General features: G+C 76.8%; 56 protein-coding genes (1 of these 56 running past the window's edge). 41 read left to right on the forward strand and 15 right to left on the reverse strand.

The window, feature by feature from the left end:
* Nucleotides 1-139: 139 nt before the first annotated feature.
* Entirely contained in the window at nt 140-727 is a 588-nt protein-coding gene (locus ACF1AK_RS20660; RefSeq protein ID WP_391500251.1) for a lytic polysaccharide monooxygenase, read from the reverse strand.
* A gap of 472 nt (nt 728-1199) precedes the next feature.
* On the opposite strand from ACF1AK_RS20660, the gene ACF1AK_RS20665 reads away from it, so the two are divergent.
* A complete protein-coding gene (locus ACF1AK_RS20665; RefSeq protein WP_391500252.1) occupies nt 1200-2432 on the forward strand; it encodes a Cmx/CmrA family chloramphenicol efflux MFS transporter in 1233 nt (410 codons plus the stop codon).
* Between the two features lie 10 nt (nt 2433-2442).
* Here the strand turns inward: ACF1AK_RS20665 and ACF1AK_RS20670 are convergent, their stop codons facing one another.
* Nucleotides 2443-3273 carry a hypothetical protein gene (locus ACF1AK_RS20670; RefSeq protein ID WP_391500253.1) on the reverse strand — a complete coding sequence of 277 codons (831 nt, stop codon included), beginning with the start codon at nt 3271-3273 and terminating at the stop codon, nt 2443-2445.
* 128 nt (nt 3274-3401) lie between these two features.
* Nucleotides 3402-3584, reverse strand: a complete 183-nt coding sequence (locus tag ACF1AK_RS20675; protein ID WP_391500254.1) for a hypothetical protein — start codon at nt 3582-3584, stop codon at nt 3402-3404.
* A gap of 408 nt (nt 3585-3992) precedes the next feature.
* Between ACF1AK_RS20675 and ACF1AK_RS20680 the strand changes: the two genes are divergently transcribed.
* From ACF1AK_RS20680 to ACF1AK_RS20695, 4 genes are all read left to right on the forward strand, one after another.
* On the forward strand, nt 3993-5378 hold the full coding sequence (locus ACF1AK_RS20680) for a cellulose binding domain-containing protein (RefSeq protein WP_391500255.1): 1386 nt from the start codon (nt 3993-3995) through the stop codon (nt 5376-5378).
* Between the two features lie 487 nt (nt 5379-5865).
* Complete coding sequence (locus tag ACF1AK_RS20685; protein ID WP_391500256.1) at nt 5866-6321, forward strand: hypothetical protein; 456 nt, start codon at nt 5866-5868, stop codon at nt 6319-6321.
* Between the two features lie 95 nt (nt 6322-6416).
* The gene (locus ACF1AK_RS20690) at nt 6417-9368 is read left to right on the forward strand and encodes an AAA family ATPase (protein WP_391500257.1); all 2952 of its coding nucleotides are present in this window, start codon (nt 6417-6419) and stop codon (nt 9366-9368) included.
* Nucleotides 9369-9464: 96 nt separating this feature from the next.
* Complete coding sequence (locus ACF1AK_RS20695) at nt 9465-9641, forward strand: hypothetical protein (protein WP_391500258.1); 177 nt, start codon at nt 9465-9467, stop codon at nt 9639-9641.
* Nucleotides 9642-9762: 121 nt separating this feature from the next.
* Here ACF1AK_RS20695 and ACF1AK_RS20700 read toward each other — a convergent pair whose 3' ends face one another.
* Nucleotides 9763-10215 carry a hypothetical protein gene (locus ACF1AK_RS20700; RefSeq protein WP_391500259.1) on the reverse strand — a complete coding sequence of 151 codons (453 nt, stop codon included), beginning with the start codon at nt 10213-10215 and terminating at the stop codon, nt 9763-9765.
* A gap of 310 nt (nt 10216-10525) precedes the next feature.
* Between ACF1AK_RS20700 and ACF1AK_RS20705 the strand changes: the two genes are divergently transcribed.
* Both ACF1AK_RS20705 and ACF1AK_RS20710 read left to right on the forward strand, forming a co-directional pair.
* A complete protein-coding gene (locus tag ACF1AK_RS20705; protein ID WP_391500260.1) occupies nt 10526-11569 on the forward strand; it encodes an LLM class flavin-dependent oxidoreductase in 1044 nt (347 codons plus the stop codon).
* Nucleotides 11566-12678: an LLM class flavin-dependent oxidoreductase gene (locus tag ACF1AK_RS20710; protein WP_391500261.1), complete on the forward strand. Its 1113-nt coding sequence runs from the start codon at nt 11566-11568 to the stop codon at nt 12676-12678. Before ACF1AK_RS20705 ends, ACF1AK_RS20710 begins: the two co-directional genes overlap by 4 nt.
* A gap of 108 nt (nt 12679-12786) precedes the next feature.
* Here ACF1AK_RS20710 and ACF1AK_RS20715 read toward each other — a convergent pair whose 3' ends face one another.
* On the reverse strand, nt 12787-13326 hold the full coding sequence (locus ACF1AK_RS20715; protein ID WP_391500262.1) for an ArsR/SmtB family transcription factor: 540 nt from the start codon (nt 13324-13326) through the stop codon (nt 12787-12789).
* 90 nt (nt 13327-13416) lie between these two features.
* Here ACF1AK_RS20715 and ACF1AK_RS20720 point away from each other — a divergent pair, with 90 nt between their 5' ends.
* The 4 genes from ACF1AK_RS20720 (at nt 13417) to ACF1AK_RS20735 (ending at nt 16450) form a co-directional block, all read left to right on the forward strand.
* Nucleotides 13417-14418 (forward strand): S41 family peptidase, encoded by a 1002-nt coding sequence (locus tag ACF1AK_RS20720; protein ID WP_391500263.1) that lies wholly within the window; start codon nt 13417-13419, stop codon nt 14416-14418.
* 136 nt (nt 14419-14554) lie between these two features.
* Nucleotides 14555-15217: a hypothetical protein gene (locus tag ACF1AK_RS20725; RefSeq protein ID WP_391500264.1), complete on the forward strand. Its 663-nt coding sequence runs from the start codon at nt 14555-14557 to the stop codon at nt 15215-15217.
* 166 nt (nt 15218-15383) lie between these two features.
* Nucleotides 15384-15989 (forward strand): DUF2867 domain-containing protein, encoded by a 606-nt coding sequence (locus ACF1AK_RS20730; RefSeq protein ID WP_391500265.1) that lies wholly within the window; start codon nt 15384-15386, stop codon nt 15987-15989.
* A 5-nt stretch (nt 15990-15994) separates the two neighbouring features.
* A complete protein-coding gene (locus tag ACF1AK_RS20735; protein WP_391500266.1) occupies nt 15995-16450 on the forward strand; it encodes an NTP pyrophosphohydrolase in 456 nt (151 codons plus the stop codon).
* Nucleotides 16451-16484: 34 nt separating this feature from the next.
* Here ACF1AK_RS20735 and ACF1AK_RS20740 read toward each other — a convergent pair whose 3' ends face one another.
* Nucleotides 16485-17366, reverse strand: coding sequence for a hypothetical protein (locus ACF1AK_RS20740; protein WP_391500267.1), 882 nt, complete (start codon nt 17364-17366; stop codon nt 16485-16487).
* A 331-nt stretch (nt 17367-17697) separates the two neighbouring features.
* Between ACF1AK_RS20740 and ACF1AK_RS20745 the strand changes: the two genes are divergently transcribed.
* From ACF1AK_RS20745 to ACF1AK_RS20775, 7 genes are all read left to right on the forward strand, one after another.
* Nucleotides 17698-19386, forward strand: coding sequence for an ATP-binding protein (locus ACF1AK_RS20745; protein WP_391500268.1), 1689 nt, complete (start codon nt 17698-17700; stop codon nt 19384-19386).
* Nucleotides 19383-19790, forward strand: coding sequence for a roadblock/LC7 domain-containing protein (locus ACF1AK_RS20750; protein ID WP_391500269.1), 408 nt, complete (start codon nt 19383-19385; stop codon nt 19788-19790). The genes ACF1AK_RS20745 and ACF1AK_RS20750 overlap by 4 nt, the downstream gene beginning before the upstream one ends.
* Nucleotides 19787-20146: a DUF742 domain-containing protein gene (locus ACF1AK_RS20755; protein WP_391500270.1), complete on the forward strand. Its 360-nt coding sequence runs from the start codon at nt 19787-19789 to the stop codon at nt 20144-20146. The genes ACF1AK_RS20750 and ACF1AK_RS20755 overlap by 4 nt, the downstream gene beginning before the upstream one ends.
* On the forward strand, nt 20127-20747 hold the full coding sequence (locus tag ACF1AK_RS20760; protein WP_391500271.1) for an ATP/GTP-binding protein: 621 nt from the start codon (nt 20127-20129) through the stop codon (nt 20745-20747). The genes ACF1AK_RS20755 and ACF1AK_RS20760 overlap by 20 nt, the downstream gene beginning before the upstream one ends.
* 77 nt (nt 20748-20824) lie before the next feature.
* Nucleotides 20825-22366, forward strand: coding sequence for a cytochrome P450 (locus ACF1AK_RS20765; RefSeq protein WP_391500272.1), 1542 nt, complete (start codon nt 20825-20827; stop codon nt 22364-22366).
* Nucleotides 22367-22444: 78 nt separating this feature from the next.
* Nucleotides 22445-23089 carry a dihydrofolate reductase family protein gene (locus ACF1AK_RS20770; protein WP_391500273.1) on the forward strand — a complete coding sequence of 215 codons (645 nt, stop codon included), beginning with the start codon at nt 22445-22447 and terminating at the stop codon, nt 23087-23089.
* 673 nt (nt 23090-23762) lie between these two features.
* Nucleotides 23763-24227 carry a hypothetical protein gene (locus ACF1AK_RS20775; RefSeq protein ID WP_391500274.1) on the forward strand — a complete coding sequence of 155 codons (465 nt, stop codon included), beginning with the start codon at nt 23763-23765 and terminating at the stop codon, nt 24225-24227.
* Nucleotides 24228-24277: 50 nt separating this feature from the next.
* Here the strand turns inward: ACF1AK_RS20775 and ACF1AK_RS20780 are convergent, their stop codons facing one another.
* Nucleotides 24278-24823 carry a hypothetical protein gene (locus tag ACF1AK_RS20780; protein WP_391500275.1) on the reverse strand — a complete coding sequence of 182 codons (546 nt, stop codon included), beginning with the start codon at nt 24821-24823 and terminating at the stop codon, nt 24278-24280.
* A 177-nt stretch (nt 24824-25000) separates the two neighbouring features.
* On the opposite strand from ACF1AK_RS20780, the gene ACF1AK_RS20785 reads away from it, so the two are divergent.
* Together ACF1AK_RS20785 and ACF1AK_RS20790 are read left to right on the forward strand one after the other, a co-directional pair.
* A complete protein-coding gene (locus tag ACF1AK_RS20785; protein WP_391500276.1) occupies nt 25001-27838 on the forward strand; it encodes a BTAD domain-containing putative transcriptional regulator in 2838 nt (945 codons plus the stop codon).
* Nucleotides 27839-28098: 260 nt separating this feature from the next.
* The gene (locus tag ACF1AK_RS20790; protein ID WP_391500277.1) at nt 28099-29481 is read left to right on the forward strand and encodes a carbohydrate-binding protein; all 1383 of its coding nucleotides are present in this window, start codon (nt 28099-28101) and stop codon (nt 29479-29481) included.
* Nucleotides 29482-29745: 264 nt separating this feature from the next.
* Here ACF1AK_RS20790 and ACF1AK_RS20795 read toward each other — a convergent pair whose 3' ends face one another.
* Nucleotides 29746-30408 carry a GNAT family N-acetyltransferase gene (locus ACF1AK_RS20795; RefSeq protein ID WP_391500278.1) on the reverse strand — a complete coding sequence of 221 codons (663 nt, stop codon included), beginning with the start codon at nt 30406-30408 and terminating at the stop codon, nt 29746-29748.
* A gap of 152 nt (nt 30409-30560) precedes the next feature.
* Between ACF1AK_RS20795 and ACF1AK_RS20800 the strand changes: the two genes are divergently transcribed.
* The 3 genes from ACF1AK_RS20800 to ACF1AK_RS20810 are packed head-to-tail and all read left to right on the forward strand — an operon-like array spanning nt 30561 to nt 33881.
* Nucleotides 30561-31514, forward strand: coding sequence for a TIGR03557 family F420-dependent LLM class oxidoreductase (locus tag ACF1AK_RS20800; RefSeq protein WP_391500279.1), 954 nt, complete (start codon nt 30561-30563; stop codon nt 31512-31514).
* A gap of 17 nt (nt 31515-31531) precedes the next feature.
* On the forward strand, nt 31532-33301 hold the full coding sequence (locus ACF1AK_RS20805) for a glycoside hydrolase family 15 protein (protein WP_391500280.1): 1770 nt from the start codon (nt 31532-31534) through the stop codon (nt 33299-33301).
* Between the two features lie 28 nt (nt 33302-33329).
* On the forward strand, nt 33330-33881 hold the full coding sequence (locus ACF1AK_RS20810; protein ID WP_391500281.1) for a YceI family protein: 552 nt from the start codon (nt 33330-33332) through the stop codon (nt 33879-33881).
* A gap of 78 nt (nt 33882-33959) precedes the next feature.
* On the opposite strand, the gene ACF1AK_RS20815 is transcribed toward ACF1AK_RS20810, so the two are convergent.
* From ACF1AK_RS20815 to ACF1AK_RS20830, 4 genes are all read right to left on the reverse strand, one after another.
* Nucleotides 33960-34400: an ATP-binding protein gene (locus tag ACF1AK_RS20815; protein WP_391500282.1), complete on the reverse strand. Its 441-nt coding sequence runs from the start codon at nt 34398-34400 to the stop codon at nt 33960-33962.
* Nucleotides 34401-34480: 80 nt separating this feature from the next.
* On the reverse strand, nt 34481-34957 hold the full coding sequence (locus tag ACF1AK_RS20820; RefSeq protein ID WP_391500283.1) for a hypothetical protein: 477 nt from the start codon (nt 34955-34957) through the stop codon (nt 34481-34483).
* Nucleotides 34958-35035: 78 nt separating this feature from the next.
* The gene (locus ACF1AK_RS20825; RefSeq protein ID WP_391500284.1) at nt 35036-37519 is read right to left on the reverse strand and encodes a PP2C family protein-serine/threonine phosphatase; all 2484 of its coding nucleotides are present in this window, start codon (nt 37517-37519) and stop codon (nt 35036-35038) included.
* Nucleotides 37516-41373, reverse strand: coding sequence for a HAMP domain-containing protein (locus ACF1AK_RS20830; RefSeq protein ID WP_391500285.1), 3858 nt, complete (start codon nt 41371-41373; stop codon nt 37516-37518). The genes ACF1AK_RS20825 and ACF1AK_RS20830 overlap by 4 nt, the downstream gene beginning before the upstream one ends.
* Before the next feature lie 216 nt (nt 41374-41589).
* On the opposite strand from ACF1AK_RS20830, the gene ACF1AK_RS20835 reads away from it, so the two are divergent.
* Together ACF1AK_RS20835 and ACF1AK_RS20840 are read left to right on the forward strand one after the other, a co-directional pair.
* On the forward strand, nt 41590-41913 hold the full coding sequence (locus ACF1AK_RS20835; RefSeq protein ID WP_380296291.1) for a plasmid stabilization protein: 324 nt from the start codon (nt 41590-41592) through the stop codon (nt 41911-41913).
* Nucleotides 41914-41929: 16 nt separating this feature from the next.
* On the forward strand, nt 41930-42151 hold the full coding sequence (locus ACF1AK_RS20840; RefSeq protein ID WP_391500286.1) for a hypothetical protein: 222 nt from the start codon (nt 41930-41932) through the stop codon (nt 42149-42151).
* Nucleotides 42152-42178: 27 nt separating this feature from the next.
* Here the strand turns inward: ACF1AK_RS20840 and ACF1AK_RS20845 are convergent, their stop codons facing one another.
* Both ACF1AK_RS20845 and ACF1AK_RS20850 read right to left on the reverse strand, forming a co-directional pair.
* Nucleotides 42179-42655 carry an ATP-binding protein gene (locus ACF1AK_RS20845; protein WP_391500287.1) on the reverse strand — a complete coding sequence of 159 codons (477 nt, stop codon included), beginning with the start codon at nt 42653-42655 and terminating at the stop codon, nt 42179-42181.
* Nucleotides 42652-43110 carry an STAS domain-containing protein gene (locus ACF1AK_RS20850; RefSeq protein ID WP_391500288.1) on the reverse strand — a complete coding sequence of 153 codons (459 nt, stop codon included), beginning with the start codon at nt 43108-43110 and terminating at the stop codon, nt 42652-42654. Before ACF1AK_RS20850 ends, ACF1AK_RS20845 begins: the two co-directional genes overlap by 4 nt.
* Before the next feature lie 273 nt (nt 43111-43383).
* On the opposite strand from ACF1AK_RS20850, the gene ACF1AK_RS20855 reads away from it, so the two are divergent.
* From ACF1AK_RS20855 to ACF1AK_RS20910, 12 genes are all read left to right on the forward strand, one after another.
* A complete protein-coding gene (locus ACF1AK_RS20855) occupies nt 43384-43914 on the forward strand; it encodes a DUF6328 family protein (RefSeq protein WP_391500289.1) in 531 nt (176 codons plus the stop codon).
* Between the two features lie 51 nt (nt 43915-43965).
* A complete protein-coding gene (locus ACF1AK_RS20860; RefSeq protein WP_391500290.1) occupies nt 43966-44997 on the forward strand; it encodes an SDR family oxidoreductase in 1032 nt (343 codons plus the stop codon).
* Entirely contained in the window at nt 44994-46127 is a 1134-nt protein-coding gene (locus ACF1AK_RS20865; protein WP_391500291.1) for a glutamate--cysteine ligase, read from the forward strand. Before ACF1AK_RS20860 ends, ACF1AK_RS20865 begins: the two co-directional genes overlap by 4 nt.
* A gap of 77 nt (nt 46128-46204) precedes the next feature.
* Nucleotides 46205-46378, forward strand: coding sequence for a CsbD family protein (locus ACF1AK_RS20870; protein WP_391500292.1), 174 nt, complete (start codon nt 46205-46207; stop codon nt 46376-46378).
* A 59-nt stretch (nt 46379-46437) separates the two neighbouring features.
* On the forward strand, nt 46438-46668 hold the full coding sequence (locus tag ACF1AK_RS20875; protein ID WP_391500293.1) for a hypothetical protein: 231 nt from the start codon (nt 46438-46440) through the stop codon (nt 46666-46668).
* A gap of 206 nt (nt 46669-46874) precedes the next feature.
* Nucleotides 46875-47339, forward strand: a complete 465-nt coding sequence (locus ACF1AK_RS20880; RefSeq protein ID WP_391500294.1) for a Na+/H+ antiporter subunit E — start codon at nt 46875-46877, stop codon at nt 47337-47339.
* The gene (locus ACF1AK_RS20885; RefSeq protein ID WP_391500295.1) at nt 47336-47596 is read left to right on the forward strand and encodes a monovalent cation/H+ antiporter complex subunit F; all 261 of its coding nucleotides are present in this window, start codon (nt 47336-47338) and stop codon (nt 47594-47596) included. Before ACF1AK_RS20880 ends, ACF1AK_RS20885 begins: the two co-directional genes overlap by 4 nt.
* Nucleotides 47593-47874 carry a monovalent cation/H(+) antiporter subunit G gene (locus ACF1AK_RS20890; RefSeq protein WP_391500296.1) on the forward strand — a complete coding sequence of 94 codons (282 nt, stop codon included), beginning with the start codon at nt 47593-47595 and terminating at the stop codon, nt 47872-47874. Before ACF1AK_RS20885 ends, ACF1AK_RS20890 begins: the two co-directional genes overlap by 4 nt.
* A complete protein-coding gene (locus tag ACF1AK_RS20895; RefSeq protein ID WP_391500297.1) occupies nt 47871-48140 on the forward strand; it encodes a Na(+)/H(+) antiporter subunit B in 270 nt (89 codons plus the stop codon). Before ACF1AK_RS20890 ends, ACF1AK_RS20895 begins: the two co-directional genes overlap by 4 nt.
* Complete coding sequence (locus tag ACF1AK_RS20900; RefSeq protein WP_391500298.1) at nt 48137-48883, forward strand: MnhB domain-containing protein; 747 nt, start codon at nt 48137-48139, stop codon at nt 48881-48883. The genes ACF1AK_RS20895 and ACF1AK_RS20900 overlap by 4 nt, the downstream gene beginning before the upstream one ends.
* Nucleotides 48883-49227: a sodium:proton antiporter gene (locus tag ACF1AK_RS20905; protein WP_391500299.1), complete on the forward strand. Its 345-nt coding sequence runs from the start codon at nt 48883-48885 to the stop codon at nt 49225-49227. The genes ACF1AK_RS20900 and ACF1AK_RS20905 overlap by 1 nt, the downstream gene beginning before the upstream one ends.
* Before the next feature lie 3 nt (nt 49228-49230).
* Nucleotides 49231-51084, forward strand: a complete 1854-nt coding sequence (locus tag ACF1AK_RS20910; protein ID WP_391500300.1) for a complex I subunit 5 family protein — start codon at nt 49231-49233, stop codon at nt 51082-51084.
* A 45-nt stretch (nt 51085-51129) separates the two neighbouring features.
* Here ACF1AK_RS20910 and ACF1AK_RS20915 read toward each other — a convergent pair whose 3' ends face one another.
* Nucleotides 51130-51690: a hemerythrin domain-containing protein gene (locus tag ACF1AK_RS20915; protein WP_391500301.1), complete on the reverse strand. Its 561-nt coding sequence runs from the start codon at nt 51688-51690 to the stop codon at nt 51130-51132.
* A 149-nt stretch (nt 51691-51839) separates the two neighbouring features.
* Here ACF1AK_RS20915 and ACF1AK_RS20920 point away from each other — a divergent pair, with 149 nt between their 5' ends.
* The 4 genes from ACF1AK_RS20920 to ACF1AK_RS20935 form a co-directional block, all read left to right on the forward strand.
* A complete protein-coding gene (locus tag ACF1AK_RS20920; RefSeq protein WP_391500302.1) occupies nt 51840-52007 on the forward strand; it encodes a hydrophobic protein in 168 nt (55 codons plus the stop codon).
* On the forward strand, nt 52004-52519 hold the full coding sequence (locus ACF1AK_RS20925; RefSeq protein WP_391500303.1) for a DUF1360 domain-containing protein: 516 nt from the start codon (nt 52004-52006) through the stop codon (nt 52517-52519). Before ACF1AK_RS20920 ends, ACF1AK_RS20925 begins: the two co-directional genes overlap by 4 nt.
* Nucleotides 52520-53223: 704 nt before the next feature.
* Nucleotides 53224-53442 carry a ferredoxin gene (locus tag ACF1AK_RS20930; RefSeq protein WP_391500304.1) on the forward strand — a complete coding sequence of 73 codons (219 nt, stop codon included), beginning with the start codon at nt 53224-53226 and terminating at the stop codon, nt 53440-53442.
* A gap of 97 nt (nt 53443-53539) precedes the next feature.
* Nucleotides 53540-54033: the start of a cytochrome P450 gene (locus ACF1AK_RS20935; protein WP_391500305.1), read on the forward strand. The gene runs 712 nt beyond the window's last position; the window shows 494 of its 1206 coding nt (coding positions 1-494); the start codon lies at nt 53540-53542; its stop codon lies off the right edge, out of view.

Raw genomic sequence — 54033 nt, forward strand, 5'->3', positions numbered from 1 at the left:
GGTGGGTCTGGGCGCCCCCGCCGGGCGGCGGGCCCCCCGCCCCCCGGGGGGGCCGGGGGGGGGCGCGGGGCCGGGCGGGGGGGGGGGCCCCCCGGGGGGGGGGGGGGGGGGCCCGACGGTCGTACGGGGTGCGCGCGGATCAGAAGAGCACGTCGGTGCAGGAGTAGAACGCGTTCGCGGTGTCCGCGACGTCCCAGACCGCGACGACCACGTGGTGCCCGGTGCGACCGGTGGGGAGGGTCGCGGTGTGGGTGGTCGTGGCGGCGGGCTGGCGGCCGTTGTAGGGCACCGTCAGGAACGGCGTCAGGTCCAGGCTGGCCCGGGTGATCTTCTGGGTCGGGTCGTAGCCCTGCTTGGTCAGGAAGTAGCGGAAGTTGGTGGTCGAGTGCCGGGCCTCGATCTCCCAGGTGAAGGTCTGCTGGCCGCCGGCCGTCACCTTGGTGGTCGGCCAGGCCCCGTTGCGCGGGTTGTCCAGCGGCGCCCAGCGGGCGTCGGCGCCCGCGCAGATGGTGCCGTCGGCGGGACCGCGGCTCGGGAAGCCCTTCGGGCCCTCGACGCTCTGCGGCTCCCACTGGATGTCGCCGCAGTTCTTGACGACACCCGCGCCGCACAGGGCCGAACGGCTCGGCGGGAGGTTGATGAACCCATGCGAGTTGGCCGGGACGGCCATCGCGAGGGGGACGGCGACCGCGGCCAGGGCCGCGCCGACGATGTGGCGTTTGCGCATGATGCTCCTCCGTGGGGGGATGGAGAGTGCGCCCGGCGCAGGAGCGGCGCGCGTGGGGGCGCGCCAACCGCGTGATCTTGGCATGCCTGCGCCAGGTGAATGCCCATACCGTAGGGAGCGTCACGCCCATCGTCAATGGTCTGGACCAGTTTGACGTTCGGTCGGCCGGCCGTCACCGCACCGGAGCGACGACCGGCCGTCCCTCCGCAGGAGGTCACCCGGGGGCGGGTGAAACCGGCGTGCGACCCCGGGGGCCGGTCCGGTAGCGTGCCGTCCATGTCGAGTCCCGAGTCGGACGAGGTGGGGGCTTCCGGTCACGCGCCGTCAGCCCCCTGAACCCCCGACGCAAGCCCGAGCCCGCAGCCCCGCCGCGCCGCCCTCCGTGCCGCGCGGCCGGATCCGTGCGCTCCTGGGTGCTGACCGCGGTGCCGAGTCGCCCTTCCCGCGCCTCTCCTCACCTCGGAGCCACTCGATGCCCCTTCCGCTGTACCTGCTCGCCCTGGCGGTCTTCGCCATGGGCACCTCGGAGTTCATGCTCGCCGGCCTCCTGCCCGCCCTCTCCTCGGAGCTCGGCGTCACGGTCGGCGCCGCCGGCACGCTCAGCTCGGCCTACGCGATCGGCATGGTCGTCGGCGCACCGCTGACGGCGGTGCTTTCCCGCTCCCTGCCCGGGCGCCGGGCCCTGCTCGGGTCCCTGCTCCTCTTCACGGCGGCGCACGCCGCGGGGGCCGCCGCGCCGGACCTCCCGGTCCTCCTCGCGACCCGGGTGGTCGCGGCCCTCGCCAACGCGGGGTTCCTCGCCGTCGCGCTGACGACCGCCGCCGCACTGGTGCCCGCCGACCGGAAGGGGCGCGCGCTCGCCGTCCTGCTGTCGGGCACCACCGTGGCGACGGTCGCCGGTGTCCCCGCCGGCGCGGCGCTGGGCGCGGCGCTCGGCTGGCGGGCCGTCTTCCTCGCCGTCGCCGCGCTCTGCCTGCCCGCCGCGCTCGGCATCCTGACCGGGGTCCCGGCCGGCCGCACGGCGCAGGGGGCCACCGAACGGCTGTCCGTGCGGGCCGAGTTCGCCCGGCTGTGCCGCCCCCGGCCGGTGGCGGTCATGCTGCTCGCCGCCCTGGTCAACGCGGCCACCTTCGCCGGCTTCACCTACCTCGCGCCCGTGGTGACCGGCGCCGCCGGGCTGACCGGGTCATGGGTGCCGGTCGCCCTGGTGCTGTTCGGCGCCGGTTCGTTCACCGGCGTCACCGTGGCGGGGCGGCTGTCCGACCGGCGCCCCGGCCCGGTCCTCGCGGCCGGCGGCGCACTCCTGCTGGTCGGGTGGCCCGCCCTGGCCGTGCTGGCCCACCGGCCGGCCGCGCTGCTCGCCCTGGTCTTCGCCCTGGGCGCGCTGTCGTTCGCGGTGGGCAGCACGCTGATCGCCCGCCTCCTCTACGAGGCCGCCGCGGCCCCGACGCTGGCCGGCGCCGGCGCGACCGCCGCGCTCAACGTCGGCGCCGCGGCCGGCCCGCTCGGTGGCGCGGCCGCGCTGGGCACGGCGGCCGGGGACCTCGGGCCGTTCTGGCTCAGCGGCCTGCTGATCCTCTCCGCGCTGCTGTTCGCCGCGCCCCTGCACCCGGTGCTCCGGGGCGGGACGGGCGCTCGGGCCGGCGGGGGCGCTCGGGGCGGCGGGCGGGGCCGGGGCGAGCGCCGCACCGGGGCGCCCGGGTGAGCGAGTACGGTCAGTGGCGGATGGCCGGGGTGGACTCGCCGTAGACGCGCAGCAGTTGATGGGCGTGCAGCCAGCGCAGCTCCGCACCGCAGGCGCGCAGCGCCATGCCGAGGGCGTGGCGCATCGCGCCGTCGACCGCCGTGCGGGCGGTGGCGGCCCGGGCGGCCTCGGGCGTGTCGCTGTCGGCGAGGTCGGCGAGCCGGCGGGACGGGTTCCAGCCGAGGTCCGCCGCCCGGTCGCGCTCGTCCGCGCCGCCGGTCGGGGCGCAGCGGGCGAGGGTGATGCCGGTGGCGCCGAGGTGGGGGGCGATCGGCAGGCCCGCGAGGGCGGCGCTGCGGCGCACGGTGGCCACGAGGCCCGCCGGGAGGCCGAGTTCGGCCGGGGTGGGTCCGAGCGGCCGGGGGACCAGGACGCCGGGCGGCACCCGCAGGCCGCCGCCGGCCGTGGCGGGGCCCTCCACCCTCAGCTCCCGGCCGCTGCGGTCCCGGCCGGTCTCCAGCCCGAGGGCCGGCAGGAACTCGGCGAGCGCGTTGATCATGGCCGTCTCGACCAGTTCCCTGGCCGGCCCGGCTCCCTGTCCCGGTTCCGCCATGGCGGCGGCGTCGGCCAGGCGCGGGGAGGGGAGCCAGTCGAGGGCGGCGACGCCCGCGCACCGGTCGCGGTCGTCCGCGGGCCGCGCGGGGCGGATGCGCACGCCGGGGCCCTGGTCACCGAAGGCGACCGGCAGGCCGGCGAGCAGCACCGCGTCGGTGAGGCGGTCGGCGAGGGCGGGATCGACCCGGCCGGCGGACGGGCCGGCGCCGTCCGGGGCGGGGGGCTGCCGGTGGGACGGGAAGCTCAACGGTGCGGGCCCTTCTGGAGACCGCCCGTGCAGGGCGGCGGGGGACGGTGGGGGGCGGAGGGGTCGGCCGGGGTCCGACGGGCGGGCCGGCCGGCTCGGGTGCCGTACGGCCGCGGCGGCGTCCGGTGCTACCCGGGCTCCGGTGCCCTGCGGCCCCAGTTCGCCTCGACACGGGCCCGCTCCGCCTCGACGAGCGGCCGGATCACGTCGTCGACGGTCCGGTGGGACACCTCGGCGAAGCCGGTGAGCCAGTCGGCGAGGTCGGCGGGCAGGCGGACGACCAGGCGACGGGGCGGGGGGACTTCGGGCATCGAGCCTCCGGCGGGACCCGTGGGTTGACGTGCGAAAGCCGCGCCGGGGCGGCCGCGTGGGGCCGTCCGGCGCACTGTCGAACTCTCGTTCCCGGACCGTCACGCCGTCAAACGCCGCCGCCCGCCGGCACGGTGGGCACCCGCCGGGTGCCGGCGCGGGCGGGCCCGGCACCCGGCGGGTGCCCACCGCCCCGCACAGGGCCGCGAGCAGGCACTATCAGCCACTCCCGGCGGCGGACGCCCGCGTTCCGGCCGATCACCCCGCTCCGGGGTTGACCGGCCAAATTGGTCCATGCCACTTTCTGATCGCGCGGCCCGCCACCTCCTCCCCCACTGCCGTCCCCGAGGTGGACCGGGCTCCCCTCCGCCGGTGCCGCGCCACGTCCCCCGCTCCAGGAGAGGAACCCCATGACCGTCCGAACCAGCCGCCGGCGCCCGCGCCTGCGCGCGGCGTTCGCCGCCGCCGTCGCCGCCGGGCTCGGCGCCGCGGTGCTCGGCGCCCTGCCGGCGGCCGCCGCGGGCGAGCCGCTCGCCGTGCAGTACCGCAACGGCGGCAGCGGCAGCTCGCAGGCCTCGCCGTGGCTCAAGGTCGTCAACACCGGCTCGGCGCCGGTCGCCCTGGACCAGGTCAAGCTGCGTTACTACTTCAGGTCCGACGCCCCTCTGGCCGCGTACCGCTTCGCCTGCGACTGGGCCGTGCGGGGCTGCGCCAACGTCACCGGCACCATCGGCACCATCACCGAGTCCGGCGCCGCCGCCGACCGCTACCTGGAGATCGGCTTCACCGCGGGCGCCGGCACGCTGGCCCCCGGGGCCGACAGCGGCGACCTCCAGCTGCGCGTGCACCGCACCGACTGGCAGTCGATGAACCAGGGCGACGACTACTCCTTCGGTGCCGCGCAGAGCGGCTACGCGACCTGGACCAAGGTCACCGCCAGTCTCGCCGGCGTCCAGGTCTGGGGCACCGCCCCCACCCGGCCGACCGTCCCGGGCGGCGAGGTGATGTTCGACGACCTCGACTACACCGGCCACGACGACCCCTCGCTCGCCGCCCACGGCTGGAACGCCCGCTCGGGCGGGGGCGGGCCGGGCGTCGCCGGGGCCACCTGGGAGGCCGGGAACGTCACCTTCGCCAAGGAGGGCGGCAACTCGGTGATGACCCTGCGGACCTCGACCGCCGGGACCCCGCAGTCCACCCGGCACAGCGAGTTCCACAGCCAGGCCATGAAGTTCCGCAACGGCACCTACGCCGCCCGGGTCCGCTTCTCCGACGCCCCGGTGAGCGGCCCCGACGGCGACCACCTGGTGCAGAGCTTCTTCGCCATCAACGACCTCAAGGCCCCGAACGCCGACGACTACTCCGAGTACGACTTCGAGTACCTCCCCAACGGCGGCTGGGGCGAGACCTCGAACATCTTCTTCACCACCTCGTGGGAGACGTACGGCCCGGACGGCTCCGTCAACCAGTACACGACCTCCCGCAGCTCCTTCGCCGGCTGGCACGACCTGGTCCTGACCATCGACGACAGCGCCATCGTCTACTACGTCGACGGGGTCGAGTTCTCCCGCCACGACGCCCGCTACCTCCCGGAGCGGCCGATGGTGATCGCCTTCAACCAGTGGCTCACCGACCTCGCGGGGCAGACCGGCACCGAGGAGCGCAGCTACGAGGAGCAGGTGGACTACGTGCTGCACGTCAAGGACCGGGTGCTGACGCCCGCCCAGGTCGGTGCCGCCGTGACCGCCTACCGGGCCGCCGGGACGTCCTTCACCGACACCGTCCCCGCGTCCTGACCCGGGCCGTCCCCGCCCGGCCTGCCGTGCCCGGCCGCCCGTCCCGCGGCCGGACACGGCAGGCGTGCGTCCGGCGCACCGGGGCGCGCGGTGCTTCGTGCACCACGGCCGGACGGGGGGCGGTGCGGCGGACGGGCGGCTGCACGGGCCGCCCGGCCCCCGGCCCGGAGCGCGAGGTCCGGGCGAACCCGCAGGTGAGCGGGGGCGGTCCGGGCGATCGCCGCGGCAAACCGGCGCACCGGAGCCCGACGGTCCCCACCCGCACCACAGGGCGCCGCCGTCCCACCCTTGGCCCCGGCCCCGGGGACCCGCACGATCTCAGGTGTCCGGCGGCCCACCGCCCGGTGCGGTGCGCAGCAATGGGTAGTGGCCCCCATTGATCCCCGTACCGTTCCGGAGGTCCGCTGGACACCGCCCGCGGCCGCGCTCCCCCGCCCCGCCCCCCACCCACCCCCACCCGTCGAGTGAGCAAGGCCAGGTGAACGGCATGCACGACCCCCACGAACCGGTGCACCGGGTGTCCCGGCGGTCCGCGATGTACCTGCGGTGCCGCCCGTACGACCCGCAGGAGGCCGACGACGTACGCTCCGCCATGGAGCACCTGGCCCACCGCCTCGCGCTGCCCCGCCCCGACGTCTACGCCGACCACGGCCTGAGCACCCGCGGCCCGCTGCCGGCACTGGCCAGTCTGCTCACGGCCGCCGAGCGCGGATGGGTGGACGTGGTGCTGGTGCCCGGCCCGTTCGTGTTCTCGCTCGACGACCGCGCGGCGGCGAACACCGTGCGCCGCCTCGCCCGGGCCGGTTGCCAGGTCGTCGAGGCCCCGGGCCGGGTGGTCCGCCCGGCCGCGCCGCGGGAGACGCCCGGGCGCCCCTTCCGCACCGCTCCCGCCGCCCCGGCGCCGCGCGCCGACGGCGGCCCGGTGGCGTCCGGGGCACTCTGAGCGGGTGCGCCCTGCCCCGGTCGACGGGGGCGGGGCCGGCACGGGCATCATGGGGGCATGTCCGCTCACACGCCCTGCGCCCCCGGCCCGGCCCGATGCCGATGAAGCGGCCGCCGGCGCCGGACGCGCCCGAGGGGCGCGGCTTCGTGGGGCGGGTGCGGGAACTCGCCCGGCTGACCGAGGGGCTGACCCGGCCGCCGGCCGTGCTGCTCGTCGAGGGCGGGGCCGGTGCCGGGAAGTCGCGGCTGGTCGCCGAGGCGGTGCGGGCCCTGGAGGGGACCGGACGCGCGGTGCTCCTCGGCCGCTGCCACCCGCTGCGCGAACCGGAGCCGTTCGGCGCCGTGGTGGACGCCCTGCGGGACGCCGCCGCGCTGCTGCCCCCGCCCGGTGAACTGCCGCCCGGCACCGGGGCGCTGCGCGGGCTGCTGCCGGACCTCGCCGAGCGGCTGCCCGCCGCGCCGCCGGACGGCGGGGAGCTGGTGTCCGCCCGGCGGTCGGCCGCCCGGGGGCTGCGGGCGCTGCTGGCCGCGCTCGACGATCCGGTGCTGGTGGTCGAGGACGTGCAGTGGGCGGACGACGCCACGCTCGACCTGCTGCTGCGGCTGACCCGTGATCTGCCGCCGCGGCTCTCCCTGGTGGTCACCTACCGCCCCGAGGACCTCTCGCCCGGCGCCCCGTCGCCCGCGGCCGCCTACCGCGGCGCGCCCGGCGCGCCGGGGACCGGCGCGGAGGTGGTGCGCCTGGAGCCGCTGGACGCGGCGGAGGTCGCGGAGCTGGCCCGGGCCGCGCTCGGCCCGGCGGGCGGCGCCGAGCTCGCCCGGATGCTGCACGCGCGCACGGCGGGCCTGCCGTCGGCCGTCGAGGAGGAGCTGCGGGCCCTGGCGGAGCGTCCGTCGCCCCGGCGGGCGGCGGACCTGGCGGCCCGGCTGGCGCAGGCCGAGGTCCCGCGCGCCCTGGCGGACGCCGTGACCGGGCGGCTCGCCGGGCTCGGCCCGCAGGGCGCGGCCGTGGTCGCCGCGGCGGCCGTGCTCGGGGTGCCCGCCGATCAGGACCTGCTCACCGCGGTCGCCGGGCTGGACGCCGGGGACGGTGCGCAGGGCCTGGCCGAGGCGCTGCACCGGGCCGTCCTGCACGAGACCTCGCCCGACCGCTACGCCTTCCGTCATCCGGCGGTCCGGCAGGTCGCCCACCGGCGGATCGCCGGGCCCGCGCGGCGGGTCCTGCACCGGCGGGCGGTCGCCGCGCTGGAGAAGCGCGAGCCGCGCCCGCTCGCCCGGATCGCCGAGCACACCCTCGCCATGGGCGACCGCGCGGCCTGGCAGGACCTCGCCCAGGCCGCCGCCGACCAGGCCGTCGCGCTCGGCGACCCGGGCGGCGCACGCCGGATGCTGCGCAGCCTGCTGGACGAGCCCGACCTCGACCCGCGCCGGCGCGGCCGGGCCGCCCTGGCGCTGGCCCGGCTCGCGGCCGACGACGTCGACCCGGCGGCCAGCGTGCAGGTGCTGAGCGGCATGGTCGCCGATCCCCGGCTGCCGGTCGCCGACCGCGGCGAGATCCGGCTCGCGCTCGGCTTCCTGACCGCGGTGCACAGCGGCAACCGGGCCGGCTTCGACCGGATCCGGGAGTCCCTGGAGGAGCTGGAGGAGCGCCCGGTGCGGGCGGCCCGGGCCATGGTGGCGATCGCCATGGACGAGCGCGACGGCGCGGGCCGGCACGCCTGGGGGTGGCTCGACCGGGCGGAGCGGCTGCTGGCGGAGCATCCGGACGAGGACGTGGCCGCCGCGGTGCGGGCCACCTCGCTGACCTTCCAGGCCCGGGCCGGCGATCCGGCGGTCTGGGGCCGGCTGGACGAGCTGCCGCGCGCCTCCGAGCGTCCCGAGGTGATGCGCCAGACGACCCGGGCGCTGTACAACACCGGCGAGATCGCCATCGAGCTGGGCTACGACACCCGGGCCGCGCACCTGCTGACGGAGAGCCGGCGGCTGGCCCGGCTGACGGCCATCCCCTACCTGGAGTGCTACAGCCGGCTGGCGCTGATCCGGCTGGACATGCTGGCCGGGCGCTGGGACGGCGTGGAGCAGCGGTTCGCCGCGCTGGGTGCGGAGTTCGACGACCTGGCGATGGCCGGGGCCGAGCGCGCGCTGCTGTTCGGGCGGCTGGCGGCGGGGCGGGGCCGGCTGGCGGTGGCCCGGGAGGAGTTCACGGTCGCCGCGCGCTACGGGCAGCGGGAGTCGCAGGTGACGGTCGCGCTGCGGGCGGCTGCCGGGCTCGGGGGCCTGCAGCTGCTGGAGGGCGACACCGCCGGGGCCGCCGCGACGGCCGGCCCGGCGCTGGCGACCGCGCGGCAGGCCGACGCCTGGGCGCGCACCGCCGAGCTGGTGCCGGTCGCGGTGGAGGCGCTGCTGGCGACGGGCGCGCGGGCAGAGGCCGGCGCCGTCGTCGAGGAGGCCGCCGGGGCGCTCGCCGAGCGGGGCGCGCCCGCCGTGTCGGCAGCGCTGGACCTGAGCCGGGGGCTGCTGTCGGCGGCCGACGGCGGGCCGGGGGCGGTGGAGGCGTTCACCCTGGCCCGGGACCGCTGGCAGGACATCGGGCGCCCCTACGAGGCGGCGCGGGCCGACGAGCGGATCGCCGCCGCGCTGGCCTGCGTCGACCGGGCCCGGGCGGCGGAGCGGATGGCGGCCGCCGAGCGGGTCTACCTCGGCCTGGGGGCGACCACCGACACCGCCCGGTGCCGCAAGCTGCGCCGGGACCTCGATCTCGGCGGGATCGGCTCGCCGGGGCGGCGGGGCTACGGCAAGCAGCTGTCGCCGCGCGAGCGCCAGGTGGCGGAACTGCTCGCCCAGGGCGCCGCCAACCAGGACATCGCCCAGGCGCTGTTCCTCTCGCCGCGCACGGTGGAGCACCATGTGGCGAACGTGCTGCACAAGCTGGGCACCGGCCGGGCCGGGACGGCGCAGGCGCTCGCCCGGGCCGAGGCCGCCGCCGCGGACGCCTCGGAGGGCGGGCCGGCGCCGGGCCCCTCATCGTTCCCGGGGAGCGATAGGTAGTCACCCGCATTGATCCGGCCGGGCCGGACGGGTTCCCTGGTGGTCACCGGCGAGCGAGCGGGGCAGCCGCTCCCCGACCAGGAGGGATCCCAGGAGATGAGTGCACGTCACCACGCGCCGAGCGCGACCGCCGTCGAGGCGTCGGACGGAACGGCCCCGGCGGGGGCCACGGTCCGGATCTCCCCGTCCCCCCGCCGGGCGGGCAACCATCCGCTCGCCCTGGTCCGGCTGGCGCGGCTGAGCCGTTCCGGCGCCGCGCACTGGGCGCACTGAGCCCGCCGGTCCCCGGCCCGCCGCGTGCGGGCGGCAGGCCGGGGACCGGCTGATCAGGAAGGACCAGGCCCTGTCCGGGCGACCGGGCAGGGCCTTCGCCGTGTGTCCGGACCGGTCGCTGTCAGCAGCCGGCCGGCACGGTGAGGGTGGCGGTGGCGGGCGGCCAGCCCCACTCGGTGGTCTCCAGCGACCCCGTGACGTTCGCGCCGCACGGCGCGGTGACGGTGAGCGTGCCCACCGCGGTACCGCTGTGGTCGACGAGGACGGCGGGCGTGATGGTGCCGAGCGCGAGGCCGCCGGCCACCGAGGCGGTCAGCCGGTAGGGGACCGTCCGGGCCGTCCAGCCGAGGCTGCCGGGCGTGGTCCGGCCGTAGAAGGTGACCTGGTCGCCGCTGACGGTGGCGCAGATCTCGTTGACCACCACGCCTCGGTACCCGGTGACGCACAGGCCGCCGGGGCCGGCCGGGCCCTGGGAGGCTTCGGCGGCGGGGGCGGTGCCCTGGGCAGCTGCACCGGTGGCACCGGCGACGGTCAGGACGGCGCTGGTGGCGAGGATGGCGAGGAGCCGGTTCATCGGGTGATTCCCGTTCATGGGTAGGGACGGCGAGGTGAAGCCATGTGACATTTCACGCTTCACACCCCACATGTTGGCATTGATTCGGGCGGAACTCCTAATTCCACCCTGCCTTTTGAAGCTTCCAGTCGATTTCGGCCTTTCAATGACCGATTCCCATCGGCGGCACCACCTTCATGTCCGTCCGGTTTCCGCCCGTGAAGACTTCGTTGCGGCCGTTGCCCCCGCGCCGGGGCGCCCCGCAGGATGAACCGGCCCGGCCGCGCGGGCGAACGCGCGGCGGACGGGCGGCCGACAGGAGGCGATCGTCGTGTCCGCACAGCAGCTCCACCTCGCCGTACTCCCGCCCGGGGCGAACGGCCCGGCCGGCCCCGTCGGGCCCGTCGGGCTCGACGGGCTCACCCGGCTCGCCCGGACCGCCGAGCAGGGCGGGTTCGACTTCCTCCTCCTGCCCGAGACCGCGCCGCCCGGACCCGAGGCGCTCACCGCCCTCGGCGCCCTGGCCGCCGTCACCACCCGGCTCGGCCTGGCCGCCGCCGTCGACCCGGCCCTCCACCAGCCCTACGACCTGGCCCGGCGGCTGGCCTCGCTCGACCACCTCAGCTGCGGGCGCGCGGCCTGGAGCGTGACGGCCGGCTCCGACGGCGCCACCGCCGCCGGGCTGCGGCACGGCCGGCTCCCGGCGGACGCCGACCGGCACGCCCACGCCACCGAGTTCCTGCACGCCGCCCGGGTGCTGTGGGACAGCTGGGCCGAGGACGACCTGCCCGCCGACCCGGCCGACGGCCGCTTCGTACGGCCCGGCGCGGGCACCTTCGCCCACCGGGGAGCGCACTTCGACCTCGCCGGCCGGTTCACCACCCCGCGCCCGCCGCAGGGCCACCCCGTCGTCGTCCGGACCGTCGCCTCCCCGCGGGACCTCGCCGCCGCGGCCGCCGACGCCGAGGTGGTGGTCGTCCCGTACAGCGGGCTCGCCGGGGCCCGCGCGCTGCGCGAGGACCTCGCCGAGCGGCTCGCCGCCCACGGCCGCTCCCCCGGTGAGCTCCGGGTCCTCACCGCCGTCAACTGGCTGCTCGGTGACACCCCCTCGGCGGCGCGGGAGACCACCGCCGACGTCGCCGGAACCCCGCGCCAGGTCGCCGACGCACTCACCGCGCACGTCCGGGGCGGGGGTTCGGACGGATTCCTGCTCACCCCGCACCCGGCCGCCGGCCCGCTGGACGAGTTCGTCGACCGGGTGGTGCCGCTGCTCCGGGCCGGGGGCGCGCACCGCACCGAGTACACCGGCGCCACCCTCCGCGACCACCTCGGGCTCGCCAAGGCCCACCGACCGAGCCGGGAGAACGCCGCATGACCAGCCCCGCCGACGCCGCTCGCGCCCTGCCCCCGCTGCACCTCGCCGTCGCCCTGGACGGGGCCGGCTGGCACCCGGCCGCCTGGCGCGCCGAGGGCGCCCGCCCCGGCGAGCTGTTCACCGCCGGCTACTGGGCCGGCCTGGTGGCCGAGGCCGAGCACGGGCTGCTCGACCTGGTCACCTTCGAGGACGCCCTCGCCGTCCAGTCCGACAGCCTGCGCGGGCCCGACGACCGCACCGACCGGGTGCGCGGGCGGCTCGACGCCGTCCTGATCGCGAGCCGGGTCGCGCCGCTGACCAGCCGGATCGGTCTGGTCCCCACCACCAACGTCACCCACACCGAGCCGTTCCACCTGGCCGCCGCCCTCGCCACCCTCGACCACGCGGGGCACGGCCGGGCCGGCTGGCGGCCGCAGATCTCCGCCCGCGCCGACGACGCCGCCCACTTCGGCCGCCGCGCCGCGGCGACCCTCACGGAGGGCGACCTCGCCTCCCCCGACACCATCTCGGCCCGCCTCGCCCCGCTCTTCGACGACGCGGCCGGGGTGCTGGAGACCGTGCGGGGGCTGTGGAACGGCCACGGGAGCACCCCGCCGGTCGCCGTCCTCGCCCACGCCCGCATCCCGTACGAGCTGGCGGCCAGGGGCGGCGACGTCGTGTTCGTCACCCCGCACTCCGCCGAGGACGCGGCCGCGATCCTCGCCGAGGTCGCCACCGCCGCCACCGCCGTCGCCCGGCCCGCCGGCCGCCCCCTCAAGGTCTTCGCCGACCTGCTGGTCCTCCTCGACGACCGTCCCGGCGAGGCCGCCCGCCACAAGGCCCGGCTCGACGAGCTCGCCGGCGACCCGCTCGCCTCGGACGCCGCGATCTTCACCGGCACACCCGCCGAACTCGCCGACCTCCTGCTCGCCTGGCGGACCGTGGAGACGGCCGGCCTGCGTATCGACGGGTTCCGCCTGCGCCCCGCCCGCCTGCCCCACGACCTCCTGGCGGTCACCCGCGCCCTCGTTCCCGGACTCCAGCGCCGCGGTGCCTTCCGCACCGCCTACCGGGCCACCGGTCTGCGCGGCCACCTCGGTCTGCCGGACGCCGTCGGCGCCCTGGTCTGAGGCCCGGCGGAGCCTGCCCGCGCGGCGCCCGGCCTGCCGCAGCATCCCGGCCGGGTACGTCCGACGGTCCCGGGCCGGCCGGCCCGTCGCGTCCGCCCGCCGGGGCCGTCAGCCGTGCCCGGCGGGCTGTTCGCGCCGTCCGGCCTGGCCGCGCTCTTCGTAGAGGGCCACCAGCACGCCGTGCACCGGTTCGCCGGCCGGGGCCTCGACGGCCTCGTCCACCAGGGCCTGGAGGGCGGCGCCGAGGCGGCCGGCCTGGTCGGCCGTCAGCCGCAGGTGCCGCAGCACCAGCAGGGGTTCCTGCGGGGCCCTGACGCACTCCTCGGCCACCGCCGCGAGCAGGGCGGTGGCCGGTCCGCCGTCCGGGCCGGTCGCGGTGATCCGCCGGGCGGTGCGCCGGTAGACGTGCTCGCTGCCGCCCCGCACCTTCCGGGTCTCCACCAGGCGGACCAGGCCGGCGTCCTGCAGCACCTTGAGGTGGTGCGCCACGGTGCCCTTGGGGCTGTCCAGCCGCGCGGCCAGCCCTCCGACCGTGGCGGGCCCGCCGCCGAGGGCGAGCAGCAGGCGCTGGCGCAGCGGGTGGGAGAGCGCCTTGTACTGCTGCGGGGTATCGATGGTGAGCGCGTCGTCCTGGGTCCGGTCCTCCATGGGTAAAGCGTCCAATTTTCTTGACGCTTTCGCAAGCCGCGTGCTCCACTGACCCCACCTGATTCGATCATCACCAGCAGGGGGCAGCGCATGACGCGGCTTCAGTCGGCCGAGATCACCGAGATCGTCACCGAGGTGAGCCGGCTCACCGGCGACCTCTACGTCTTCCCCGAGGTCGCCGGGCGGATCGCCGCGGTGCTCGACGAGGCGCTGTCCCGGGGCCGCTACCACGGGGCCGAGGACGCCGAGGCGCTCGGCCGGCTGGTCACCGAGGACCTCCGGTCGGTCAACGGCGACGGCCATCTGCGGCTGAAGTTCCATCCGCGGCCGATCCCGGTGGAGCAGGAGGACGGCGCCCTGCTCGCCGAGCTGACGCGTTCCGCCGACCTCTCGCTCGGCGGCGTCCCGCGGATCGAGCGCCTGGCGGGCGGGGTCGCGCTGCTGGAGCTGGCGCCGGTCCTCTTCCCGCTGGAGATGACCGGCGAGTCCCTGGACGCCGCCCTGACCGTGGTCGCGCGGGCCGAGGCGCTGATCCTGGACCTGCGCGAGTGCGTCGGCGGCCACCCGTACACAACCGCCCACATCTGCGGCCACCTGTTCGACGAGCCGACCCACCTCACCACCCTCCACGACCGCGAGGGCGGCACCGCGCAGCAGTTCTGGAGCCCCGCGCAGGTGCCCGGCCCGCGGTTCGGCGGCAGCAAGCCGCTCTACGTGCTGATCGGCCGGGCGACCTTCTCGGGCGGCGAGGAGCTCGCGTACGACCTCCAGCAGCACGGCCGCGCCGTGGTGGTCGGCGAGGCGTCCGGCGGCGGCGCCAACCCGCGCCGGGGCTTCACCGTCCACCCGCACCTGGAGGTCACCATCCCCACCGCACGCGCGGTCAACCCGGTGTCGGGCGGCAACTGGGAGGGCACCGGGGTGATCCCGGACACCGTGACGGATCCGGCGGCGGCCCTGGAGACGGCCCACCGCGCGGCGCTGGCGGAGGTGGCGCGGCTCGGCGGCGACTCCGCGTCGGCCGAGGAGGCCCGGCGGGTGCTGCGGACGCCGGGGCAGGAGGGTCCGGCGGCGTCCGGGGAGCGGCTCTGACGGCCGGCCCCGCCTCCGTTCCGCCCCGGTCCAGCGCCGGGGCCGGGGCCGGGCTTGCACGGTTGTCGCTGACGGGCCGTAGATTCGGCGCGACCGAGCACCAGCCGCGCGACTCCCGGACAGGACGACCAGCCCGATGAACCCCGCGACCCCGATCCCCCCGAGCGACGCGCACGGCGTCGCGCTCACCGAGCGCGCCATCGCCGCCGTCGCCGCCGACCCGCATCGGCCGATCCTGGCCCACGGCCCGTGGGCCGGACCGTGGCTCACCGGCGAGCCGGAGCCGCTGCCCGCCGGCCAGCCGGCCGGGGCGGTCTTCCCGAGCGGGCGTCCGCTGCCGCCGAGCCTGCGCCGCTGGCTGGCCTTCGACGCCGGCCTGCTGCGCCGGTTCGGCTGGCTCGACGGCGACGGCCGCTTCACGCCCCGGTCGCTCGGTGAACTGGCGCGCGACGAGTTCGGCGAGCCCTGGGGCTCCTGCTTCGACACCGTGTCGGACCGCTTCGACGAGTGCTTCCTGCTCCCGGGCGGCTCGGACTCCCGCCGGGTGCTGGCGACCGGGGCGGGCGACGAGCACGGCGAGTACCCGGTGTTCGCGCTGGACATCGACGACATCCCCTGCATCGAGCTGATGTACCCGGGGCTGGACGTCTACCTGGCGGACACCTCCGGGGTCATCACCGTCGAGCTGGACGGCTACTCCTGCCTGGTCCGGGACCAGGTGTACGCCCGGCGGATGCTCACGCACGCGCAGCGGGTGTTCGGCGGCGGGCTCGCCGAGGAGTGCCTGCCGGACCTCTGAGGCGTTCCCGGGGCGCGCGCCACGAGGGCCGGGCGGACGGAGCGGTGCTCCGGTTCACCCGGCCCCGTGTGTACGCCACCGGATATGACGCCTACTCTGCTCATATACGCTGGCGTACAGAAGGGGCCCGCAGGCGGTGCCCCGCGCAGGAAAGGCGGTACCGGCCGTGCGACTTCCGCTCACTGCCCACACCCGTCGGCCGTGGCGCCTCCACGAGTTCGCGCCCGACTTCCGGACCGAGGACGTCTGGGCCTTCCGCACCCCCGGCGCCGGGCCGGGCGAGCTCGACGTGATGCTCGCCGCCATGCGCGCGGCCGGCGGCTTCGCCCGGCAGTCGGCGGCCAACCGGTTCCTGTTCGCGGTGCGCCGGAAGCTCGGCGCCGTGCTGGGCTGGGACCGGCCGGAAGCGGGCCTGGGCAGCCGGGTCCGCTCGCTGCGCGACCGGCTGCCGCGCGACCTGGCCGCCACTGTCGACCCGGCCGAGCCGGACGGCCTGCCCCTCACCCCGGTCTACCGGCTCCAGGACGAGTACGTGCGCGAGCTGGCGAACGGAACCGTGCACACCCTGATGCACCTCGGCTGGGCACCGGCCCGCGACGGCGGGTACGAACTGCGGATGGCCGTCCTGGTCAAGCCCAACGGCCGGTTCGGGCGCTGCTACCTGAGGCTCATCGCCCCGTTCCGGTACCTCGTCGTTTACCCGGCGCTGACCCGCCAGTGGGAACAGGCCTGGCGGGACCGCCGGCTCCTGCTCGCCGGCGGCGCCTCGTGACGGGCGTGCCCGCCACCGGCGGGAGCGAGGCCGCAGGGGGCGTACCGCTGCTGGTGGTGGACGGGGCCAACGTCGTGGGCTCGGTGCCCGACGGCTGGTGGCGCGACCGGCGGGGCGCGGCGGAGCGGCTGCGCGACGCGCTCGCGCCGGTCGCCGGGCACGGACTGGACGCGGTGACCGGCGAGGACCGGCCCGGGTCGCCGTCGTGGGCGCGGAGCGGGCCGCTGGAGGTCGTGCTCGTCGTCGAGGGCGCGGCCCGGGGCGTCACGGCGCGGCCGGAGGTCCGGGTCGAGGCCGCTGCCGGCAGCGGCGACGATCTGATCGTCGCCCTGGTCGCGCGGGCCCTGGCCGCCCGGCCGGGACGCGACTGCCTGGTCGTCACGGCCGACCGCGGGCTACGGGCCCGGGTCACCGCCCTCGGCGCCGCGGTGACCGGACCGCGCGCCGTCCGCCCCGGCTGAGCGCCGCTCCCCGGTGACCTGCCGCCCCGGCCGCTCACGGCCCCGGTGGCAGCAGGCCGTACAGCTCGGCCACCGCCCCCGGCCGGAACGGGCCACCGGGATCGGCCGCGTCCCGCCCGGAGGCCACCGAGGTGGGCAGCATCACCACCGCGACGATCACCGCCGCGACCGCGAAGGTGCCGAACCCGGCGAGGCTCAGCGGCAGTTCCATCCAGGTGCTGAGCCAGCTGACCAGCCAGAGCTTCAGCGGATTGCCCACCGTGGCGACCGCCAGCCCGGCCGCCGCCCTCGGCCGCACGCCGAATCCCGGCAGCGACAGCCGGGAGAACTTGAGGCCGAGCACGGCCCCCAGCGCGACCAGGGTGAGCAGCTGCCGCCAGCCCGGGCCGTCCGCCTGCGCGGCGCCGTCGAGCAGGGCGACCACCAGGGCGAGGCCGGCGACGGCGAGCAGGTGCCGCGCGACGCCGCGCAGCGCGGCGCCGTCCCCGTCGCGGTCGGCCAGCACGGACCAGAGGTGGCGCACCGTCATGCCGACGAACACGACCACCACGGCGGCGACCACCGTCGCGCCCGGTCCCGCCGGACGGGCGGCGAGCCCGAGTGCGCCGGCCAGCCGCACCGCCAGCCAGAGCGCGGCCGGCTCCGCCGCGAGCAGCAGCGGGAACAGCAGGAGCGTCCCGAGGCAGAACGCGCAGGAGCGGTCCGTCGGCGAGCGGCGCACCAGCGCGCCCCCGGCGGCGTGCACGGCCACCAGGAGGGCCGCGGCGCCCAGCACCACGGCGCACCGGGCCGCCGGCCCGTCCCCCAGGTCGAAGCCCGCCACCACGGCCGCGGCCACGGCGAGGCCCGCGGCAGTGGCCACCAGGTCGAGCAGGAGGGCGGCCGGACCGGCCGCCCTCCGGGATCCGTTCGACATCCGTCCCCCCGGAGTCGGGCGTGTTGGTCCATGGTTCCCCGGCCGCCGGCCCGCGACCCGTCCGGCGGACCGTCATTCCGGCTGACCGAAGCCCCTGCGGGGCGCCGGGCACCAGGGTGCGCCGGGGCGCACAACGGCTTGCCGTAGCACGGAACGGCGCGTGCTCGTGGCACTTTCACCGGGAGTCCGCTCGCATTGGCGAACTGGGCGTGGGCGCCCGTGCGCTGCGGGCGGCGCACGGTAAACCTGAGGCCGACACCGGCCCGGTCGCGGCCCCCTGGCCGACCGCCCGCCACCGTCCCCCACTCTCCGACCGTTCTGAGGATGCTGAATGCTTGGTGCTGGTTCGTCACCCGGACGCCGGCGCTCCGCCCCCGTGCTCGTCTGGCTCCTGCCCACCCTCGCGACGGCCGCCGTCGCCGCCGTCACGGTGGCCGCGGCCTCCCCCGACGCCCGGACCGGGGTCGCCCTGTGCGCGGTGGTGGGCACCCTGGCGGTGGTCCTGGTCGCCGCCGAGGCCGCCCGCCGGGGCCGGGCGGCGGAGGAGTTGCGTGCCCGGGCGGTCCAGCGCGAGGGCGAGTTGATCCGCCGGCTGACCCGGCAGGAGACCGAGTACATCCGGCTGGCCAAGTCCGTGCTTCCCGCCGCGATGACCAGGCTCTCGATGGGCGAGGGCCTGGAGAACGTCGTCCGCGCGTACACCCTCCAGGACGTCACGGTCGGCGCCGAGTTCCGGGCGGCGCAGCAGACCCTGCTGCGCGCCGTGCTGGAGACCGTCGAGAACGAGGAGGCGATGCGCGAGTCCGCCCAGCGCTCCTTCGTCAGCATCGCCCGCCGCGTCCAGGCGATCGTCCACCGGCAGGCCGCCGAACTGCGCAGCATGGAGCACGCGCACGGCAACGACCCCGCCGTCTTCGACGACCTGCTGCTGCTCGACCACGGCAACGCCCTGATCGGCCGCCTCGCCGACAGCATCGCGGTGCTCGGCGGTGCCCGGCCGGGCCGCCAGTGGAACAAGGCGGTGCCGCTGTACAGCGTGCTGCGCGGCGGCATGTCGCGCATCCTCGACTACGAGCGGATCGAGCTGCACCCGGTCTCGGACGTGGCCGTTGTCGGCCCGGCCGTGGAGCCGCTGATCCACGCGGTGGCCGAACTCCTGGACAACGCCACCCGCTACTCGCCGCCGCACACCCTGGTGCACCTGACGGCGGTCGAGGTGCAGAGCGGCATCGCGATCGAGATCGAGGACGGCGGTCTCAGCCTCAGCGAGGAGGGCCGGTCCCGCGCGGAGCGGATGCTGGCGGAGGCCCAGGCCGGCATCGACCTCAACGGGCTCGGCGAGACGCCGCGGCTCGGGCTCGCGGTGGTCGGCCGGCTCTGCCAGGCCTACGGCTTTCAGGTCTCGCTGCGCCCCTCGGCCTACGGCGGGGTGCGGGCGGTGCTGGTCTTCCCGCAGGAGCTGATCACCACGGCCCCCGCGACCGGGCGCGCCCACGGCATCGGCGTCACCGGCTCGTCCGGTCCCGAGCTGGTGGACGACCGCCGGTCGCACACCTCCCCGCCACCGCGCCGCCCGTTCTTCGGACCGCCGCCCAGCCCGCCCGGCGGCGCGCGGAACGGGTCGCCGGGCGGCGGGTCGCGGGGCGGCGGTGGCGGCGACGAGATCCCGCTGGTGACCGAGCGGACCGCCAACGGGCTGCCCCGGCGCCGGCGGCACGCCGCACCGGCCGTCCGGTTCGGGGCGGGCCAGCCGGCCCGCCCGGCCACCGCCCGGCCCGCCGCCGGGAAGGACGCCCCGCTCACCCCCGCCCGCGGCGCCTCCGCCCATGGCGGGCCGGCCGCGGGAAGCGGCGCCGGTGTGCCCGGGACGCCCGCGGAGGCGGGGCAGGACGCGGTCCAGCCGGGCCTGTGGCTGGCCGCCTTCACCGAGGGCATCAACGGCACCGGCCCGGCCGCCAACGGCAACGGCAACGGCAACGGCAACGGAGACTCGACGGGGACGCGGAGGGACGAGCGATGACTCAGCCACGGACCAACCTGGACTGGCTGCTCAAGCAGCTCGCGGACGAGGTGCCACTCGTGCGCAACGTCGTCGTGCTCTCCGCCGACGGCCTGCGGATCGCCCAGTACGGCACCGCGACCGACACCGCCGACCGCCTCGCCGCCGCCTGCGCCGGGCTGCAGAGCCTCGCCGCCGCCGTGGGCCACGAGTTCCCGCACGGCGACGGCCGGATGCGGCTGGTGGTGATCGAGATGGGCGGCGGGTTCTTCTACCTCATGGCGGCCGGCCCCCGCGCCTACCTCGCGGTGCTCGCCGACGAGGGCGTGGACGCCGGGCTGATGGGCCACCGGATGCGCGACCTGGTCGCCCGGATCGGCGAGCACCTCAGCACGCCTCCGCGAAGGGGCGAGCCCGTCGCATGAGCACCACCGGCCGGGACTGGGGCGACGAGGCCCCGGAACGCTTCTACGTGATCACGCGCGGCCAGAGCCAGCCGGCCGGACGGGCCGCGCTGGACCTGGTCACGCTGATCGTCTCCCGTGCGGAGCCCTCCCCCTCGATGCCGCCGGAACACGCGGCGATCCTGCGCCTGTGCGGATCACCGCTCTCGGTGGCCGAGATCTCCGCCTATCTGCGGCTGCCCGTCAGCGCGGTCTCCCTGCTGCTGGCGGACCTGCTGGCCGGCGAGCGGGTCGAGGCCCGCGCCTCCGTCCCGGCCGCGCTTCTCCCCGACCGTGCCCTGTTGGAGGCGGTGATGCATGGACTTCAACGGCTCTGACACCGTCCTCGGCCCGGCGGAAGAGGATCTGCTCCCGGACTCGGCCACCGCGGCCGTCAAGGTGGTGATCGTCGGCGGCTTCGGCGTCGGCAAGACGACCCTGGTCGGCTCGGTGAGCGAGATCCGCCCGCTGACCACCGAGGAGACGATGACCCAGGCCGGGGCGGAGGTCGACGACCTGGCCGGGATCGAGCGGAAGTCCGAGACGACCGTCGCGATGGACTTCGGCCGGATCAGCATCAGCGACGAGCTCGTGCTCTACCTGTTCGGCACGCCGGGGCAGGAGCGGTTCTGGTTCCTCTGGAACGGCCTGTTCGAAGGCGCGCTGGGCGCGGTCGTCCTGGTCGACACCCGCCGGCTGGAGATCAGCTTCGACGTGATCGGACGGCTGGAGGACCGCGGCGTGCCGTTCGTCGTCGCCGTCAACGCCTTCCCCGGCTCGCCGGACTGCCCGCACGAGGAACTGCGGCTCGCACTGGACCTGCCGCCCGACGTCCCGGTCGTGGCCTGCGACGCCCGGGTCCGCGAGTCCGGGCGGGACGTGCTGCTCGCGCTCATGCACTACCTCTACGACCTCGCGGGGCCGCCGCCGACGCCCTGACCCGCCCGCCGCGCCAAACCCGACCGCACCGTCCCCGATCCGCCGTCCCCCGCCCGCCGACGACCTCCGGAGCCACCGTGACCTCCCCGTTCCGCGACGACCCCGCCCTCCCCCCGCCGTCCGGCTGCCCCGCCCACCGGGCCGGCGACCAGGGCGGCCGGGAGCAGGCCCTGCTCGACGCGCTCGACGACCTCGGCCCCGACGAGCCCGGCCTCGACGAGCTGCCCGTCACGGAGCTGCGCCGGCTGCACGGGCCCGCGGCCGAGGCCGACCCGGCGGGCCTGTACGAGCAGCTGCGCGCCGAGTACGGCGAGGTCGCGCCCGTCCTGCTGCACGGCGACCTCCCGGCCTGGCTGGTGCTCGGCCACTCCGCGAACCTCACCGTGATGCGCACGCCCTCGCGCTTCTCCCGGGACTCGCGCCGCTGGACGGCGTTCCGGGAGGGGCGGGTCGCGGCCGACTCCCCGCTGATGCCGGTGATCGGCTGGCAGCCGCTCTGCGTCTTCGCGGACGGCGCCGAGCACCGACGGCTGCGCGGCGCCGTCACCGACGGCCTGAACGGTACCGACCGGCGCGGGGTGCGCCGCTTCGTCACCCGCTACACCGCCGAACTGGTCGAGGAGTTCGGGTCGACCGGCCGGGCCGAGCTGGTGAGCCGGTTCGCCGAGCACCTGCCGATGCTGGTGATGACCCAGCTGGTCGGCATGCCCGAGGAGTACGGTCCCCGGCTGGTCGAGGCGGCGCGCGACCTCATGAAGGGCACCGAGACGGCCATCGCCAGCAACGAGCACGTGGTGGCCTCGCTGCGGCGCACCGTCGAGCGCAAGCGCAGCGACCCCGGCCCCGACCTGTGCACCCGGCTGATGCAGCACGAGGCCGGGCTCAGCGACGAGGAGGTGCTGGAGCACCTGCGGGTCGTCCTGCTGGCGGCGAACGAGACCACCGTCAACCTGATCGCCGACACGCTGAAGATGATCCTCACCGACGAGCGCTTCCGCGCGCACCTGTCGGGCGGTCACATGACCGTGCCGGACGCGCTGGACCAGGTGCTGTGGGACGCCCCGCCGATGTCGCTGGTGGCCGGGCGGTGGGCGACCGGCGACACCGTGCTCGGCGGCCGCCGGATCCGGGCGGGCGACATGCTGCTGCTGGGCCTCGCCGCCGGGAACGTCGACCCGGTCGTCCGGCCCGACCTGGCGAAGCCGCTGCACGGCAACCGCTCCCACCTGTCGTTCGGCAGCGGCCCGCACGAGTGCCCGGGCCAGGACATCGGGCGGGCCATCGCGGAGACCGGGATCGACTGCCTGCTCACCCTGCTGCCGGACCTCCGGCTCGCCGTCCCGGAGTCCGAGCTGACCTGGACCTCGGCCTGGCTGTCGCGCCACCTGGTCGAACTGCCGGTGGAGTTCACGCCGCGTCAGCAGCTGCCGGAGGCGGTGGCGGCGGCCGCGACGGAGGCCGCCGCCGCGCGGTCGGCCGCTCCGCCACCGGTGGAGCAGCCGGAGCGGCCGGAGCGGGTCGAGCGGGCGGGGCCGGCGGAACCGGTGCTGGAGGCGGGGCCGCTGCCACCGCCGCGGCGCGGCTGGTGGGACACGCTGACCGGGTGGCTGCGGCGCTGACCGCCGTGACGGGGCGGCCCCGGATAGAGTCGCCCCGATCCCGGCCCACCCCGGCGCCGGCCACCGGAGGGTGTCCCCGTGTCCCTGGTACGCGTCCACAACTTCTCCGTCTCGCTCGACGGCTACGGCACGGGCGAGGGCCAGAGCCTGGAGACCCCGTTCGGCCACGCGGGCGACCGGCTGCACCGCTGGTTCTTCCCCACCCGCACCTTCCACGCCATGCAGGGCAAGGAGGGCGGCGGCACCGGCGTCGACGACGCCATGGCCCGCACCTGGGGCGACGGCATCGGCGCGGAGATCATGGGCCGCAACAAGTTCGGCCCGCAGCGCGGCCCGTGGCAGGACCACGAGTGGAACGGCTGGTGGGGGCCGAACCCGCCGTTCCACACGCCGGTGTTCGTCATGACCCACCACGCCAGGCCGAGTGTCGAGATGGAGGGCGGCACCACCTTCCACTTCGTCGACGGCTCCCCGCAGGAGGTGCTCGCCCGGGCCCGGGAGGCCGCCGGCGGTCTGGACGTGCGGATCGGCGGCGGGCCCGCGACCATCCGCGCCTTCCTCGCCGCCGACCTGGTCGACCACCTGCACATCGCGGTGGTGCCGATCGTGCTCGGCCGCGGCGAGCGGCTCTGGGACGGCCTCGAAGGCCTGGAGGAGCGCTTCCGCGTGGAGTCCGTCACCAGCCCGAGCGGCGTCACCCACCTGACCTTCACCCGGCCCTGAGCACCGGGCCGCCCGGTGCGGCCGCGCTCGCGCCGGGGGACGGCAGCCTTCCCGGCGCCCGGATCCCCACCGGTCACGGCCTCCCCCGTGCTCCGCGCCCTGGCGACCGGGCCGGGAGGCACCCCCCACCGCCCGGGCTCGGCCGCGGCCCCGTCCGGCCCGTTCCGCCAGGATCCGCCCCGTGGGCCCCGAAAGGGGTTCGGATGCCGATGCGGGTGCTCGACCGGAGGCCGACGGTGCCGCTCGCGGCGGCCGGGGCGCCGGCCGCCGCGGTGCGGTTCGTCCGGGGCGGGCGATGACCACCACCCCGCCGCCGGTGGGCGCGGGACGGCTGACGGGCTTCGTGGCCCTTCTCGCCGGGACGGGCGCCGGTCCGCGCCGCCCTCACCTGCCGGTCACCGCCGGCGGTCAGGGTGTGCCGGCCGTCCCCGTCGCGCTGCTGCTCGCGCCGGGGGCGGGGGGCGTTCCACCGCCGCAGGGAAGGGCGGCGGCCGGACGGCCGCCGGACGGGGGGCGGGCCGGGAGCCGCCGGTGCGCCCCCGTTCGCCCGGGTGCGCCCCGGGCGGCAGGGTCCGGGGAGGTTTACCGCTCCCGCCGGGGTGCCATATCCGAGGCTGCAAGGCCGGATCCGGCGGTCGGCCGGACCGGTCCCACCGAGGGAGGGGACACCCGTATGACAGACATCCACCGGTCCGCGTTGCGGTACACCGCCGACATCACCGCGGAGGACATCGACGGCCTGGCCGGGTTCATCGGCCGGCGGATCGTCGTGCTGCGGGAGGGGGCCGGCGTGCCGGGGGGCGAGGAGGAGCGGGTCGGCGCCGCGCTGTCGCAGACCGTGGCGGCGCTCACCGGGAGCGCGCGGGAGGTCCTCGGCGCGCTCGACCGGGCCGCGGAGTCGGCCGCGCAGGCCGGACCGGAGGGCGCGCCGGAGGGGGACGGGCCGGCCCGGCCCGCCGACGCCGCGGTCGAGGAGCTGATGGTGCGGCTCAGCACGCTGTGGCGGTACCTGCTGACGGCCGCCGAGGCGTGGAGCCACCTGCCGGACTACGACGTGGCGCGCTGGCGGCTGGACGGCCACCTGGACGCCGCGCACGAGGCGCGGGACCGCTGGCTCGCGGCCGGCGAGGTCTGGTAGGAGGCCGGGGCCGGCCCCGCCCGGGGCGGGCGGGGCCGGCCGTGCGGGGGTCAGCTGTTCCAGGGGTTGGCGGCCTGGTCGTTGATGTTCACCCAGAAGCGGACGTTCTTCGGCAGGTTGCCGTTGGCCCAGAAGGTCCAGCCGCCGGTCCACGCGTAGTTGTCGCCGTAGTGCCCGTCGTGGAACTCCGCCTGCCGCCAGTTGCGGCCGAACTGCCCGCGGCAGACGGCGTTGGCCGCCTCGGGGCTGGTCAGCTCGGTGCCCTTCACGGGGCGGCTGATCTCCACCTCGCCCAGGGCCCAGCCGTTGTAGAAGCCGAGGAGGATCCCGGGCGGGGCGGGGCGCAGGTCCTGGTTGAGGCAGAGCACCGGCAGCGAGTTCCAGGCCGGGGTGTCGCCGTGGTACGCGTCACTGGCGCTGCCGCCGGGACCGCCGACCTGGATGGCGAAGCCCGCACCGTAGTTGAGGACCTCCCAGGTCATCCCGGGGTGGTTGGCCGTGGTGGCGGCCTGGGCGGACGGGGCCGCGGCCAGGGGGGCGAGGGCGGCCACGGCGGTCGCTGCCGCGACGGCGGCGAGGCGCTTGATGCGGTTCATGGTCTGTTCCTCCAGGGAACTCCGGGGCGGGGTGATCGCAACGCCGTTCCCCTGCGGGGCCCGGCACGCACCGACCCTCTCAACCGCGCGCACGATTCTGGCATGATCTGGTCATCGGTTCGTCACCAAACGCGACGCTCCGACAGCGGTGTGCAGGACCCTGGGGAGGGGCAGCGCATGGAGTTCGCGATTCTGGGACCGCTGGAAGTCCGGACCGGCGGGGGCGAGCGGGTCCGGCTGGGCGGCGTGCGCCAGGAGCGGCTGCTCGCCGCCCTGCTGCTGCACGCGGGCGGCGCCGTCCCGGTGGCCCGGCTGGTGGACGCGGTCTGGGACGAGCGGCCGCCGGCCACCGCCGACCGTCAGGTCCGCAACCTGGCGGGGCTGCTGCGCCGCGGCTTCCGCAAGGCCGACCCGGCCGGGCCGCCGGCGTTGCAGACCGACGGGCGCGGCTACCGGATCCTGCTCGACGGCCACCGGGTGGACGCCCGGGCCTTCGCCGACGCGGTGGAGCGCTCCCGCCGCACGGCCGCCGCCGGGCAGCCGGCCGCCGCGGCGGCGGAGCTGCGCGAGGCCCTCGCGCTCTGGCGCGGGCCGGTGCTCGACGGGCTGGCGGGACAGGCGATCGCGGCGGGCGCGGTCCCGCTGGAGGAGCTGCGGCTCACCGCCTGGGAGGACTGCCTCGAACTGGAGGCCGCGCTCGGCCGGCACCGGGCGAGCATCCCCGAACTCACCGCGCTGGTCGCCGACCATCCGCTGCGGGAGCGCTTCGTCGGGCAGCTGATGCGGGCGCTGCACGCCTCCGGGCGCACGGCCGACGCACTGGGCGTGCACCGGCGGTTCACCACCCGGCTCGCGGAGGAACTGGGCCTCGACCCGAGCCCGGAACTGCGGCGGCTGCACCTGGACCTGCTCACCGCCGGGACGGCCCCGGAGGACCGCCCGCTCCCGGCCCGGGCCACCGGGCCGGGCGGCGACGGCCCGGACGGCGGGCCCGACGGCCGGCGGGAGCGCACCGCGCCGCCGCGACCCGCCCAACTGCCGCCCCCGATCGCCACGTTCACCGGCCGCGGCGCCGAGCTCGCGGCCCTCGACGCCTTCGCCGACGACGCGACCGCGACCATGCCCGCGACCGCGACCGCGACCGCACCGGGCACCGAGGGGCCCGGCACCGGCGCCGTCGACACCACCGCACCCGCCGCCCGGATCTGCGCGGTCTCCGGCAGCGCCGGCGTCGGCAAGACCACCCTGGTCGTCCAGTGGGCGCACCGGCGGCGCGCCCACTTCCCCGGCGGCCAGCTCTACGCCGACCTGCACGGCTTCTCCGCCGAACCGCCGCTGCCGCCGCACGCCGTGCTGGCCCGCTTCCTGCGCGCCCTCGGGGTGCCCGGCGAGCAGGTGCCGAGCGTGCCCGAGGAGGCCGCCGCCCTGTACCGCTCGCTGCTGGCCGGGCAGCGGGTGCTGGTCGTCCTGGACAACGCGCGCAGCGCCGAGCAGGTCCGTCCGCTGCTCCCCGGCGCACCGGAGTGCCTGACCGTGGTCACCAGCCGCACCGGCCTGGCCGGTCTCACCGCCCGGGACGGCGCCCGTCCGCTGGCCCTCGACCTGATGCCGGCGCGGGACGCCGTCGCCCTGCTCGGCCGGGTCATCGGCGGCCGGCGCACCCGCTCCGAGCCGGCCGCCGTCGCCGAACTGGCCGCCGTCTGCGGCCGGTTGCCGCTCGCCCTGGCCATCGCGGCCGGCCGGCTCGCCGAACGCCCCGGGCGGACCGTCGCCGACCACGTGGCCGAACTGCGCGACACCGGGGACCGGCTGACCGCGCTGGCGATCGACGGCGACGCCACCTCCGCCGTGCGCGCCGCGCTCGACCTCTCCTACCGGGCCCTGCCCGCCACCGCCCGCACCCTGTTCCGGCTGCTCTCGCTCGCCCCCGGACCCGGCTTGTCCGCGGCGGCGGCCGCCGCGCTCTGCGGCGAGCGCCCGGCCGCCGTGCGCCCCGTGCTGGAGCAGCTGACCACCGCCCATCTGCTCACCCACGAGGGCGGGGACCGCTACCGGCTGCACGACCTGCTGCGCCTGTACGCCGCCGAACGCGCCGCCGCCGAGACCGGCCCGGCGGTGCGCACCGCCGCCCGCGAGCGGCTCGGCACCTGGTACCTGCACCACGCCGACGCCGCCGCCCGGCTGCTCACCCCGCACCGCCGGCGGATCCCGCTCGCCGCGGCCGGGCCCTGGTACGAACCGCCCGCCTTCGGGACCGCCGCCGAGGCGCAGCGGTGGTGCGAGAGCGAGCACACCCATGTCCTGGGCGTGGTCCGTGCGGCGGCCGGGCACGGCCCGGACGACCTGGCCTGGCGGCTGCCGGTGGTCCTGTGGAGCTACTACTTCACCAGCCCCCACCTGGACGACCGGGAGGAGGCGGCCCGCCTGGCGGTGGCGGCGGCCGGCCGGGCCGGTGACCGCTACGGCGAGGGCCATGCCCGCAACGACCTCGCCACGGCCCTCGGCGCGCTCGGCCGGCATGACGAGACGCTCACCGAACTGCGGCTCGCCCGCGCCCTGTTCGCCTCGATCGGGGACCGAGACGGCGAGGCGCACGTGATCGGTCACCTGGGCGACCACTGTCTCAGCACCGGCGCCTACGGCCAGGCACGGCTGTACTTCCAGGGCGCGCTCGCGCTGCTCCGGGCGCAGCCGGAGGAGCGCCGGGACGACTGGGCGATCCGGGTGTGTGAGACCAACATCGGTGTCACCGCGATGCTGGCGGGCCGGGGCCGGGAGGCGGGCGAGTACCTGCACCGGGCCCTGGACCGCCACCGTTCCACCGGGGACCCGGTCCTGGAGGGCATCACGCTGTACCACCTGGGCGACCACCACCGCCGGCTGGACCACCCCGAGCAGGCGGCCGAGCGGCTGCGCCAGGCCCTCGCGGTGATCGACGGCACGACCGGCAATCCCCTGCTGCGCGCCGCGGTCCTGGCGGCCCTCGCGGACCTCGGCGAGGGCCGCCGGCCCTGACCGGACCGGCCGTCAGATCGCCCGCCGCCGCCCTTCGGGAGCCACCGGCGCCCCGGCCTCCCCGCGCGGCGGTGGCGGCGGTCTTGACGGAACGGTCAAGGAAAAGGTGTTCTGTACCACGGAGCCGGCCCCTCGGCGGCGGTGCGCATCCGGCGGGGTATAGCCCGGAGCTGTACCCCCGGGTGACATCTCCCCCGCCGGCGGACGGCGCTCCTACGGTTTCCCGCAACCCCCACACACCGTGACCGCGGGAGAACCCCATGCTCCGACGACCCGCCAGGGCCGCGTGCGCCGTCCTGGCCACCGCCGCCCTCGCTCTGACAGCGCTCCAGGGCACCGCCGGTGCCGCCGCCCCGAGTCCCGGCGCCGTCACCGCCGCCCGGGCCGCCGCGGCCGCACCGGACGCCCTCGGGGTGGCCGCCGCCGCGCCCGAGGTGATCGACGCGCTGCAGCGCGACCTCGGTCTGACGGCCGGCCAGGCCCGGGACCGGATCGCCAACGAGGCCCGGGCAGGTGCCCGCGCCGGTGCCCTCGCCCAGGGCCTGGGCGGCGGCTGGGCCGGCTCCTGGGTGGAGGGCGCCGACGCGGCCGGGCTGGCCGTCGCCACCACCCGGGCCGCCGACGCCGCGTCGATCCGCGCGGCGGGCGCCCGCCCGGTGCTGGTCGCCCGGACGCTGGCCGCGCTGGACGGGGCGCTGGCCGCCCTCGACCGCGCCGCCGGCCGTGACGCCGCCGGGCGGGCCGACGCGCTCGGCGCGGCGGTGCGCTTCGTCGACGTGCGCAGCAACACCGTGGTGGTGCAGGCCACCGACCCGGCCGCGGCCGAGCGGCTGGTCGCCGCCGCCGGGGTGGACCGGGCGGCGGTCCGGGTGGAGGCGGTGGCCGAGGCCCCGCGTCCGCTCTACGACCTGCGCGGGGGTGACGCCTACTACATCGACAACAGCAGTCGCTGCTCGATCGGCTTCCCGATCACCCGGGGGACCACCCAGGGCTTCGTCAGCGCGGGCCACTGCGGCCGGGCGGGCTCCAGCACGACGGGGTCCAACCGGGTCGCCCAGGGCAGCTTCCAGGCGTCGGTCTTCCCGGGCAACGACATGTCCTGGGTCGCCACCAACAGCAACTGGACGGCGACCCCGTACGTGAACAGCGCCTCGGGCGCGGTGAGCGGCTCGGTGCTCCAGCAGGTCGGCGCCTCGGTCTGCCGCTCCGGCTCCACCACCGGCTGGCACTGCGGGACCATCCAGCAGCACGGCACCAGCGTCACCTACCAGGAGGGCACCGTCTCCGGGGTGACCCGCACCAACGTGTGCGCCGAGCCCGGTGACTCGGGCGGCTCGTTCATCTCCGGGACGCAGGCGCAGGGCGTGACCTCGGGCGGCACCGGCAACTGCTCGCAGGGCGGCACCACCTACTTCCAGCCCGTCAACCCGATCCTCCAGGGCTACGGGCTGACGCTGAAGACGAACTCCCAGGGCCCCGGCCCGGGCCCGGGCAACCCCGGCGGCACCTGGGCGGCCGGCACCGTCTACCAGACCGGCGACACGGTGACCTACGGCAGCACCTCCTACCGCTGCCTCCAGGGCCACCAGGCGCAGGTCGGCTGGGAGCCGCCGAACACGCCGTCGCTCTGGCAGGCGGTCTAGGCGGGCCGGGCGGGCGGTCCGGGGCGGGCGCCGGTGCGGCCGTGCCCCGTCCGCCGGACGAGAACGCGACGGCGGGCCACCGGTGTGAGACCTTGGACGGGAACGAACCACCAAGGAGGCCCGATGTCCTCGAAGCGCCGCCGCAAGAAGAGGGCCCGCCGCAAGGGCGCCAACCACGGCAAGCGGCCCCAGTGCTGAAGCAGCGCTGAGCCGGTGCCGCACCCCCGCGCCGGTCCGGACTCCCCGTCCGGACCGGCGCGGCGTTCACGCGTCGGCGGGCCCGTCGCCCTGCGGGGCGTAGTAGAGGCTGGCCATGGGCGCGCGGACGCTCCAGCCGAGGGCGGAGTACAGGGCCCGTCCCTCGGGCGTGGCGACCAGGATGCCGGTTCCGGCGCCGGCGCGGTGCCCGGCATCCTGTAGGGCGCGCATCACCACGGAGCCCAGGCCTCGGCGGCGGTGGGCTGGGTCGGTCTCGATCTGGTCTGCGACGGCGCTCGCCCCGGTGACGGCGAGCTGGCCGCGCGCGGCGAAGCGGCCGTCCTCGGTGCGCACCAGGGCCCGCACCACGCCGCCGCGCTCCCAGCCGGTGAGGGTGTAGCCGGCGGGCGCGGACGGGCGGCCGGGGGCGAGCGGCACGGTCATCAGGTGGCCGGGGACGTCGTAGTGCCAGCCGGGGCCGAGCCAGGGGCGGACGGTGTCGTCGTCGGCGAAGAGCTTCAGCCAGGTGCCCGGCGCGGTGGTGGCCGCCACCAGCGTGCGGACGTCGGCCTCGGCGGGTTCCGGCAGGACGTGCCGGGCGACCTGGCGGGGCTGTCCGACGTCGATGCGCCACCCCCAGGGCTCGTCCACCGGGTCGGCCGCGCCCCGCGACACGATCCAGCCCTCGATCCACTCCCGCACCAGCTCGTTGACGGTGGGCTCGTCCACCCGCCACCCCCTGTAAGAGTCATTCTTTGGATTCACATCTTACCAAGGGCCGCCCGGGGGTCCCGGCGGTCTTGCGGCCCGGGCCGGGTTTCGGTGCGGCGGGGGCGGTTAGCCGTGTCGGTACCAGCGTCGATCCAGGAGCCGAGGCCACCATGACCGCGTTCGGATACTTCCTGTCCTGCGAGGAGTTCACCCCCGCACAGCTCGTCGACCAGGCGCGGCGGGCGGAGTCGGCCGGGTTCACCCGGCTGGCGATCTCCGACCACTTCCACCCGTGGAACGACGAACAGGGCAGCAGTCCCTTCGTCTGGGGCGTGATCGGGGCGCTCTCCCAGGTGACCGCGCTGCCGGTGACCACGCTGGTCACCTGCCCCACCGTCCGGCTCCACCCCGCGGTGACCGCCCAGGCGGCGGCGACCGCCGACGTGCAGCTGCCCGGCGGGCTGCGGCTCGGGGTGGGCACCGGCGAGGCGCTCAACGAGCACGTGCTCGGCGACCGCTGGCCGCCGTACGAGCAGCGGGCCGAGATGCTGGAGGAGGCCGTCGCGGTGATGCGCGAGCTCTTCACCGGCCGGCAGGTGTCGCACCGGGGCACGTACTACACGGTCGAGAACGCCCGGCTGTACACGCCGCCGCGCGAGGGCCGGCTGCCCGTCCACGTCTCGGCGTTCGGCGCCAAGGCGGCCGAGCGGGCCGCGGGCTTCGCCGACGGGCTGGTCACCATGACCCCGGACACCGGGCTGATCGACCGCTACCGCGCCGCCGGGGGCCGCGGCCCGGTGATCGGCGGGGTCAAGGTGTGCTGGTCCACCGACCGGGAGCGGGCCGTGAAGACCGTCCACCGGCTGTGGCCGAGCGAGCTGCTGCCCGGGGAGCTGGCCCAGGTCCTGCCCACCCCGGCGCACTTCGAGCAGGCCACCGAGCTGGTCACCGAGGAGATGGTCGAACAGGCCGTGACCTGCGGCGACGACCCGGCCGAGCACGCCGAACGGCTGGACGGCTACCGGCGGGCGGGCTTCGACGAGGTGTACGTGGGCCAGATCGGCGACGAGCAGGAGGGCTTCTTCGACTTCTACCGCGAGCGGGTCCTGCCGCGGCTGGGGTGAACGGTCCGGAGCGCGCCGTGACCGGCTACCCGCCCCGTGTGCTGGGCGACTACGCGCTCCTCGCCGACGGCGAGCGCGGCGCGCTGATCGGGCCGGACGGCGAGGTCGCCTGGCTCTGCGCCCCGCGCTGGGACTCCGAGCCGGTCTTCGCCGGGCTCGTCGGCGGCGCCGGCGTCCACGCCGTGACCCCCGTCGGCCGGTTCGTCCCCGGCGGCTCCTACGAGGACGGGTCGCTCATCCGGCGCAGCCGCTGGGTCACCGAGGAGGGCGAGGTGGAGTGCCGGGAGGCACTGGCGCTGCCCGCCGATCCGCACCGGGCGGTGCTGCTGCGCCGGGTCACCGCCCGGTACGCCCCGGCCCGGCTGCGGCTGCTGCTGGCGGCCGGTTCCGGCTTCACCACCACGGGCGCCGCCCGGCCGCCGCGCCGGGCCGGGGACGGCAGCTGGCGGATCAGGGCGGGCCGGTCGCGGCTGCGCTGGTCGGGGCCGGGCGCGGAACTGGCCCGCCCGGCGGGCGGCACGCTGGCCGCCGAGGTCGTGCTCGCCGCGGGCGAGTCGCTGGACCTCGTGCTGGAGGTCTCCGACCGGCGCCCGGACGGCCCGCCGCCGCGCAGCGCGGACTGCTGGCGGGCCACCGAGCGCGCCTGGCGGGAGGCGGTGCCGCGGCTGGACGGCGTCCCCGACGCGCGGGACGTCCGCTTCTCGTACGCGGTGCTGCGCGGTCTGACCTCCGCCCGCACCGGGGGCATGGTGGCCGCCGCGACCACGAGCCTGCCCGAACGCGCCGAGGCGGGCCGCAACTACGACTACCGCTACGTGTGGATCCGCGACCAGTGCCTGGCCGGCCAGGCGGTGGCCGCCTTCGGCCCGTACCCGCTGCTGGACGAGGCGGCCCGGTTCACCGCGGCCCGGCTCCTGGAGGACGGCCCGCGCCTGTCCCCCGCGTACACCGTGACCGGCGGCCCGGTGCCCGACCGCCGGTCGGTCGACCTGCCCGGCTACCCGGGCGGGCACGACCAGGTGGGCAACCGGGTGTCCCGGCAGTTCCAGCTGGACACCTTCGGCGAGGCGCTGCTGCTGTTCGCGGCGGCCGCCCGGCACGACCGGCTGGACCCGGACGGGCGCCGGGCGGTGCGGATCGCCGCCGAGGCCGTCGCCCGGCGCCGCCATGAGCGCGAGGCCGGGATCTGGGAGCTGGACGCCCAGGCCTGGACGCACAGCCGGCTGATCTGCGCGGCCGGGCTGCGCGCCGTCGCCCGGCCCGGTACGGCGCGGGCGGCCGGGGTCCCCGACGGCCTGGCCGCCCGGTGGGCCGCGCTCGCCGACAGCCTGGTGGCCGACGCCTCCCGGCGCGCCCTGCACCCCTCCGGCGCCTGGCAGCGCTCCCCCGAGGACCCGGGCCCCGACATCGCGCTGCTGCTGCCCCCGGTGCGCGGCGCCCTGGCCGCCGACGACCCGCGCACCGTCGCGACCCTGCGCGCCTGCCGCGAGCAGCTGACGGACGGCCACTACGCCTACCGCTTCCGCCACGACGACCGCCCGCTCGCCGAGACGGAGGGCGCCTTCGTGCTGTGCGGCTTCCTGATGGCGCTCGCCCTGCACCAGCAGGGCGAGACGGTCGAGGCCGCCCGCTGGTTCGAGGCGGCCCGCGGCTGCTGCGGCTCGGCCGGGCTGTTCGCCGAGGAGTACGACATCGCCCAGCGGCAACTGCGGGGCAACCTCCCCCAGGCCTTCGTGCACGCGATGATGCTGGAGTGTGCGGCCCGGGCGGCCGCGCCGCCGTCCTGACGGATCCTCATCACCACGGAGGCACAGCATGTCCGCTTCACTCACCGAGCTCACCGGCGACTACGTGCTCGACCCCGCCCACACCCGGATCGGCTTCGTGGCGCGCCACGCCATGGTGACCAAGGTCCGGGGCTCGTTCGCCCAGTTCGAGGGCACCGCCCACCTGGACGGCGCCGACCCGGCCAGGTCGGCCGGCCAGGTGACGATCAAGGCCCAGAGCATCGACACCGGTGTCGAGCAGCGCGACCAGCACCTGCGCACCAATGACTTCCTCGACGCCCCCACCTACCCCGACATCACCTTCCGCAGCACGTCCGTCGAGCCCCGCTCCGAGACCGACTACCGGGTGACCGGCGACCTCACCATCAAGGACGTCACCCGCCCGGTGACCATCGACTTCGAGTACACCGGCAACGCGGTCGACCCGTACGGCAACCTGCGGGTGGGCCTGGAGGGCTCGGTGACGATCAGCCGCAAGGAGTTCGGGGTCACCTGGAACGCGGCGCTGGAGGGCGGCGGCGTCCTGGTCGGCGACAAGGTCGTCCTGGAGTTCGACATCTCGGCGGTCAAGCAGGGTTAGACCGCTTCGCGCGAGCGCCGGGCCGGCCGGGTGGTCGCGGCCGGCCCGGCACTCGCGCCGCCGGGGAAGCGATGGCCGCTAGCAGGCCGGCAGCGGCCGGGGCGGGGGGAGGGCCACCTCGCACCAGACGGCCTTGCCCGGGCCGTGGCGGTACCAGCCCCAGCGGCGGGCCAGGCGGCCGAGCAGGAAGAGCCCGAGGCCGCCGACGTCCTCCGGGCGCCGGGGCGGGCGGGGGCGCGGCGGGCGGGGGCTGCTGTCGGTCACCTCGATCCGCAGGAGCTTCTCGTCGCGCAGGAGCAGCAGCGAACCCGGCTCGCCCGTGTGGCGGACGGCGTTGGTGACCAGTTCGGAGACCAGCAGCAGCACGTCCGCGACGACGACGCGTTCGGTGATGTCGTCGAGCCAGTCGGCGGTGCGGGCCCGGGCCTCGGCGGTGATGCCGGGGCGGGCCGACAGCGGGAGCCGCAGGAGCGTCAGCGCTCCCTGGAGACCGGTGACGGGCGGGACGGCCCTGGGCATGCGCGCGGTCCCCTTCCTGGGTGGCGAGGCGGCGCCCGGTGTCGGCCCGGGCGCCGCGGTCGGCGGTCAGCGGTCAGCGGTCAGCGGCCGAGGAAGTGACGCAACCGCCCGCCGCCGCTGCCGGCGGTACGGCTCTCGCGGTCCCCGGTGGCCGGCTCGTCGGCGACGGGTTCGTTCACGGGGTCGCCCACCGGTTCGTCCGCGGCGGGCTTCTCGACGACCCGCTTCTCGACGACCCGCTCCTCGGCCGGCGGCGCGTCGACGACGCGTTCCCGGGTGCCCGGGGCCCGCCGCGGCGCGGCGGCGGCCCGGCGGTCGCGCCGGTCCGTGCGGTGGACGCGCCGGCGCCTGCGGGCCGCGGCGGCCAGCGCGAGGCCGAGGCAGAACAGCAGCGCGAGCGCCAGCCCGGCGAGGAAGACACCGAGGCTGGAGAGCGTCACCAGCTGGTGCCCCAGAATGGTCACCTGGTACTCCGGTCCGCCGGACAGGTTGTCGGCGATCAGCAGGCCGGTGAAGGCCGCTGTCGCGGCCACCAGCAGGAGTCCGATCAGCAGCATGGCGGTGTCCCTTCGGTCCTCGCCCCTCCGGTGTCCGGTCCCCTCCGCTGCGTCGCGCCTACCCGGGCGGCTCCCGCTCTAACGCCCGGCGGACCCCTGCGGCTCGACGCGGACGGCGACCAGGCAGGTGTCGTCGTCGGTGTCGGCCGGGCTCAGCTCCAACAGCAGGTCCAGGTACCGCTCCAGGTCGGACCCGGGGCGGCCGGCGGCGCGGATGAGGTGGTCGACGGACTCCTCGACGGGGCAGTCCCGGCGTTCGACCAGACCGTCGGTGTAGAGCAGCAGGACGTCCCCCGGCTCCAGGCGCGCCGAGTGCTCCTCGTAGGCGGCGTCCGGCATGGCACCGAGCAGCACCCCGTGCGGCAGCGGCAGCACCTCGGCGCCGTCCGGGGCGAGCCTGATCGGCGGGAGGTGACCGGCCCGGGCCCAGCGCAGCGTGCCGTCGTCCGGGCCGAGCAGCGCGCAGACGGCGGTGGCGGTCAGCTGCCCCGGCTCGCGCAGGGCCACGGTATTGGCCCACTCCAGCAGCCGGCCCGGACCCGCGCCGGTGACGGCCAGCCCGCGCAGCGCGTGGCGCAGCGCGACCATGCCGGTGGCCGCGCCGACCCCGTGACCGGCCACGTCCCCGACGGCGAGCAGCACCTGCCGGTCCGGCAGCACCAGCACGTCGTACCAGTCGCCGCCGACCCGCTCGCGCTTGGCCGCCGGCCGGTAGCGGACGGCGGCGCGCAGCCCGGTGGCGCCGAGCGGCGGCGGCGCGGCGGGCAGGATCGCCTGCTGGAGCCGCAGGGCCAGCTGTTCGCGCTCGGCCGACTCCTGCTCGCTGTCCGCCAGCCGCTCCCGGGTGGCGCCGAGCGCGACCTCCGTCCAGTGCTGCGCCGACACGTCGTGGTAGGCGCCGCGCACGGCGCTCAGCGCTCCGTCGGCGTCCAGCACCGGTTCGGCCACCACCCGGGTGTAGCGCTGGGTGCCGTCCGGGCGGACCAGCCGGAACACCGCGGAGGCGGTGCGCAGCCGGTGCTGGACGGTGTCCAGCAGCCGCCGGACGGCGGGCAGGTCGTCGGGGTGGACGTACCGGCCGAGGTGCGCCAGCGGCACGGCCGGGGCGTCGGGCGGCAGCCCGAACAGCTCGGACAGCCCCGCGTTCCACAGGATCCGGCCGGTCCCGGGCTGTTCCTCGAACCCGGCGACCCTGGCGAGCCGCTGGGCCTGGCGCAGCAGCACCGTCTGGTCGGACTCGCCGCCCGGGTCGTCGTCCCGCTGCCAGGTGAGCAGCAGCCTCCCGTCGAGCGGGGCGACGGCGATCCGCAGGGTGGTGGGCTGGACGATGCCGCCGCCCTGGAAGACCAGGTGCAGGCGCTCGCCGGTGCGGGTCTCGCCGGTCTCGTGGGCCCGCAGCAGCGGGGCGAGCAGGCCGGTCGCGCAGGCCACCGGGTAGGCCTCCAGCAGGGAGGTGCCGTCCAGGCCGCTGCGGGGGCGGCCGAGCGGGTCGAGGAAGGCCCGGTTGGTGCGCAGGATCGTGAAGTCGACGGGCCGGCCGTCGCGCAGGACGGGGGCGAGCAGCAGGGCGGGGGTGAGCAGGCCGTCCAGCAGGTCGGCCTGCCGGTCCGGCGGGACGGCGGGCTCGGGGTGGCCGAGGACGGTGGCGCAGAGGTCGGCGAGGGCCCGGAACCGGCGGTGCTGCGGGGGGCCGAGGGCGGGCGCCGGGCCGGGCCAGAGCACTTCGAGGGCGCCCAGGCGGCGGCCGTCGTCGAGCAGCGGGAGGACGGCCCGGGGCGTGTCGGGGCCGCCGACGCGGGGGCCGGGCGGCGCCGGGTCACCGGGCCAGTGCTCCTCCCCGGTGGCGACGGCCTGCCGGGCGGGGCTCGGGACGCCGGGCGGCACCCGGCTCCAGGCCTCGGCCTCGTCGGCCGGCAGCCCGGCCTGGGCGGCGAGCGCGAGGGCTCCGGCGGGCAGCTGCCGCCAGACCAGGACGGCGTGGGCGCCGAGCGGCGCGGCGCCCTGCCGCAGCACGGCCTCGACGGCGCCGGCCAGGTCGGACTCGGCGGCCAGGGCCCGCGCGGGGGCCGGCGGGGCGGACGGTGGCGCGGGGGCACCGGACGGCCCGGACGGCCCGGACTCCCCGGAGGCGTCGGCGGCGTCGGCGGCGTCGGCGGCGTCGGCGGCGCCGGCCCGCGGCCCGGCCGGGCCGCGCCCGCCGGGCTCGGCGGAGCGGCCGACGATGTCGGCGGCCAGGGTGACGACCGGGACGCCGGCCTCCCCGGCGAGGCGGGCCAGCCGGGCGGCGGCCTCGACGGGGAGGACGGTCAGCCGTTCGGCGAGCATCCCGGTGGCGAGGTCGACCAGCGCGCGGGTGCTCTCCTCGGCCCGCATCCGTTCGGCGGCGTGCTGGAGCCGGCGGACGGTGCCCGCGAGGTGCCGGGCGACGTCGTCCCGATCGGGCCCGCCGCCGTCGGACAGCCCGGCGGCGGCCCGCCCGGAACTGCCGGGGCCCGGATCGGCGGGCCCCGGACCGGCGGGCCCGGGGTCGCGCGGGGTGTCGCCGCGCGGTCCGGTGGTCATGCCGGGCCCAGCCAGTGCCGCATCCGCTCCAGCAGCAGCGCGGTGTCCACGGGCTTGGTGACGTGGTCGTCGGCGCCGGCGGCGAGGCTCTTGGCCCGGTCGCCCGCCATGGCCTTGGCGGTGACGGCGACGACCGGCAGGCGGGCGAAGCCCTCGTCCGCCCGGATGGCCGCGATGGTGGCGTAGCCGTCGAGGCCGGGCATCATCACGTCCATCAGCACCAGGTCGGTCTCGGGGTGGCGGCGCAGCAGGTCGAGTCCGGCGCGGCCGTCGGCGGCGTGCAGGACGGTCAGGCCGTGCTGTTCGAGGGCGGCGGCGAGGGCGAAGACGTTGCGGATGTCGTCGTCGACGATGAGCACGGTGCGCCCCGCGAGCGGTTCGTCGGCGGGGGCGTCGGGCGCGGCGGGGCCCGCGACGGCGGGGTGGCGCCCGCCCAGCAGCGCGATCAGGCGTTCGCGCACCTCGTCGAGCCCGGAGAGGAGTTCGAGGCGGTCGACCGTCGTGCCGACGCCGGCGGCGGGGCCGCCGTCGCCGTGGTAGCCGAGGACGGGGATGCCCTCCGGGAGGGCGGTGAGCAGCACGGGGACCAGTTCACCGGTGTGGGCGAGGTCGACGACGGCGCAGCGGTAGGGGCCGTCGGCGACGGCGGCGCGCAGCCCGGCTTCGTCGCCGGCGCTGCGGACACCGGCCTGCGGGTCCTCGCCGTGGGCCTCGGCGGCGGTGCGGGCGAGCAGGGTGAGCAGGGCCGGCGGATCGGCCTCGACGACCAGGACGCGGGTCGCGGCGGGCGGGGCGTGCACGGGCCGGTCGCGGCGGGCGACCGGGAGGTAGAAGCTGAAGCGGCTGCCCCGCCCGGCGGTGGAGCGCACGGTGAGGGCGCCGCCGAGCAGGCGGGCGAGTTCGCGGCTGATGGACAGGCCGAGGCCGGTGCCGCCGTAGCGGCGGCCGGTGGTGCCGTCGGCCTGCTGGAAGGCGCCGAAGATGCTGTCGAGGTGGGCGGGGTCGATGCCGATGCCGGTGTCCTCGACGTGGAAGGCCACCGCGGCCTCGGCCTGGCCGATCTCGACGGGCAGTCCGGCGGTCTCGACGCGTTCGATGCGCAGGTCGACCCGGCCCGCGTCGGTGAACTTGATGGCGTTGGACAGCAGGTTGCGCAGGACCTGGCGCAACCGGGCCTGGTCGGTGACGAGTTCGCTCGGCACGCCGTCCTCGACGGTGATCCGGAAGGCGAGGTCCTTCTGGTCGGCGAGCGGTTTGAAGGCGGACTCGACGTAGGCCAGCAGGTCCTGGACGGCGAAGGGTTCGGGGGCGATCTCCATCTTCCCGGCCTCGACCTTGGAGAGGTCGAGGATGTCGTTGATGAGCTGGAGCAGGTCGGAGCCGGCCGAGTGGATGACGCCCGCGTACTCGACCTGTTTGGGCGTGAGGTTGCCGCCCGCGTTCTGGGCGAGCAGCTGGGCGAGGATGAGCAGGCTGTTGAGCGGGGTGCGCAGTTCGTGGCTCATGTTGGCCAGGAACTCCGACTTGTACATCGAGGTGAGGCTCAACTGCCGGGCGCGTTCCTCCAGTTCCTGGCGGGCCTGTTCGATCTCCAGGTTCTTGGCCTCGATGTCGCGGTTGCGGTCGGCGAGCTGTCCGGCCTTCTCGGCGAGTTCGGCGTTGGAGCGCCGCAGCTCCTCCTGGCCGTTCTGCAACTCCTCCGACCGGGCCTGGAGTTCGGCGGTCAGCCGCTGGGACTCGCCGAGCAGTTCGTCGGTGCGGGCGTTGGCGAGCAGGGTGCCGATGTTGACGCCGCAGGCCTCGGCGAACTGTTCCAGGAAGTCGCGGTGGACGGCGCTGAAGGGGTGGACGGAGGCGAATTCCATGACGCCGAGCAGCCACTCCTCCAGGGCGATCGGCAGGATCACCACCGAGCGGGCGTGGGTGGCGCCGGCGCCGGAGGCGATGGTGGCGTAGTCGGGCGGAAGGTCGTCGACGGTGAGGGTGCGCCGGGTGCGGGCGGTCTGGCCGACCAGGGACTCGCCGATCCGCAACCGGGCGGGGGTGGTGCCGTTGCCCGGCAGTCCGTAGGCACTGATCCGGGCCAGCGCGGTGGATTCGCCGTCCTCCTCGGCCAGGTAGAAGGCGCCGTACTGGGCGCCGACCAGCGGGGTCAGCTCGTCGGTGATCAGTTCGGCGACGGCGCGGACGTCGCGTTTGCCCTGCATGGCGCCGGTGAAGCGGGCGAGGTTGGTCTTCAGCCAGTCCTGTTCCTGGTTGGCGCGGGTGGTCTCGCGCAGCGACTCCACCATGAAGTTGACGTTGTCCTTGAGGTCGGCGACCTCGCCGGAGGCGTCCACGGTGATCGAGCGGGTGAGGTCCCCGGCCGCGACGGCGCCGGTGACCTCGGCGATCGAGCGCACCTGCCGGGTGAGGTTGCCGGCGAGTTCGTTGACGTTCTCGGTGAGCCGTTTCCAGGTGCCGGAGACGCCCTCGACCTCCGCCTGGCCGCCGAGCCGGCCCTCGGTGCCGACCTCCCGGGCGACCCGGGTGACCTCGTCGGCGAACGAGCCGAGCTGGTCGACCATGGTGTTCACGGTGGTCTTGAGCTCCAGGATCTCGCCGCGCGCGTCCACGTCGATCTTGCGGGTGAGATCACCCCCGGCGACCGCCGTCGTCACCTGGGCGATGTTGCGCACCTGGCTGGTGAGGTTGTGCGCCATGAAGTTGACGTTGTCGGTGAGGTCCTTCCACGTCCCGGCGACGTTGGGCACCCGGGCCTGGCCGCCGAGGGTGCCCTCGGTGCCCACCTCGCGCGCGACCCGGGTCACCTCGTCGGCGAACACCGAGAGGGTGTCCACCATGGTGTTGATCGCACCGGCCAGCGCGGCCATCTCGCCCTTGGCCTCCACGGTGATCTTCCGGGAGAGGTCGCCCCGGGCGACGGCGGTGGCCACCTCGGACATCGAGCGGACCTGGCCGGTGAGGTTGGAGGCCATCACGTTGACGTTGTCGGTGAGGCCCTTCCAGGTGCCGGAGACGCCCCGGACGGTGGCCTGGCCGCCGAGGTTGCCCTCGGTGCCCACCTCGCGCGCGACCCGGGTGACCTCGTCGGCGAACGCGGACAGCTGGTCGACCATCGTGTTGATGGTCTCCTTGAGCAGCAGGATCTCGCCGCGCGCGTCGACCCGGATCTTCTGGGTGAGGTCGCCCTCGGCGACCGCGGTGGTGACCTCGGCGATGGCGCGCACCTGGGCGGTGAGGTTGTCCGCCATCACGTTCACCGACTCGGTGACGTCCTTCCAGGTGCCGGAGACGTCGCGGACGTCGGCCTGGCCGCCGAGCCGCCCCTCGCTGCCCACCTCCCGGGCCACCCGGGTGACCTCGTCGGCGAACGCGGACAGCTGGCCGACCATCGTGTTGACGGTGTTCTTGAGCTCCAGCAGTTCGCCCCGGGCGTCGACCTCGATCTTCTGGGTGAGGTCACCGCGGGCGACCGCGGTGGTCACCTGGGCGATGTTGCGCAGCTGCCGGGTGAGGTCGCCGGCCATCGCGTTGACGGCGTCGGTGAGGTCCAGCCACGTCCCGGACGCGCCGGGTACGTGCGCCTGCCCGCCGAGCCGGCCCTCGGAGCCGACCTCCCGGGCCACCCGGGTCACCTCGGAGGTCACCCGGGCGAGCTGCTCCACCATGCCGTTGAACACGGCGGCGATCTCACCGGGCACCCCCGGCGCGTCGGGCCCCAGCCGGGTGCGGAAGTCGCCGTCGCGGACCGCCGTCAGCCCGGCGAGCAGCTGCCGCAGGACCAGCTCGGGCCGGTCCACGTGGACCGCCTCGGCGCCCGGCGCACCGCCCGGCGCCCGGTGCTCGTCCATGCGTCCACCAACCCGGATCGAGCGTGCGGCCGGATCGCCCGGCGGCGGCCCCGGCCGTGGGAAGCGGCGACGCCGCCCCGCCTCCCACTGTGCCACCGTCGCACGGGAGGCGACACGCGGGGCGTCCGGTCCGGTGGCGGCCGCGCGGTGGTTTGCCGCCTGCCGGCCGGGTAGACGCGGGTCGGCAAGGACGGGGAACCGGAGAGGAGCACGGCCATGCCCCGAGGATCGAGCCCCAAGCGGGAACGCCAGTACGAGCACATCAAGGAGAGCGCGCTGGACCGCGGCGAGAGCGAGAAGCGCGCCGAGGAGATCGCCGCCCGGACGGTCAACAAGGAACGCGCCCGGCACGGCGAGTCCAGGACGGCGAGCCGCAGTTCCACGCACGACATCTCCTCCGGCCGGCGCGGCGGGCAGCGCTCGCACCGGGGCGCCGGCGGGCCCACCTACGACCAGCTGTACAACGAGGCCAGGCAGCGCGGCATCAAGGGGCGCTCGAAGATGAACAAGCGCGAGCTGTCCCACGCGCTCGGCCGGTGACCACGGGAGGAGCGCCATGACCGTCACCGCGACGACCGTCACCGGCGCGGCGGGCACCGCCGCGACCGTCCCGACGGTGCCGCCGCCCGGACACCCGGACACCGAGCCCTTCCCGCATCCGCACCCGAACCCGCTCCCCCGGCCGGAACCGGACCCGGCGCCGCCGCCGGTGCCGCCGTTCCCGCCCCCGGAGCCCGACCCGGGCCCGCCGACCGAACCAGGCCGGGCGGTCGCCTGACCACCGCTGCCCCGCGGCCCGTACGGCTCAGCCGTACGGGCCGCGGTGGTCCAGCGGCGACGGCACCTCCAGCCAGACCGACTTGCCCGCACCCTCGGGTCGCGAACCCCAGGCGCGGGCGAGCCGGTCGACCACCCGCAGCCCGTGCCCGCCCGGCCGCCCCGGATCGGCGGACGGGCGCAGCCGCGGCGGTTCCGGGCTGGCGTCGCTCACCTCCACCCGCAGCCGCAGGGTGTCCCAGCGCAGCCGCAGTTCGCGCGGGCCGCCGGGCGCGTGCAGACAGGCGTTGGTGACGAGTTCGGAGACCATCAGCAGGACGTCCTCGAAGACCGCCACCTGCTCGTCGTCGGGCCACTGCTCGCCGTCCACCGCCAGCCAGTGCCAGTCGATCAGCGCCTGGCGGCTGAAGTCGCGCGAGCGCTGCACGGCCCCCCGGGCGCCGCTCAGCGCCAGCCGCCGGGTCTCGTCCGGATCCGGCGCGGGGGCGGGGACGGGGAGGGTCATCTCGCCGGCTCACCGGCCGGGCCGGTCCCCGGCTCCAACGCGCGGGCGAGGCTGGGGTGGACCCGCAGCACGGTGTCGGCCCCGGTCACGGCGAACAGCCGCACGACGGCGGGGCGCGGCCCGGCGACCTCCAGCCGGACGCCGGCCAGCTCGGCCTCCTGGCGGGCCCGCAGCAGGATGTTCAGCCCGGTGGAGTCGCAGAAGCGCAGGTCGGCGAGGTCGACCAGGATCCGGGCGAGGCCCTCCTCCGGCAGTCCGGCCAGCGCGGTGCGCAACCCGTCCGCGGAGTCGTGGTCGAGCTCTCCCCCGACGGCCACGATCCGCACCGGTCCGGCGCGGTGCACCGCGACCCGCAGTTCCCCCGGCCGGTAGCCCTCCGGGGGCTCGCGCCGCGTGCCGCCGGGTCCGTCCCCCGTTCCCCCCGTGCCCCCGGCGTCGCCTGCGGAGAGATGCATGGCTGGCTCCCGGTCCGGTCGCAAAGGCTTGGTGCCGTCCAGACCATGATGCCGCGCCGCCGGGCGGTTCGCGGCGCGCCACGGCGCTCGCGGCGGTGTGCGGGTCGTCTCGTCCACGACCCGCGTTTGCCCGGCCCCGGCCCGGCTACACGCCGGGCCGGGCGGACCGGTGGATGATCGGGACGGGGACGCGCGATCGGGCGGGAGCACGGCGGGGGCCGACGACCGGGCCGGAACGGACGCCCCGGAACGGACAGGACGGAGGCGGGCCGGATGACACCGGGAGCAGGGGGAGGCGAGAGTGCCGCCGCGCACCGCAGCGGGCGCCAGGAGTCGCCCGAGGAGCGCGCGGACCGCCGCTGGAGCGACCTGCTCCAGGAGGTGCGGGTCGCGCAGACCGGCTCCCAGGTCCTGTTCGGCTTCCTGCTGAGCGTCGTCTTCATGCCCCGCTTCGCCCAGTTGGACCAATTCGACCGCGATCTCTACGTGGTCACCGTGGTGCTGGGCGCGCTCGCCACCGGCTCGCTCGCCGCGCCGGTCTCCTACCACCGGCTCTTCGCCGGCCGCCGGCTCAAGCCGCAGCTGGTCGACGCGGCCGCACGGCTGGTCGCGACCGGCCTGATCCTGCTGGCGCTGACCATCGGCTCCGCCCTGCTCCTGCTGCTGCGGGAGGCCGTCGGCGGTGCCGCGGCCGCCTGGATCACGGGCGCGGTGATGGCCTACTTCGCCGTCTGCTGGCTGCTCCTGCCGGTGTTCCAGCTGCGTCGCCAGGACCACCGGGGCAAGCGCCCGCCGGACGGCTGAGCCGCGGGCGCCGGGACGTTTCGGCCTCGTGCCCGGGGCAACACGCCCGCCATGAGGACTCACCGCGATCCGCCCCCGCGCACCGTCGTCGTCACGGGGGCCGGGGCCGGAGTCGGCCGGGCCTGCGTGCGGGAGTTCGCCGCCCGCGGCGACCGGCTGGTGCTCACCGGGCGCGGCCGGGCCGGGCTGCGCGCCGCGGCCGCCGAGGCCGCGGCGGCGGGCGCGCCGGCCCTGGTCGTGCCGGCCGACGTCGCCGACCCCGAGGCCTGCGAGGAGGTCGCGGCCCGCGCGGAGGAGGAGTTCGGGCCGATCGACGTCTGGGTGAACGACGCCTTCGCGGGGGTGTTCGCGCCCTTCGCGGACATCACCGCCGCCGAGTTTCGCCGGGTCACCGAGGTCACCTACCTTGGATACGTGAACGGCACCCGAGCTGCGCTGCACCGGATGCTGCCCCGCGACCGCGGCACCGTCGTGCAGGTCGGATCGGCCATCGCCTACCGGGGCATTCCGCTGCAGAGCGCGTACAGCGGCGCCAAGCACGCCCTCCAGGGCTGGCACGAGGCGCTGCGCTGCGAACTGCTCGCCGCCCGCTCGGGCGTGCGGGTCACGATGGTCCAGCTGCCCGCCGTCAACACCCCGCAGTTCGACTGGGTGCTCAGCCGGCTGCCCGGGCGCGCCCGGCCGGTCGCGCCGGTGTACCAGCCGGAGGTCGCCGCCCGCGCCGTCCGGTTCGCCGCCGACCACCCCGCCCGCCGCGAGTACTGGGTCGGCGCCAGTACGGTGGCGACCCTGCTGGCCAATGCCGTGGCACCCGGGCTGTTCGACCGCTACCTGGCCCGCACCGGCCGGTCGGCGCAGCAGGAGGAGCTGCCGCGACGCCTCCAGGACCCGGCCAACCTGTGGGAGCCGGCCGACGACGACGCCGACCACGGTGCGCACGGGCGCTTCGACGACGAGGCCCACGCGCGCAGCCCGCAGCTGTGGGCCTCCCAGCACCGCGGCCTGCTCGCGGCGGCGGGTTCCGGCCTGCTGGGCACGGCCGGCATCGCGCTGCTCCGCGGGTCGCGCCGGAGCCGGCCGTGACCACGCGCCCGACCCCCGGCACGGTGCCGACCGTCGGGGTGGAGGAGGAGTTCCTGCTGGTCGACCGCCGCACCCGGCTGCCCGTCGCCCGCGCCTCCCAGGTGCTGGCGGCCGCCTCCCGGGTGCTGGACGACCAGGTGCAGCCGGAGATCTTCCAGGTGCAGGTGGAGACCACCAGCCGCCCCGCGCTGCGCCTCAAGGAACTGGCCGACGACCTCGCCCGGCTGCGCGCCGGCCTGGTGGCGGCCGCCGCCGAGGCGGACTGCCTGCTGGTCGCGAGCGGCACGCCGGTGCTGGCGGGACCGGAGCCGGCGCTGCTCACCGACAACCCCCGCTACCGGCTGATGGCGGACCGCTACCCGGGAGCGGCCGACGACTACAGCGGGGCGCTCTGCGGCTGCCACGTGCACCTGGGCACCCTGGAACGCGGGCTTGCGCTGGCGCTCGGCAACCGGCTGCGGCCCTGGCTGCCGGTGCTGCAGGCGCTCGCCGTCAACTCGCCGTTCGACGCGGGCCGCGACAGCGGCTTCGCCAGCTGGCGGGACGTGCGCTGGTCGCGCTGGCCCACCGTCGGCGCGGCGCCGCTGGTGGACGAGCGGGGCTACGAGCGGCGCGCCAACGCCCTGGTCGCGCGCGGCACGCTGCTCGACCGCCGGATGATCTACTGGTACACCCGCCCGTCGGAGCACGTGCCGACGCTGGAGGTGCGGGTCACCGACGTCAACGCCGACCTCGGGACGGTGCTGGTGCTGGCCGGGCTGCTGCGCGGGCTCGGCGCCGTCCTGCTCGACGAGGCCCGGGCCGGGCTGCCCCCGCCCGCCGTGCCGCACGGCCGGCTGGCGGCCGCCCACCGGCGGGCCGCGCAGACCGGCCCGTCCGGCGAGGGGATCGACCCGTTCACCGGGTGGCCGGTGCCGATGCCCGCGCTGGTGGACCGGCTGCTGGAGCGGGCCGCGCCCGGGCTGTCCGCCGCCGGCGACCTGGCGGCCGTCGAGGCCGGTCTCGACCGGCTGCGCCGGCTGGGCAGCGGCGCCGAGCGCCAGCGCCGGGACTTCCGCGCGCACGGGCGCGCGCACGACGTGGTCGACGGACTCGCCCGGCTGACCGCCGCCGTCACCCCGCCGTTCTGACGCATGACCTGCCCGTCCCGGGGCAGACGCCTCCCGGGCGGGCACCGGCCCGCCCGTGGCGAACGGAGGCGAACACCATGGCGACCGACGACAAGGTGCGCAACATGGCCGAGAAGGCCCGCGGCAAGGCCAAGGAGGCCGTCGGCCGGGCCACCGGTGACCGCACGATGGAGGCCAAGGGCCGCGGCACCCAGGCGAAGAGCGACCTGAAGCAGGCCGCCGAGAAGCTCAAGGACGTGGGCAAGGACTGACGCGGCCGTGGACTGACGCGGCGACCGCATCGACACCGACGAACGGGAGGTGGGCGACCATGACCAACCCGGACGACCGTACCCGCGAACCCCCGGACCCACCCGTGCGGGTCGAGACGCCCGAGTCCCGGATGACCGGCGAGGGCGGTCCGCCGGAGCACGAGGACGACAAGGGCCCGGCCGACGGCCCCGAGTACGCGGTGACCCAGCGAGGAGACGCGGAGCCGGGGCGTGAGCCCCCGCCCGACCGGCCCGCCGGCGAACCCCGGCCGTACGAGCCGCCCGACTGACCGCTCCCCCGCACCCCCACACCGTTCGCCGCAGGCCGGTGGGATGATCACAACGTCCCGTCCGGCCTGCGGCGAACGGGTGGTCCGCCCCGGTGATCGCGCACCGCACGGCGTTGCGCGCGGGACGCCCGCACCCGCACGGCGGTACATCTGGGGCCGCGCCGCGCCCCTCCGCGCGCGGCGAACCGGCGACCCGGGGTGAGGCGATGCGCACGGCCGTGGAACTCCTGCTCTGGTGGGGCCTGTTGTTGCTGCTCTACGTGGTGCTGATCAGCTCCGTGAGCGCCCTGGAGGTCGCCGTGGGCGGTGGCATCGCCGCCCTCGGCGCGCTGGGCGCCGTCGCCGCCCGCCGGGCCTCGGACGCCGCCCCGGGCGGATGGACCGGCTGGGCCCGGGCGCTGTGGGCCTTCCCCGCCACCCTGCTCTCCGACACCGGCCGGCTGGCCCTGCTCGTCCTGCGCACCCTGCGCCACCCCCGCCGCAGGCCGGCGGACGGCGGCTTCCGCACCGTGCGGCTCGCCCCCGGCACCGGTGCCGCCTGGGCCGGGGCACTGCTCTCCGCCACCCCCGGCGGCTTCGTGGTCGAGGCCCGCGACGGCGTGCTCACCGTCCACGCGCTGGACGCCACCGTGCCCGCGCTGCAACGGGCGCTGACCGGCGGCCCCCGGTGAACGCCTGGCTGCCGGCCGCCGCCGTGCTGGCCCTCGGCGGCCTCGGCCCCTGTCTGCCGACCGGCCTGCGCGGCACGCCCGAGCAGCGCGTCGCGGCGCTCAACCTCGCCGGGACGATCACCTCCGCCGTCCTGCTGCTGCTCGCCCAGGGGTTCGCCCGCACCTCCTACACCGACGTCGCCCTGGACCTCGCCGTCCTCGCCCCGGCCGGCACCCTGGTGTTCACCCGGCTGCTGGCCGGAAGGAAACCCCGATGACCCGCCACACCCTCGCCCTGGTGCTGCTGTGCGCCGGCGCCGCCGCGCTGCTGCTGGCCGCCGTCGGCCTCGCCGTCCTGCCCGGCCCCTATCTGCGGCTGCACGCCCTCTCCCCCGCCGGCACGCTCGGCGCGCCGCTGGTCGCTCTCGCCCTCGCGGTGGAGACCGGGCCCGGCCGGGCCGCCGCGAAACTGCTGTTCATCGGCCTGCTGCTGGCCGCCGGAGGCACCGTCACCACGATGGCCGTCGGCCGGGCGACCCGGGAGGCCGCCCGGTGACCAACACCCTGATCGTGGTCGCCCTGCTGTGCACCGCCGTCACCGCCACCACCGCCGCGCTCACCCGTGACCCCGCCCGGCAGGCCGTGGTGCTCGCCCTGCTCGGGCTCTCCCTCACCCTGCTGTTCACCGTCCTCCAGGCGCCCGACGTGGCGCTCTCCCAACTCGGCGTCGGCAGCGCCGTCACCCCGCTGCTGATCCTGCTCACCGTGCGCCGGATCCGGCGCGGCGCCCACTCCGAGGACGACCCGGACGGCAAGGGGTGAGCGCGGCCGCCAGGCTGCGGCTGTTCCTCTTCGGCGCGGCCGTCCTCGCCGCCGCGCTGATCGCCGCCGCGACCGGCCTGCCGGCCTTCGGCGGGCCCGACCACCCGTACGGGGAGCGGGCGGTGGCGGCGGGACTCGCCCGCCGCACCGCCAACATCGTCTCCTCCGTCAACTTCGACCAGCGGGCCTTCGACACGCTCGGCGAGGAGTCCATCCTGTTCGCCTCGGTGCTCGGCGCCTCCATGCTGCTGCGCCTCGCCCGGGACGAGCACCGCAGCCGTCCCGCCGCCGAGCCGGTGCTGCCCACCACCCGGCTGTTCGGCGCCACCCTGCTGCCGGTGACCGTGCTGGTCGGCGGGTACGTCGTCGCCCACGGCCAGCTGAGCCCCGGCGGCGGCTTCCAGGGCGGCGTGGTGCTGGCCACCGCGCTGCACCTCGCGTACGTCGCCGCCGACTACCGGGCGCTGCGCCGGGTGCGTCCGCTGGCCGCGCTGGACGTCGCCGACGCCCTGGCGGCCGGCGCCTTCGCCGCGCTCGGCCTGGTCGGACTCGCCGCCGGGGCCGGCTACCTGGCCAACACCCTGCCGCTCGGCACGTTCAACCAGCTCTCCTCCGGCGGGCTCGTCCCGGTGATCAACGCCGTGGTCGGGGTGGAGGTCGCCTCCGGTGTGATCGTCGTCCTCGCGCACTTCCTCGACCAGGCCGTGGAGATCGTGCCGGACCACGACGGGGGGCGGGGCTGATGGACGTGCTGCCCTACCTGGTGGCCGGCTGGATCCTGCTGGCCGGCCTCTACGGCCTGGTCACCAGCCGCGACCTGGTGCAGGCGGTCGGGTGCCTGGCCGTCGCCCAGTCGTCCACCTACGTCCTGCTGCTCGCCGTCGGCTACCGCGACGGCGCCACCGCGCCGGTCTTCGCCGACCTGCCGCCCGGCTCACCGGTGGTGGACCCGGTGGTCCAGGCGCTGGCCCTGACCGACATCGTGGTCGGCGCCACCGTCACCGCGCTGCTGCTCGCCCTGGTGGTCCAACTGCGCAAGCGGCACGGCACGGTGGACCCGGCGGCGCTCACCGGGCTGCGGGGGTAGCCGGTGCCCGCCACCGCCGACCTGCCGCCGCTCGCCGTCGCCGTCCCGCTGCTGGGCGTCGCCGTGCTGGCGGTCGCCGGCCGGTGGCTGCCGCGCACCGCCCTGGACGCACTGGCCACCGCCTGCGCCGGCGCCGGCGTGCTCGTCCTGGCCGTGCTGTGGGCGCGCACCGGGCCGCAGGAGCGGGTCGTCTCCTGGCTCGGCGGCTGGACGCCGGGCGGCGGGCACAGCGTCGGCATCGTGCTGGTCGCCGACCGGCTCGGCGGCGGGCTCGCGCTGCTCGCCGCCGTCCTGGTGCTCGCCGTGCTCTGCTACGCCTGGCGCTACTTCGAGGAGCCGGCCGGCCGGCACGCCGGGGTGTTCCCGGCGCTGCTGCTGCTCTTCCAGGCCGGGATGTGCGGGTTCGCGCTCACCGGCGACCTCTTCGACGCCTTCGTCTTCTTCGAGCTCATGGGCGCCGTCGCCTACGCGCTGACCGGCTACCGGATCGAGGACCCGCGCCCGCTCCAGGGGGCGATCGCCTTCGGCGTCGTCAACTCGCTGGCGGCGTACTGCTCGCTGCTCGGCATCGGCCTGCTGTACGCCCGCACCGGGGAGCTCGGGCTGGCCCAGCTCGGCGAGGCGCTGGACCGGCGGGCGGCCTCCGGGGGCGGCGGTCCGGACGCCCTGCTGCTGTGCGCGTTCGTGCTGGTGCTGGCGGGCCCGCTGGTCAAGGCCGCGACGGCGCCCTTCCACTTCTGGCTGCCCGACGCCCACGCGGTCGCCCCGAGCCCGGTCTGCATGCTGCTGTCCGGGGTGATGGTGGAGCTCGGGATCTACGGGGTGGCCCGGATCCACCGGGTGGTCTTCGCCGGGCCCGGCGGGCTGCCCGACGACGCCGTGCGCGACACCCTGCTCACGGCCGGAGTGGTGACCGCGCTCGTCGGCGCGGTGATGTGCTGGCAGCAGCGCCACCTCAAACGGCTGCTGGCGTTCTCCACCGTCGGGCACGTCGGCCTGTTCCTGGTGGGCGTGGCGCTGCTGACCCCGGCCGGGCTGACCGGCTCGGCGGTGTACCTGGCCGGGCACGCCGGGGCCAAGGCGGCGCTCTTCGGCCTCACCGGGGTGCTGCTGGACCGCTACGGCTCGGTGGACGAGCACGGGCTGTACGGCCGGGCCCGCGAACTGCGGCTCCCCGGGCTGCTGTTCGGCGTCGGCGCGCTCGCCCTGGCGGGCCTGCCGCCGTTCGGTACCGGGCTCGGCAAGGCACTCGCCGAGGAGGCCGCCGGGGAGCGGTCGGGCCTGCTGCCGGTGGTGTTCGTGCTGGTCTCCGCGGTCACCGGTGGGGCGGTGCTGCGGGCCGCGCTGCGGGTGTTCGGCGGCGTCGGCGTCCGGCCGTCGGAGCATCCCGAACAGGCTGCCACCAGCGGCGAGGGCGAGGAGCCCGAGGTCCGCGGGCCCGGCCGCCGGCCGCCCGCCCCGATGGTCGCCGTCCCCGCACTGCTGCTGACCGGCTGCCTGGCGGTCGGCGCCGTGCCGGGCGTGGCCGGGGCGCTCGCCGAGGCCGCCACCGCCTTCACCGACCGGCCCGGCTACCTGGCCGACACCCTCACCGGCACCGCCCCGGCCACGCCCGGCCCGGTCCCCGGGGCGGCCTGGACGGCGAGCGGCACCGCCCTCGGCCTGCTCTCCGCGCTGCTCGCCGCCGCCCTCGCCACCGCCGCCGTCCGCCGCCGCCACCGCCGCGGCCCCGGCCGCCTCCACCGCGTCGTCGTCCTGCCCCTGCGGCGGCTGCACTCCGGCCTGCTCGGGGACTACGTGGCCTGGCTGACCCTCGGGCTGGCGGCCCTGGTGGTGGCGCTCGCCGCCCGGCTGTGAGCAGCGGCTCGCGAGCAGCCGGCGCCGAGCCGCCGTCCGCCCGTTCTAACCGGGAGCGCCCGGGGTCAGGAAGGCCCGCAGACGCTCGCCGAGGGAGCGCTCCGGCGGGGGCAGGTGGTCGGCCGGGCGGGCGGCCGGGGGCTGGTGGCGTGGACGGCCGGTGGAACGGGCCTTGGTCTCCCGGGCGCGGTCGCCGAGATCGCGCAGTTCCGCCGGGGTGGCGACGGCGCGCAGGGCGGGGAACAGCCGGGCCTCCTCGTCGCCGGCGTGCCCCGTCACCTCCTCGATCACCAGGGCCATCAGACGATCGAAGCGGGGGGAGCCGGCGTCGGTCAGCCGCAGTTCCTCCAACAGCGCCTCCACGCCCCGGTGGTCGGCGAGTTCCCGCGCCACCACCTGCGGGCCGTCGGCCAGCCGTTCGCGGGCCAGCGGGTAGAGGTGCCGCTCCTCGGCGGCGGTGTGCCGGACCAGCTGGTCGATGATCACCGCGGCCAGCTCGCCGCGGGCCGGGTCGCCCAGCGGCAGGCCCTTCATCTCGCTGAAGTGGGTGAGCACCGCCCGGTGGTCGGCGGTGAGCTCCTCCAGCAGGTCTGCGTCACGGTGCATGACGGCCTCCTTCCGCGACGGGACCGGCCGGGCGCTCCGGCGGGCCCGCCCGGGCGGCTACCCGGGCCGGAGGACGGCACGCATGGACCGCACCGGGCCGGGCACACGCCCGTCCGACCGAATGATCCGGCCACGGAAGGCGGTACCCGATGCTTGCCCTCGCTCTCGTCCTGCTGCTGGCGCTGGTCCTCGGTGGTGCGGGCTTCGCCGTCCACGCGCTGTGGTGGATCGCGCTCCTCGTCCTCGCGCTGTGGCTGCTCGGCTTCGTGTTCCGCAGCGGCGGCCGGGCCGGCGGAAGCCGGTGGTACCGGTGGTGACCCGCCCGCAGGCCGCCCTGCGGCGCGAGCGCGCGGCCTACGAGCCGGACGGCGAGCAGCCGATCGGCGGCTACCTGGCCGCGACGGCCGCCTACCTGGGCGGCGTCGGCACACTCGCCGTCCTCGCCCGCAGGACCGGGCGGGCGCTGCCCGCGCCCGGCCCGTGGGACGTCGCGCTGACGGCGGGCGCCGTGCACCGGCTCTCCCGGCTGATCGCCAAGGACCCGGTGACCAGCCCGCTGCGGCTGCCGTTCACCCGCTTCCGCGGCGCGTCCGGCCCCGCCGAACTGGCCGAGGACGTCCGCGGCACCGGGACCCGGAAGGCCGTCGGCGAGCTGATCACCTGTCCGTTCTGCACCGGGCTGTGGGTCGCCACCGCCCTGACCGCCGGACAGGTGCTCGCCCCGGCCCCGACCCGCCTGCTCTGCGCGGGCCTGTCGGCGCTCACGGCGGCCGACTTCCTGCACTTCGCCCGGGTGGCCGCCCAGCAGGCCGTCGGCGACGACGGCTAGCCGGCATCTGTCCGCCCGATCGCGAGCGGAGCCGGACGACCTCGAAGAACCACGTGCGGACCGCGCGCCCGACGGCATGGCGCGCTTGGTGTCGCGCTGCCCAAGCAGCCCAAGCGGTCCAGGGGGTCCAGGCGGTCCAGGGGGTCCAGGCGGTCCAGGCGGGCCTGCGGGCCGGGCCCCGGTCCGCGGGTGGTGCCCGGCAAGACCGTCACGGGCGCCCGGACGGTGCCGGTCCGGCCGGAACTGGTCACCACGTCGCCTTCGACGTCCTCCGGCGCGGTCCCCGCTACCCCGCGGGGGGTGGCCCTGCCGGGCAGCCCCCGCTACCCTGCCGGGCAGCCGCCGCTACCCCGCCGGGCACCTCCGCCACCACGCGGGGCCGGCCCGGCGGTTCGCCCGAGTGGTGCGCCACCGGCCGGACAAGAGCGCCGCCGAGGCCGACACGGGTCCCCCGTAAGGGAGTTGACCATCGCCGAAGGCGGGTGGAGCCGTCCGCGCGGCCGGGCCCGCCGATCCGTCCGGCGGCGTGCCGCGGGTTGAAACGCCTTGCCCCGCCCCGGGGATCCGCGCACTGACGCCGAATCAGCCAATCTCGATCCGGCCACCGCACCCGTCCGTCAACGGACCGGCGACGGCTAGGTTGACCGTGACAACGAGAGGCAGCCGCCGGGCAGCCGGCGCTGCCCTGGCGAAAGGTGTCCGACATGCAGGTGAGCGTCGACCGGGACCGGTGCTGCAGCTCCGGCATGTGCGTGACGAACGCCCCCGCGGTCTTCGACCAGGACGACCGGGACAGTCTGGTGATGCTCCGTCAGACCGTCGTGCAGCCGGAGCAGTTCGAAGCCGTCAGGCTCGCCTCCGAGCTCTGCCCGGGCCGGGCGATCACCGTCACCGGGGACGAGCCCGCGCGGACCGGGGCCTGACGGTCCCCCGCCGCCGGCCCGGCCCCGCAAGGCCGCCGGGAGCCTTCCCGGGCCCCGAACCCCACGAGAACACCCGCGATGTGAGGAGACCCCCGCCTTGACCACCGCACCCACCACCCCCGTCCTCCCCCTGCCGGCCCGGCACTCCGGCGGCTGCCCGTTCGGCCCGCCGCCCGCGTACTCCGAGGCCGCCGCCACCGGGCCGGTCACCAGGGCCGAGCTGCCCGACGGCGACCTCTGCTGGCTGGTCACGGGCTTCACCGAGGTCCGCACCGTGCTGTCCGACCGCCGGTTCAGTGCCGACATACGCCACCCGGCCTTCCCGCTGCTGATCGCCGGCGCTCGCGAACTGATCACCGACACTCCGGACTTCCTGCGGCTCGACGACCCCGAGCACGCCCGCCAGCGCCGCATGCTCACCGGGGAGTTCCTGGTCAAGCGGGTGGAGGCGCTGCGCCCGGAGATCCAGCGGATCGTGGACGCGGCGCTGGACCGGATGACCGCGGGCCGGACCACGGCCGACCTGGTCGCCGACTTCGCGCTGCCGGTGCCCTCGCTGGTGATCTGCCTGCTGCTCGGCGTGCCGTACGA

The sequence above is a fragment of the Kitasatospora sp. NPDC015120 genome (assembly GCF_043080305.1).
Classification (GTDB): domain Bacteria; phylum Actinomycetota; class Actinomycetes; order Streptomycetales; family Streptomycetaceae; genus Kitasatospora.

Coding starts and splice junctions, on each gene's coding strand:
- ACF1AK_RS20775 (WP_391500274.1), top strand. CDS start 23,763: ATGACAGACATCCACCGGTCCGCGTTGCGGTACACCGCCGACATCACC.
- ACF1AK_RS20785 (WP_391500276.1), top strand. CDS start 25,001: ATGGAGTTCGCGATTCTGGGACCGCTGGAAGTCCGGACCGGCGGGGGC.
- ACF1AK_RS20820 (WP_391500283.1), bottom strand. CDS start 34,957: ATGCTGCTGATCGGACTCCTGCTGGTGGCCGCGACAGCGGCCTTCACC.
- ACF1AK_RS20685 (WP_391500256.1), top strand. CDS start 5,866: ATGCACGACCCCCACGAACCGGTGCACCGGGTGTCCCGGCGGTCCGCG.
- ACF1AK_RS20700 (WP_391500259.1), bottom strand. CDS start 10,215: ATGAACCGGCTCCTCGCCATCCTCGCCACCAGCGCCGTCCTGACCGTC.
- ACF1AK_RS20710 (WP_391500261.1), top strand. CDS start 11,566: ATGACCAGCCCCGCCGACGCCGCTCGCGCCCTGCCCCCGCTGCACCTC.
- ACF1AK_RS20725 (WP_391500264.1), top strand. CDS start 14,555: ATGAACCCCGCGACCCCGATCCCCCCGAGCGACGCGCACGGCGTCGCG.
- ACF1AK_RS20855 (WP_391500289.1), top strand. CDS start 43,384: ATGACACCGGGAGCAGGGGGAGGCGAGAGTGCCGCCGCGCACCGCAGC.
- ACF1AK_RS20720 (WP_391500263.1), top strand. CDS start 13,417: ATGACGCGGCTTCAGTCGGCCGAGATCACCGAGATCGTCACCGAGGTG.
- ACF1AK_RS20835 (WP_380296291.1), top strand. CDS start 41,590: ATGCCCCGAGGATCGAGCCCCAAGCGGGAACGCCAGTACGAGCACATC.
- ACF1AK_RS20755 (WP_391500270.1), top strand. CDS start 19,787: ATGAGCACCACCGGCCGGGACTGGGGCGACGAGGCCCCGGAACGCTTC.
- ACF1AK_RS20920 (WP_391500302.1), top strand. CDS start 51,840: ATGCTTGCCCTCGCTCTCGTCCTGCTGCTGGCGCTGGTCCTCGGTGGT.
- ACF1AK_RS20790 (WP_391500277.1), top strand. CDS start 28,099: ATGCTCCGACGACCCGCCAGGGCCGCGTGCGCCGTCCTGGCCACCGCC.
- ACF1AK_RS20880 (WP_391500294.1), top strand. CDS start 46,875: ATGCGCACGGCCGTGGAACTCCTGCTCTGGTGGGGCCTGTTGTTGCTG.
- ACF1AK_RS20890 (WP_391500296.1), top strand. CDS start 47,593: ATGACCCGCCACACCCTCGCCCTGGTGCTGCTGTGCGCCGGCGCCGCC.
- ACF1AK_RS20850 (WP_391500288.1), bottom strand. CDS start 43,110: ATGCATCTCTCCGCAGGCGACGCCGGGGGCACGGGGGGAACGGGGGAC.
- ACF1AK_RS20930 (WP_391500304.1), top strand. CDS start 53,224: ATGCAGGTGAGCGTCGACCGGGACCGGTGCTGCAGCTCCGGCATGTGC.
- ACF1AK_RS20875 (WP_391500293.1), top strand. CDS start 46,438: ATGACCAACCCGGACGACCGTACCCGCGAACCCCCGGACCCACCCGTG.
- ACF1AK_RS20870 (WP_391500292.1), top strand. CDS start 46,205: ATGGCGACCGACGACAAGGTGCGCAACATGGCCGAGAAGGCCCGCGGC.
- ACF1AK_RS20660 (WP_391500251.1), bottom strand. CDS start 727: ATGCGCAAACGCCACATCGTCGGCGCGGCCCTGGCCGCGGTCGCCGTC.
- ACF1AK_RS20815 (WP_391500282.1), bottom strand. CDS start 34,400: ATGCCCAGGGCCGTCCCGCCCGTCACCGGTCTCCAGGGAGCGCTGACG.
- ACF1AK_RS20760 (WP_391500271.1), top strand. CDS start 20,127: ATGGACTTCAACGGCTCTGACACCGTCCTCGGCCCGGCGGAAGAGGAT.
- ACF1AK_RS20810 (WP_391500281.1), top strand. CDS start 33,330: ATGTCCGCTTCACTCACCGAGCTCACCGGCGACTACGTGCTCGACCCC.
- ACF1AK_RS20860 (WP_391500290.1), top strand. CDS start 43,966: ATGAGGACTCACCGCGATCCGCCCCCGCGCACCGTCGTCGTCACGGGG.
- ACF1AK_RS20740 (WP_391500267.1), bottom strand. CDS start 17,366: ATGTCGAACGGATCCCGGAGGGCGGCCGGTCCGGCCGCCCTCCTGCTC.
- ACF1AK_RS20825 (WP_391500284.1), bottom strand. CDS start 37,519: ATGACCACCGGACCGCGCGGCGACACCCCGCGCGACCCCGGGCCCGCC.
- ACF1AK_RS20745 (WP_391500268.1), top strand. CDS start 17,698: ATGCTTGGTGCTGGTTCGTCACCCGGACGCCGGCGCTCCGCCCCCGTG.
- ACF1AK_RS20690 (WP_391500257.1), top strand. CDS start 6,417: ATGCCGATGAAGCGGCCGCCGGCGCCGGACGCGCCCGAGGGGCGCGGC.
- ACF1AK_RS20750 (WP_391500269.1), top strand. CDS start 19,383: ATGACTCAGCCACGGACCAACCTGGACTGGCTGCTCAAGCAGCTCGCG.
- ACF1AK_RS20695 (WP_391500258.1), top strand. CDS start 9,465: ATGAGTGCACGTCACCACGCGCCGAGCGCGACCGCCGTCGAGGCGTCG.
- ACF1AK_RS20675 (WP_391500254.1), bottom strand. CDS start 3,584: ATGCCCGAAGTCCCCCCGCCCCGTCGCCTGGTCGTCCGCCTGCCCGCC.
- ACF1AK_RS20800 (WP_391500279.1), top strand. CDS start 30,561: ATGACCGCGTTCGGATACTTCCTGTCCTGCGAGGAGTTCACCCCCGCA.
- ACF1AK_RS20915 (WP_391500301.1), bottom strand. CDS start 51,690: ATGCACCGTGACGCAGACCTGCTGGAGGAGCTCACCGCCGACCACCGG.
- ACF1AK_RS20830 (WP_391500285.1), bottom strand. CDS start 41,373: ATGGACGAGCACCGGGCGCCGGGCGGTGCGCCGGGCGCCGAGGCGGTC.
- ACF1AK_RS20845 (WP_391500287.1), bottom strand. CDS start 42,655: ATGACCCTCCCCGTCCCCGCCCCCGCGCCGGATCCGGACGAGACCCGG.
- ACF1AK_RS20840 (WP_391500286.1), top strand. CDS start 41,930: ATGACCGTCACCGCGACGACCGTCACCGGCGCGGCGGGCACCGCCGCG.
- ACF1AK_RS20715 (WP_391500262.1), bottom strand. CDS start 13,326: ATGGAGGACCGGACCCAGGACGACGCGCTCACCATCGATACCCCGCAG.
- ACF1AK_RS20680 (WP_391500255.1), top strand. CDS start 3,993: ATGACCGTCCGAACCAGCCGCCGGCGCCCGCGCCTGCGCGCGGCGTTC.
- ACF1AK_RS20665 (WP_391500252.1), top strand. CDS start 1,200: ATGCCCCTTCCGCTGTACCTGCTCGCCCTGGCGGTCTTCGCCATGGGC.
- ACF1AK_RS20905 (WP_391500299.1), top strand. CDS start 48,883: ATGGACGTGCTGCCCTACCTGGTGGCCGGCTGGATCCTGCTGGCCGGC.
- ACF1AK_RS20780 (WP_391500275.1), bottom strand. CDS start 24,823: ATGAACCGCATCAAGCGCCTCGCCGCCGTCGCGGCAGCGACCGCCGTG.